At 49.8% G+C, this 56,545-nt stretch carries 57 protein-coding genes, 2 pseudogenes and 1 riboswitch (1 of these 60 cut by a window edge); of the genes and pseudogenes, 27 read left to right on the top strand and 32 right to left on the bottom strand.

Annotated features, from left to right (window positions below; genetic code table 11):
* From BZG73_RS05940 to BZG73_RS05900, 9 genes are all read left to right on the top strand, one after another.
* A protein-coding gene (locus tag BZG73_RS05940; RefSeq protein ID WP_077667826.1) for a FecCD family ABC transporter permease crosses the window boundary here: on the top strand, nucleotides 1-760 show its 3' portion. Its footprint begins 275 nt before the window's first position; only the last 760 of its 1,035 coding nucleotides appear in the window; its start codon lies off the left edge, out of view; it ends in the stop codon at nucleotides 758-760.
* Nucleotides 760-1,536 carry a heme ABC transporter ATP-binding protein gene (locus BZG73_RS05935; RefSeq protein WP_077667825.1) on the top strand — a complete coding sequence of 259 codons (777 nt, stop codon included), beginning with the start codon at nucleotides 760-762 and terminating at the stop codon, nucleotides 1,534-1,536. Before BZG73_RS05940 ends, BZG73_RS05935 begins: the two co-directional genes overlap by 1 nt.
* Before the next feature lie 293 nt (nucleotides 1,537-1,829).
* On the top strand, nucleotides 1,830-2,834 hold the full coding sequence (locus BZG73_RS05930; RefSeq protein WP_077667824.1) for a substrate-binding domain-containing protein: 1,005 nt from the start codon (nucleotides 1,830-1,832) through the stop codon (nucleotides 2,832-2,834).
* 177 nt (nucleotides 2,835-3,011) lie between these two features.
* A riboswitch (cyclic di-GMP riboswitch) is annotated at nucleotides 3,012-3,114 on the top strand.
* Nucleotides 3,115-3,260: 146 nt separating this feature from the next.
* Nucleotides 3,261-3,854, top strand: a complete 594-nt coding sequence (locus tag BZG73_RS05925; protein WP_077667823.1) for a TfoX/Sxy family DNA transformation protein — start codon at nucleotides 3,261-3,263, stop codon at nucleotides 3,852-3,854.
* Between the two features lie 282 nt (nucleotides 3,855-4,136).
* Nucleotides 4,137-6,272, top strand: a complete 2,136-nt coding sequence (gene lpdA, locus BZG73_RS05920; RefSeq protein ID WP_077667822.1) for a dihydrolipoyl dehydrogenase — start codon at nucleotides 4,137-4,139, stop codon at nucleotides 6,270-6,272.
* A 12-nt stretch (nucleotides 6,273-6,284) separates the two neighbouring features.
* Entirely contained in the window at nucleotides 6,285-7,439 is a 1,155-nt protein-coding gene (locus BZG73_RS05915; RefSeq protein WP_077667821.1) for an ABC transporter substrate-binding protein, read from the top strand.
* A 12-nt stretch (nucleotides 7,440-7,451) separates the two neighbouring features.
* Nucleotides 7,452-9,161: an ABC transporter permease gene (locus BZG73_RS05910; protein WP_077667820.1), complete on the top strand. Its 1,710-nt coding sequence runs from the start codon at nucleotides 7,452-7,454 to the stop codon at nucleotides 9,159-9,161.
* Nucleotides 9,121-9,792: an ATP-binding cassette domain-containing protein gene (locus BZG73_RS05905; protein ID WP_077577856.1), complete on the top strand. Its 672-nt coding sequence runs from the start codon at nucleotides 9,121-9,123 to the stop codon at nucleotides 9,790-9,792. The genes BZG73_RS05910 and BZG73_RS05905 overlap by 41 nt, the downstream gene beginning before the upstream one ends.
* The gene (locus tag BZG73_RS05900; protein ID WP_077577857.1) at nucleotides 9,785-10,411 is read left to right on the top strand and encodes a CDP-alcohol phosphatidyltransferase family protein; all 627 of its coding nucleotides are present in this window, start codon (nucleotides 9,785-9,787) and stop codon (nucleotides 10,409-10,411) included. The genes BZG73_RS05905 and BZG73_RS05900 overlap by 8 nt, the downstream gene beginning before the upstream one ends.
* A 1-nt stretch (nucleotide 10,412) precedes the next feature.
* Here BZG73_RS05900 and punR read toward each other — a convergent pair whose 3' ends face one another.
* Nucleotides 10,413-11,312, bottom strand: a complete 900-nt coding sequence (punR, locus tag BZG73_RS05895) for a DNA-binding transcriptional activator PunR (RefSeq protein WP_046073314.1) — start codon at nucleotides 11,310-11,312, stop codon at nucleotides 10,413-10,415.
* Between the two features lie 106 nt (nucleotides 11,313-11,418).
* On the opposite strand from punR, the gene punC reads away from it, so the two are divergent.
* On the top strand, nucleotides 11,419-12,624 hold the full coding sequence (gene punC / locus BZG73_RS05890) for a purine nucleoside transporter PunC (protein WP_046073315.1): 1,206 nt from the start codon (nucleotides 11,419-11,421) through the stop codon (nucleotides 12,622-12,624).
* A 62-nt stretch (nucleotides 12,625-12,686) separates the two neighbouring features.
* Here punC and BZG73_RS05885 read toward each other — a convergent pair whose 3' ends face one another.
* The 5 genes from BZG73_RS05885 to BZG73_RS05865 form a co-directional block, all read right to left on the bottom strand.
* Entirely contained in the window at nucleotides 12,687-13,256 is a 570-nt protein-coding gene (locus tag BZG73_RS05885; protein WP_158075270.1) for an O-methyltransferase, read from the bottom strand.
* 5 nt (nucleotides 13,257-13,261) lie between these two features.
* Nucleotides 13,262-13,690 (bottom strand): VOC family protein, encoded by a 429-nt coding sequence (locus BZG73_RS05880; protein ID WP_046073317.1) that lies wholly within the window; start codon nucleotides 13,688-13,690, stop codon nucleotides 13,262-13,264.
* 16 nt (nucleotides 13,691-13,706) lie between these two features.
* On the bottom strand, nucleotides 13,707-14,417 hold the full coding sequence (locus tag BZG73_RS05875; RefSeq protein ID WP_077667818.1) for a DUF4336 domain-containing protein: 711 nt from the start codon (nucleotides 14,415-14,417) through the stop codon (nucleotides 13,707-13,709).
* Between the two features lie 72 nt (nucleotides 14,418-14,489).
* Nucleotides 14,490-14,783 (bottom strand): hypothetical protein, encoded by a 294-nt coding sequence (locus tag BZG73_RS05870; protein WP_077667817.1) that lies wholly within the window; start codon nucleotides 14,781-14,783, stop codon nucleotides 14,490-14,492.
* A gap of 12 nt (nucleotides 14,784-14,795) precedes the next feature.
* Entirely contained in the window at nucleotides 14,796-15,344 is a 549-nt protein-coding gene (locus tag BZG73_RS05865; protein WP_046073320.1) for a lipocalin family protein, read from the bottom strand.
* Nucleotides 15,345-15,571: 227 nt separating this feature from the next.
* On the opposite strand from BZG73_RS05865, the gene BZG73_RS05860 reads away from it, so the two are divergent.
* Nucleotides 15,572-16,351 (top strand): TerC family protein, encoded by a 780-nt coding sequence (locus tag BZG73_RS05860; protein WP_077577861.1) that lies wholly within the window; start codon nucleotides 15,572-15,574, stop codon nucleotides 16,349-16,351.
* On the opposite strand, the gene BZG73_RS05855 is transcribed toward BZG73_RS05860, so the two are convergent.
* Nucleotides 16,348-16,674, bottom strand: a complete 327-nt coding sequence (locus BZG73_RS05855; protein ID WP_046073322.1) for a DUF4144 family protein — start codon at nucleotides 16,672-16,674, stop codon at nucleotides 16,348-16,350. The two genes, BZG73_RS05860 and BZG73_RS05855, sit on opposite strands and share 4 nt — an antisense overlap.
* Nucleotides 16,671-17,033, bottom strand: a complete 363-nt coding sequence (locus tag BZG73_RS05850; protein WP_077577863.1) for a DOPA 4,5-dioxygenase family protein — start codon at nucleotides 17,031-17,033, stop codon at nucleotides 16,671-16,673. The genes BZG73_RS05855 and BZG73_RS05850 overlap by 4 nt, the downstream gene beginning before the upstream one ends.
* Before the next feature lie 168 nt (nucleotides 17,034-17,201).
* Between BZG73_RS05850 and BZG73_RS05845 the strand changes: the two genes are divergently transcribed.
* Entirely contained in the window at nucleotides 17,202-17,675 is a 474-nt protein-coding gene (locus BZG73_RS05845; protein ID WP_077667816.1) for a peroxiredoxin, read from the top strand.
* 40 nt (nucleotides 17,676-17,715) lie between these two features.
* Here BZG73_RS05845 and BZG73_RS05840 read toward each other — a convergent pair whose 3' ends face one another.
* The 3 genes from BZG73_RS05840 to BZG73_RS05830 form a co-directional block, all read right to left on the bottom strand.
* A complete protein-coding gene (locus tag BZG73_RS05840; protein ID WP_077667815.1) occupies nucleotides 17,716-18,231 on the bottom strand; it encodes a prolyl-tRNA synthetase associated domain-containing protein in 516 nt (171 codons plus the stop codon).
* Entirely contained in the window at nucleotides 18,228-19,013 is a 786-nt protein-coding gene (locus BZG73_RS05835; RefSeq protein WP_052707993.1) for a substrate-binding periplasmic protein, read from the bottom strand. Before BZG73_RS05835 ends, BZG73_RS05840 begins: the two co-directional genes overlap by 4 nt.
* A gap of 125 nt (nucleotides 19,014-19,138) precedes the next feature.
* On the bottom strand, nucleotides 19,139-20,041 hold the full coding sequence (locus tag BZG73_RS05830) for a LysR substrate-binding domain-containing protein (protein WP_197075722.1): 903 nt from the start codon (nucleotides 20,039-20,041) through the stop codon (nucleotides 19,139-19,141).
* 258 nt (nucleotides 20,042-20,299) lie between these two features.
* Between BZG73_RS05830 and BZG73_RS05825 the strand changes: the two genes are divergently transcribed.
* Nucleotides 20,300-22,315 (top strand): BCCT family transporter, encoded by a 2,016-nt coding sequence (locus BZG73_RS05825; protein WP_077667814.1) that lies wholly within the window; start codon nucleotides 20,300-20,302, stop codon nucleotides 22,313-22,315.
* A 43-nt stretch (nucleotides 22,316-22,358) separates the two neighbouring features.
* Here BZG73_RS05825 and BZG73_RS05820 read toward each other — a convergent pair whose 3' ends face one another.
* On the bottom strand, nucleotides 22,359-22,934 hold the full coding sequence (locus BZG73_RS05820) for a nucleoside deaminase (protein WP_077577868.1): 576 nt from the start codon (nucleotides 22,932-22,934) through the stop codon (nucleotides 22,359-22,361).
* 292 nt (nucleotides 22,935-23,226) lie between these two features.
* On the opposite strand from BZG73_RS05820, the gene BZG73_RS05815 reads away from it, so the two are divergent.
* Together BZG73_RS05815 and BZG73_RS05810 are read left to right on the top strand one after the other, a co-directional pair.
* Nucleotides 23,227-24,261, top strand: a complete 1,035-nt coding sequence (locus BZG73_RS05815; protein WP_235606019.1) for an efflux RND transporter periplasmic adaptor subunit — start codon at nucleotides 23,227-23,229, stop codon at nucleotides 24,259-24,261.
* Nucleotides 24,262-24,271: 10 nt separating this feature from the next.
* On the top strand, nucleotides 24,272-27,364 hold the full coding sequence (locus BZG73_RS05810; protein ID WP_077666326.1) for an efflux RND transporter permease subunit: 3,093 nt from the start codon (nucleotides 24,272-24,274) through the stop codon (nucleotides 27,362-27,364).
* Nucleotides 27,365-27,444: 80 nt separating this feature from the next.
* Here the strand turns inward: BZG73_RS05810 and BZG73_RS05805 are convergent, their stop codons facing one another.
* Nucleotides 27,445-28,338 (bottom strand): LysR family transcriptional regulator, encoded by an 894-nt coding sequence (locus BZG73_RS05805; RefSeq protein ID WP_077667813.1) that lies wholly within the window; start codon nucleotides 28,336-28,338, stop codon nucleotides 27,445-27,447.
* Nucleotides 28,339-28,428: 90 nt separating this feature from the next.
* Between BZG73_RS05805 and BZG73_RS05800 the strand changes: the two genes are divergently transcribed.
* A complete protein-coding gene (locus tag BZG73_RS05800; RefSeq protein ID WP_077667812.1) occupies nucleotides 28,429-29,358 on the top strand; it encodes a DMT family transporter in 930 nt (309 codons plus the stop codon).
* Nucleotides 29,359-29,445: 87 nt separating this feature from the next.
* Here BZG73_RS05800 and BZG73_RS05795 read toward each other — a convergent pair whose 3' ends face one another.
* Entirely contained in the window at nucleotides 29,446-30,693 is a 1,248-nt protein-coding gene (locus BZG73_RS05795) for an NAD(P)/FAD-dependent oxidoreductase (protein ID WP_077667811.1), read from the bottom strand.
* Between the two features lie 325 nt (nucleotides 30,694-31,018).
* On the opposite strand from BZG73_RS05795, the gene BZG73_RS05790 reads away from it, so the two are divergent.
* From BZG73_RS05790 to BZG73_RS05775, 4 genes are all read left to right on the top strand, one after another.
* Nucleotides 31,019-32,245 carry an ATP-grasp domain-containing protein gene (locus BZG73_RS05790; protein WP_077667810.1) on the top strand — a complete coding sequence of 409 codons (1,227 nt, stop codon included), beginning with the start codon at nucleotides 31,019-31,021 and terminating at the stop codon, nucleotides 32,243-32,245.
* Nucleotides 32,238-34,217, top strand: coding sequence for a hypothetical protein (locus BZG73_RS05785; RefSeq protein ID WP_077667809.1), 1,980 nt, complete (start codon nucleotides 32,238-32,240; stop codon nucleotides 34,215-34,217). The genes BZG73_RS05790 and BZG73_RS05785 overlap by 8 nt, the downstream gene beginning before the upstream one ends.
* Before the next feature lie 129 nt (nucleotides 34,218-34,346).
* On the top strand, nucleotides 34,347-35,354 hold the full coding sequence (locus BZG73_RS05780; RefSeq protein ID WP_077577876.1) for an amidoligase family protein: 1,008 nt from the start codon (nucleotides 34,347-34,349) through the stop codon (nucleotides 35,352-35,354).
* Entirely contained in the window at nucleotides 35,330-36,028 is a 699-nt protein-coding gene (locus BZG73_RS05775) for a gamma-glutamyl-gamma-aminobutyrate hydrolase family protein (protein ID WP_077577977.1), read from the top strand. Before BZG73_RS05780 ends, BZG73_RS05775 begins: the two co-directional genes overlap by 25 nt.
* Before the next feature lie 67 nt (nucleotides 36,029-36,095).
* Here the strand turns inward: BZG73_RS05775 and BZG73_RS05770 are convergent, their stop codons facing one another.
* From BZG73_RS05770 to BZG73_RS05735, 8 genes are all read right to left on the bottom strand, one after another.
* A complete protein-coding gene (locus BZG73_RS05770) occupies nucleotides 36,096-36,569 on the bottom strand; it encodes a 2TM domain-containing protein (protein WP_046073335.1) in 474 nt (157 codons plus the stop codon).
* Nucleotides 36,570-36,717: 148 nt separating this feature from the next.
* Entirely contained in the window at nucleotides 36,718-36,933 is a 216-nt protein-coding gene (locus BZG73_RS05765; protein ID WP_046073336.1) for a VF530 family protein, read from the bottom strand.
* Between the two features lie 76 nt (nucleotides 36,934-37,009).
* Nucleotides 37,010-37,618 carry a GNAT family N-acetyltransferase gene (locus tag BZG73_RS05760; protein ID WP_077667808.1) on the bottom strand — a complete coding sequence of 203 codons (609 nt, stop codon included), beginning with the start codon at nucleotides 37,616-37,618 and terminating at the stop codon, nucleotides 37,010-37,012.
* Between the two features lie 20 nt (nucleotides 37,619-37,638).
* Nucleotides 37,639-38,196: a GNAT family N-acetyltransferase gene (locus BZG73_RS05755; protein WP_235606018.1), complete on the bottom strand. Its 558-nt coding sequence runs from the start codon at nucleotides 38,194-38,196 to the stop codon at nucleotides 37,639-37,641.
* Nucleotides 38,189-38,710, bottom strand: a complete 522-nt coding sequence (locus BZG73_RS05750; RefSeq protein ID WP_077667807.1) for a GNAT family N-acetyltransferase — start codon at nucleotides 38,708-38,710, stop codon at nucleotides 38,189-38,191. Before BZG73_RS05750 ends, BZG73_RS05755 begins: the two co-directional genes overlap by 8 nt.
* Nucleotides 38,711-38,850: 140 nt before the next feature.
* Nucleotides 38,851-39,399: a hypothetical protein gene (locus BZG73_RS05745; RefSeq protein WP_077667854.1), complete on the bottom strand. Its 549-nt coding sequence runs from the start codon at nucleotides 39,397-39,399 to the stop codon at nucleotides 38,851-38,853.
* Complete coding sequence (locus BZG73_RS05740; protein ID WP_077577879.1) at nucleotides 39,399-39,935, bottom strand: GNAT family N-acetyltransferase; 537 nt, start codon at nucleotides 39,933-39,935, stop codon at nucleotides 39,399-39,401. Before BZG73_RS05740 ends, BZG73_RS05745 begins: the two co-directional genes overlap by 1 nt.
* Before the next feature lie 19 nt (nucleotides 39,936-39,954).
* On the bottom strand, nucleotides 39,955-40,542 hold the full coding sequence (locus BZG73_RS05735; protein ID WP_077667806.1) for a GNAT family N-acetyltransferase: 588 nt from the start codon (nucleotides 40,540-40,542) through the stop codon (nucleotides 39,955-39,957).
* A gap of 208 nt (nucleotides 40,543-40,750) precedes the next feature.
* Between BZG73_RS05735 and BZG73_RS05730 the strand changes: the two genes are divergently transcribed.
* Nucleotides 40,751-41,395: an NAD(P)-dependent oxidoreductase gene (locus tag BZG73_RS05730; protein WP_077667805.1), complete on the top strand. Its 645-nt coding sequence runs from the start codon at nucleotides 40,751-40,753 to the stop codon at nucleotides 41,393-41,395.
* A gap of 59 nt (nucleotides 41,396-41,454) precedes the next feature.
* On the opposite strand, the gene lhgO is transcribed toward BZG73_RS05730, so the two are convergent.
* The 4 genes and pseudogenes from lhgO to BZG73_RS05710 form a co-directional block, all read right to left on the bottom strand.
* The gene (gene lhgO, locus BZG73_RS05725; protein ID WP_077667804.1) at nucleotides 41,455-42,690 is read right to left on the bottom strand and encodes an L-2-hydroxyglutarate oxidase; all 1,236 of its coding nucleotides are present in this window, start codon (nucleotides 42,688-42,690) and stop codon (nucleotides 41,455-41,457) included.
* Nucleotides 42,691-42,697: 7 nt separating this feature from the next.
* Nucleotides 42,698-44,851 (bottom strand): TRAP transporter permease, encoded by a 2,154-nt coding sequence (locus tag BZG73_RS05720; protein WP_077667803.1) that lies wholly within the window; start codon nucleotides 44,849-44,851, stop codon nucleotides 42,698-42,700.
* 83 nt (nucleotides 44,852-44,934) lie between these two features.
* The gene (locus BZG73_RS05715; protein ID WP_077606274.1) at nucleotides 44,935-45,945 is read right to left on the bottom strand and encodes a TAXI family TRAP transporter solute-binding subunit; all 1,011 of its coding nucleotides are present in this window, start codon (nucleotides 45,943-45,945) and stop codon (nucleotides 44,935-44,937) included.
* A gap of 294 nt (nucleotides 45,946-46,239) precedes the next feature.
* Nucleotides 46,240-47,589 (bottom strand): annotated as a pseudogene (locus BZG73_RS05710) (sigma-54-dependent transcriptional regulator).
* 144 nt (nucleotides 47,590-47,733) lie between these two features.
* Here BZG73_RS05710 and BZG73_RS05705 point away from each other — a divergent pair.
* Nucleotides 47,734-49,858, top strand: a pseudogene (locus tag BZG73_RS05705) (sensor histidine kinase).
* Between the two features lie 28 nt (nucleotides 49,859-49,886).
* On the opposite strand, the gene BZG73_RS05700 reads toward BZG73_RS05705, so the two are convergent.
* Nucleotides 49,887-50,384, bottom strand: a complete 498-nt coding sequence (locus tag BZG73_RS05700) for a GNAT family N-acetyltransferase (RefSeq protein ID WP_101494470.1) — start codon at nucleotides 50,382-50,384, stop codon at nucleotides 49,887-49,889.
* 204 nt (nucleotides 50,385-50,588) lie between these two features.
* Complete coding sequence (locus BZG73_RS05695; RefSeq protein ID WP_077667801.1) at nucleotides 50,589-51,017, bottom strand: organic hydroperoxide resistance protein; 429 nt, start codon at nucleotides 51,015-51,017, stop codon at nucleotides 50,589-50,591.
* Between the two features lie 179 nt (nucleotides 51,018-51,196).
* On the opposite strand from BZG73_RS05695, the gene BZG73_RS05690 reads away from it, so the two are divergent.
* Together BZG73_RS05690 and BZG73_RS05685 are read left to right on the top strand one after the other, a co-directional pair.
* Nucleotides 51,197-51,640 (top strand): MarR family winged helix-turn-helix transcriptional regulator, encoded by a 444-nt coding sequence (locus BZG73_RS05690; RefSeq protein ID WP_074212823.1) that lies wholly within the window; start codon nucleotides 51,197-51,199, stop codon nucleotides 51,638-51,640.
* Nucleotides 51,641-51,757: 117 nt separating this feature from the next.
* Nucleotides 51,758-51,994 carry an RNA recognition motif domain-containing protein gene (locus BZG73_RS05685; RefSeq protein ID WP_077667800.1) on the top strand — a complete coding sequence of 79 codons (237 nt, stop codon included), beginning with the start codon at nucleotides 51,758-51,760 and terminating at the stop codon, nucleotides 51,992-51,994.
* Between the two features lie 57 nt (nucleotides 51,995-52,051).
* On the opposite strand, the gene BZG73_RS05680 is transcribed toward BZG73_RS05685, so the two are convergent.
* Nucleotides 52,052-52,372: a HigA family addiction module antitoxin gene (locus BZG73_RS05680; RefSeq protein WP_077606279.1), complete on the bottom strand. Its 321-nt coding sequence runs from the start codon at nucleotides 52,370-52,372 to the stop codon at nucleotides 52,052-52,054.
* Between the two features lie 183 nt (nucleotides 52,373-52,555).
* Between BZG73_RS05680 and BZG73_RS05675 the strand changes: the two genes are divergently transcribed.
* Together BZG73_RS05675 and BZG73_RS05670 are read left to right on the top strand one after the other, a co-directional pair.
* Nucleotides 52,556-52,807: a hypothetical protein gene (locus BZG73_RS05675; protein ID WP_077667799.1), complete on the top strand. Its 252-nt coding sequence runs from the start codon at nucleotides 52,556-52,558 to the stop codon at nucleotides 52,805-52,807.
* Nucleotides 52,804-53,631 (top strand): TauD/TfdA dioxygenase family protein, encoded by an 828-nt coding sequence (locus tag BZG73_RS05670; protein WP_077667798.1) that lies wholly within the window; start codon nucleotides 52,804-52,806, stop codon nucleotides 53,629-53,631. Before BZG73_RS05675 ends, BZG73_RS05670 begins: the two co-directional genes overlap by 4 nt.
* Before the next feature lie 13 nt (nucleotides 53,632-53,644).
* On the opposite strand, the gene BZG73_RS05665 is transcribed toward BZG73_RS05670, so the two are convergent.
* The 3 genes from BZG73_RS05665 to BZG73_RS05655 form a co-directional block, all read right to left on the bottom strand.
* Nucleotides 53,645-54,154 carry a GNAT family N-acetyltransferase gene (locus BZG73_RS05665; RefSeq protein WP_077667797.1) on the bottom strand — a complete coding sequence of 170 codons (510 nt, stop codon included), beginning with the start codon at nucleotides 54,152-54,154 and terminating at the stop codon, nucleotides 53,645-53,647.
* 282 nt (nucleotides 54,155-54,436) lie between these two features.
* On the bottom strand, nucleotides 54,437-54,712 hold the full coding sequence (locus tag BZG73_RS05660; protein ID WP_077667796.1) for a putative quinol monooxygenase: 276 nt from the start codon (nucleotides 54,710-54,712) through the stop codon (nucleotides 54,437-54,439).
* Between the two features lie 113 nt (nucleotides 54,713-54,825).
* Nucleotides 54,826-55,854 (bottom strand): phospholipase D family protein, encoded by a 1,029-nt coding sequence (locus BZG73_RS05655; RefSeq protein WP_077667853.1) that lies wholly within the window; start codon nucleotides 55,852-55,854, stop codon nucleotides 54,826-54,828.
* Between the two features lie 307 nt (nucleotides 55,855-56,161).
* Between BZG73_RS05655 and BZG73_RS05645 the strand changes: the two genes are divergently transcribed.
* A partial coding sequence (locus BZG73_RS05645) for an IS110 family transposase (protein ID WP_131826185.1) occupies nucleotides 56,162-56,545 on the top strand: 384 nt, incomplete at its 3' end.

Below are 56,545 nucleotides of genomic sequence, written 5' to 3'. Positions count from 1 at the left end.
CGCGGATCCTGGGATTATTGGTGTCTCAGGGGGGGCGTCTCTAGGCGGTGCACTGGGGCTGTTGTTATTGTCATTTGGCAGTACAAACATGGCGTTTCACTTATCAGTGCCTCTATTTGCTTTTTTTGGTGCACTTTTCGCAACGTTATTTGTATACCGAATCGGCACCACCGCGATGGGCACGTCCGTTACCGTCATGCTATTGGCCGGTATTGCTATCAGCGCGCTATCAGGCGCGGCGCTGGGAATGATCAACTATGTGGCCGACAATCAAACCCTACGCGATATCGCATTGTGGTCTATGGGATCACTGACCGGTGCCAGTTGGGGGCAAATCGTTTTAACTGGGGTGGCGTCTGTCGCTCTCACGGTGTTTGCTTGTTGTCGTGCTCATCAGGTGAATGCTTTATTGCTCGGTGAAAACGAAGCCGCGTATTTAGGGATAGATATTCACCGCCTAAAACGTTTGCTGATCATTGCAACCGCTGCCGGGATGGGCGTATCCGTTAGTGCTGCGGGATTGATTGGGTTTATTGGCTTAGTGGTACCGCATATTGGCCGCCTGATCGTTGGGCCCGACCACCGTATGCTCATCCCTTTATCTGCAGTATTGGGGGCACTTTTACTCACGCTTGCCGATATTATTGCTCGAGTGATTGTCGCACCTGCGGAGTTGCCCGTAGGCATTATTACCGCTTTGATGGGCGCACCTTTTTTTATCTGGCTTCTTATTCAGCAACGACAAACGATGGTGCACTAATGTCTCGTACGGCGCTTCATGTTCAACACCTTCATTACACCCTTGCTCAACGCCCACTGCTTCGCGACATCAATGTCGCGTTTCAAAGTGGACAGTTACATGTCTTACTCGGTCCGAACGGAGCGGGTAAAAGTACCTTGCTCAAACAGCTGATGAGTGAGCAACACCAACAAGGCGACGTATTGTTTTGGTCAGCGTCAAGAGCGACATGGCCTCGTGATACATTCGCGAGACAGGTTGCCTTTTTGCCGCAAACCAGCGGGTTAACCTTTGCGTTTACGGTTAWAGACGTCGTCGAAATGGGCGGCACACCATTAAAAGCAAACCGTAAACAAATCCGAGCGTTAGCCGAAGAGCAGCTACATCAATGGCATGTATCTCATCTTGCACATCGTGCCTACCCCACTCTGTCGGGCGGTGAAAAACAGCGTGTGCATATGGCGCGTATTTCCATGCAATTAGCGCACACTGAACCGACTCGTGCCATGATGATGCTTGATGAGCCGACATCTGCCCTTGATATTAGTCACCAACACCAAACGCTCATGCAGTGCCGGGCACTGGTTGATCAAGGAATGACAGTGATCATCGTACTGCATGACCTTAACCTTGCCAGTCGCTACGCTGATTATCTTTATTTTATGAAACAAGGCGAAATGGTTCTCTCGGGAACGCCTTGGCAATGCTTTACGCACCACCAGATGACTGAGATTTATCAACACCCACTCACAGTAATGACACACCCAACGCATGCTTGCCCACTGATAGTGACGTAATGACAATTTTGCCGACTGTGAAGAAAATGAGATCACGCTGCAAGAGCATAGCTGGGTCACAAAACCACCTGTTGATGATGGCTTGCTCATCAGACCAATTGCGACTGAGCAGCAACCTAAGTAAACTGAGACCGCAACCGATTAACTATGAGAATGGATGAAATCGGATTCGTTACCTTCGCAACCCTCTGATGAGCCGGGATTGTGAAAGACAACGCCGCTGCGTTACAGCGGCGTTTTTCTGTAAGGTCGCGAGTAACGATCCCAAGGCTTCACAATATAGAAGAATTAAGATGGCAACGATTAAAGATGTCGCGCGTCTCGCGGGCGTTTCAACCACCACGGTTTCACACGTTATCAATAAGACCCGCTTTGTCGCAGAGAAAACAACCGAGAAGGTTTGGCAAGCCGTTGAAGACCTTAATTATGCGCCAAGTGCGGTCGCGCGTAGTTTAAAGTGTAATACGACGCGCACGCTTGGTATGTTGGTGACCAAATCAACCAACCCTTTTTTCGCTGAACTGGTTCACGGTGTAGAAGATTATTGCTATGAGCAAGGTTATACCCTGATCTTATGTAATACCGAGGGTAACCTAGAAAAACAGCGTGACTATTTACGCATGTTGTCAGAAAAACGTGTCGATGGTTTGATTGTGGTGTGCTCGGATCTCAATGAAGATCTCATGCTGCTGTTAGAAAAGAAACGCGATCTCCCGATGGTGGTAATGGACTGGGGAAGTCATCATATCAACACCGATCGCATCGAAGACAATGCCGAGTTAGGCGGATACCTGGCAACCAAACACTTTATTGACAATGGCCATACCCAAATAGGCTGTATTTCCGGTCAAATGGATAAAAATACTTGTAAACAACGACTAGCAGGATTTTACCGTGCACTGGATGAAGCCAATATAACAGCGAACCCTGACTGGATCGTAGAGGCTGATTTCGAGGCAGATCAGGCCAAAGTCGCTGCGCAACAGTTCATTGATATGACTCATCGTCCCACGGGCGTGTTTTGCTTCAACGATATTATGGCGCTCGCCGCAATTAGCACCTTTAACCAAGCGGGGTTGCAGGTACCTGAAGATATTTCTGTGATTGGTTATGACAATATTGATCTGACCGAGTATTACTCACCACCACTGACGACCGTCCACCAACCTAAACGGCGACTCGGTAAGACCGCTGTTAAACTCTTGCTTGCACGCATTAACGATAATGATACGCAACAGCAAGTATTTGAAATGGATCTCGAGCTCATTAGTCGGGAATCTGTAAAAACGATAAMTTAGTGTTTTATAATAACTTTTTAAGCTGCCATATCATTGGGCATGGTGGCTTTTTCCCCTTTCTTAAGCCAAAAAGAGCCTTTACTCTAACTTGTCAATTGCAAACTTTTTGAACCAAAATCACACTTTGTGTGGTTAGTGAGGGCGACATCACTGTCTAATTATTATATGCTTATCCCTGTTTGAACAAGGCAAACCATGGCGAAAGCATGGGACGCAAAGCCACCGGCCTATGGACGCTGATAAAATTCAATCAGTTAGTTACGGTAGCGGGGTTGCCAGCATCATTGTTATAAAGCTGAAGATAGCGCCAAAACTTACGATGTATCATCGTTGAGATTTTGATAACTCGCTGACAATTCTGCCTGTTTGCCTTGTTACACTACGGTACTATTTTTTAGGCATTTGCATTCATCGAGATTGTTATTAATGGATAAACCAGCTTTAAAAGACGCGATGCGTTTATTTGCCGATTTTGGCAATATCAAATCCCGATCCATGTTCGGCGGATTTGGCTTATTTTGCGAAGACACCATGTTCGCCCTTGTCGTCAATAACACCCTTCATCTACGCGCCGGCAAAGAAAACGAAGCTTTACTTAAACAACAGGGCCTCGCTCCCTATGTATACAAGAAACGTGGTTTCCCGGTGGTCACCAAGTACTTTGCCATTCCTGATACTTGGTGGGACAATCACCAAAAACTCATCAGTGAAGCTAAAAATGCACTCGATGTTGCCATTCGCGATCGTTCGCTAAAAACCGAAACCAGTCCGTCGCGATTGAAAGATCTCCCAAACCTTCGACTCGCCACCGAAAGAATGCTGAAAAAGGCAGGGATCGACTCGCCTGAATCCCTTCATCAACAGGGAGCAGTCAACGCCTACAAAGCACTCGTCTCTGCACATGATAAAGACCTAAGCTTGGAGCTATTATGGTCACTAGAAGGCGCGATTACTGGCAAACACTGGTCAGTTGTCCCTCCCCAACGCCGCCAAGAGTTATTACAACATCTAGAGAAATAACACCTCACAATAACACTCTCTACTCTGACTCTACTTTTTCTGTGAGCAATGTTCGCGTCCAACACCGCCTTAGGGCGGTGTCGCTTCTCTCTTTTCGCTCAAAAAAGCGTCAACCACACTTTTTTTACACTCCATGTGAAAGTCTCCTGCGATCGATCAGGTCTGATTCAAGGTACGATTAAGAGCACAGTTTCTTAATGCAACAGAAAAATCAGCCAGTTAATTAATCTACAGCACCTAATGTTATAACTGGATCCTATTTGCTACCTGACGAGATACCGTATGCCAATAAAAAAGATCTTACTTGGCTTTGCGATTGCTGCACTTATTACCCTCTGGTTTAGTTTTGATCTCAGCCAGTGGCTGACACTGGAAAACGCCAAGGCGCAACAAGCGGCATTGAACGATTACATTATCGAAAACGCGACCACCGCGAGCTTGGTGTTTTTCGCCGGCTATGTGGTGATGACCGCCCTGTCGTTGCCGGGAGCGGCGGTAGCCAGTCTATTGGGCGCAGCACTCTTTGGCTTTTGGTGGGCATTGGTGTTGGTCTCATTTGCTAGCTCGATTGGCGCCACCCTCGCCTTCTTGGTGAGTCGCTTTATGTTACGCGACTGGGTCCAAGCCAAATTTGGCAATAAGCTCGATACCATTAATCGTGGCATTGAGAAAGACGGCAGCTTGTATTTGTTGACCCTCCGCCTGATCCCTATTTTCCCGTTTTTTCTGATTAACTTGGTGATGGGGCTAACCTCGTTCAAAACCCGCACCTTCTATTGGGTCAGTCAGCTCGGTATGTTGCCGGGTACCGCAGTCTACGTGAATGCAGGGACCCAACTGGCCCAAATCGATGCACTCGGCGATGTGGTGTCTCCCTCGGTGCTTGGCTCTCTCGCATTACTGGGTGTCTTCCCACTACTGGCAAAGTGGGTCATGGCTTGGATCACGCGTCGTAAACGCTATCAAGGTTGGAACAAACCTCAACAGTTTGACCGCAATATGGTGGTGGTCGGTGCCGGTGCAGGCGGCTTGGTATCGAGTTATATCGCTGCAGTGGTAAAAGCAAAAGTCACACTGGTTGAAAAAGGTTCGATGGGAGGTGACTGCCTAAACACCGGATGTGTTCCCTCAAAAGCGCTAATACGCGCGGCGAAAACCATGCGAGAAATTGGCAAGGCCAAAACGTTTGGCATTCATACCCAAACGCCAGCTGTTGATTTTTCAGCGGTGATGACACGGGTTAAACAAGTGATTACCCACATTGAGCCTCACGATTCGGTCGAGCGTTACACCAAACTCGGCGTGGAGTGTGTGCAAGGCGAAGCGCACATCGTTTCGCCATGGGAAGTTGAGGTGAACGGCGAGCGACTGACCACTCGCAACATCGTGATTGCCACAGGCGCACGCCCCATGCTGCCCCCCATTCCTGGTTTGGCAGAGGTCACGCATTACACCTCGGATACGATTTGGTCTCTGACTGAGCTGCCACCACGGTTATTGGTTTTAGGCGGTGGCCCCATTGGCGCGGAATTGGCGCAAAGCTTTTCATGCTTAGGCAGTCAAGTGACGCTCGCGGAAATGGCCGACCAACTTCTCAGCCGCGAAGATAAAGATGCCGCCCAATTGGTTGAACAGGCGTTAGAACGTGACGGCGTCACGGTTTTAACACAGCACAAAGTCAAAGCATTTGAACACAGTGATAATGAGCAAATCGCCTTACTCGATGGGCCTGACGGTGAGAAAACCGTCGCATTTGATGCGGTGCTGGTCGCGTTAGGGCGCAGTGCCAACACCAAAGGATTTGGTCTCGAAAAGCTCGATATTCCAGTGACCGCGCGTGGCACTATTCAAGTCAACGAGTATCTGCAAACCGCCTATCCCAATATTTATGCGGTGGGTGACGTAGCGGGGCCGTTTCAGCTCACCCACGCCAGTGCCCACCAAGCGTGGTATGCCGCCGTGAATGCACTATTCGGTCAATTCAAACGCTTCCGAGCCGATTATTCAGTGATGCCGGCGGCGACTTACACCTCGCCAGAAGTCGCGCGCGTAGGTATCAATGAAAAAGAAGCCAAAGCTAATCAGCAAGAAGTGGAAGTGACCTATTACGGCATTGATGATCTGGATCGCGCGATTGCTGATGGCAATGATCATGGTTTTATTAAGGTGCTGACACCGAAAGGAAAAGATACCATTCTGGGAGTGACTATTGTTGGCGAGCATGCGGGCGAGTTGCTCGCAGAATTTACTCTCGCCATGCGGCACGGGTTAGGACTAAATAAAATTTTGGGCACCGTCCATCCGTATCCGACCATGAGTGAAGCGGTGAAGTATACCGCTGGGATGTGGAAACAAGCCCATGCACCCGAGAAGCTGCTTAACTGGGTCGAAAAGTATCATCGTTGGATGCGTCACTAATTGAAAAGGAAGATGACAATGAAACACTGGATAGCGGCGTTAACATTGGCAATTGCGAGTACTGCCAGTTTTACTGCCTCTGCAAGCGCGGAAAACAACAGTTGGGAAAGAATTGAGCAACAAGCCAAAGGTCAAACTGTTTACTTTAACGCATGGGGCGGCAATCAAGAGATCAATGCTTACCTGCGCTGGGCAAGCCGCGAGTTACAACGCGATTACGGTGTCACACTTAAACATGTCAAAGTGGCGGATATCGCTGAAACCGTCAATCGCCTGCTTGCCGAAAAGACCGCCGGTAAGGATAGCGGCGGCAGTGTCGATATGGTTTGGATTAACGGCGAAAACTTCAAATCGATGAAGGAAAATGATTTGCTGTACGGCCCTTTTGTCAGCACGCTCCCCAATTGGCAAATTGTCGATAAAAGCTTACCGGTTGAAGAAGACTTCACTGAGCCAACAGACGGCCTCGAAGCGCCTTGGGGGGTGGGACAGCTGGTGTTTATCCATGATCAGAAAACCTTGGCTAATCCGCCTCGATCATTTGCCGAGCTGCTAGATCTAGCTAAAGCATTCCCTGGCCGTATCAGCTATCCCAAACCCCCTGAGTTCCACGGCACCAGTTTTCTGAAAGCGGCGTTACTCGAGCTCACGGACAGCCGCGAGGCACTTTACTTGCCGGTTGATGAGGTGGATTTTGACACCGTGACCGCACCATTGTGGCGCTATCTCGACCAACTGCACCAAGTCGCTTGGCGCGAAGGCGCGCAGTTCCCATCGGGTAGTGCTGAAACTATCCAATTGTTGGACGATGGTGAGCTTCTCGTCGCGATAGCGTTTAACCCCAATGCAGCAAAAGCGGCGGTGGCCTCTGGAAAACTTGCCCCATCAGCGCGTGCGTTTGCCTTTGACCAAGGCGCGCTGTCTAACATTCACTTTATGGCGATTCCATACAACGCTAATGCCAAAGCCGGCGCCATGGTCGCCATCAACTTCTTAATGAGCGAAAAGGCACAGCTGCGCAAAGCCGATACCCAAGTATGGGGCGATCCACCCGTTGTGAAGCTGCCTGACACCGCCGAAGTCAGCCGCTTTAACACCCAACCCGAGCCACACCCAAGCTGGCAAACCGCGCTTGAGCGCGCTTGGCTGAAACGCTACGGCCAATAGAAAGAGGTTGATATGGCACGTTTGCTGTTTGCCATTACCCTAACGGTGTGCTGCCTCCCCTTGTTGCCAGGGGTGGGCGGCTTATTCTCGACCGCCTTTGCATTCTTACCCACACTAGGGCTGACAGAGGCTAACTTTAGCGGCTGGCAAGCTGTCATGGCATGGCCGGGGCTATCACAATCTATTCAGCTAACGCTCATCTCGGGGTTAGGCAGTAGCCTGCTCGCGGTGGCACTTAGCTTTATGATTTTACAGGCTACTTGGCACACGCCTATTTGGCAAAAGATCAGTGCACGCTTGCCTGCGTTACTGGCATTACCACACGTCGCGTTTGCGATTGGTCTGGTTTTGCTGCTATCCCCGTCGGGTTGGCTGTTTCGCTTGTTAAGTCCCCTTCTCGGCGATCAACCCGTGACTTGGGCGCTGGTACAAGACCCTTATGTTATTGGGCTCACCTTGGCGCTGACGCTAAAAGAAACCCCGTTTTTACTATTGATGAGTCTATCGGTGCTGCGTCAAATTGATGTGTCTAGACTGACGATGGTATCAACCAGCCTCGGGTATAACCGCACCGCAACTTGGTTAAAAGTCATTCTTCCGCTTTGGCTGGCCAAAATGCGTTTCCCGATTTTTGCCGTCATCGCCTACAGCCTTTCAGTGGTTGATGTGGCGATGATCCTTGGGCCGAATACGCCGCCCACCTATGCGGTATTGGTATGGCAGTGGTTTAATGACCCTGATTTGGCGCTATTGCCTAGAGCCTCAGCCGGTGCCTTGCTGTTGTTTGCTCTGTGTGGCTTAGCCTTATTGCTATTTCGCTTTTTGGCGTGGCTTGGTTGCCAATGTCTCAATCGCTGGCAATACACGGGGCGCCGCCACGCATGGTTCCCCGGCAAATCACTCTGGTGGCCGGTGTTTATCACTCCCCTTGCAATTATGCCTGTGTTGCTGATGTGGTCATTCGCACTGCGCTGGTCATTTCCCGATTGGTTACCCAGCCGATATAGCTTACGGTTTTGGGAGCAAGAGCTTAGCTATGTGTGGTCATTGGCGGGGAACAGTATTGTTCTGGCGGTGGTCAGCGCCAGTGTCGCCTTGCTATTTGCCATCGGATGTCTGGAACGCTCGGTCAATCAGCAACGCTCAGTGCCGAGAGCGGTCATCGCTATTCCATTATTGGTTCCTCAACTCTCTATCTTGTTCGGTATTCAGGTGGCGGTGTATAGCCTTCCCGGCCAGTGGCACGTGCCGGCAACCCTTTGGGCTCACATTTTTTTCGCGTTTCCTTACGTGTACCTCGCACTCGATGGGCCGTGGCAGCAATTTGATATGCGTCTTATGCAAACCGCCAGAAGCCTCGGTGTCAGCGCCACGCTTGCATGGTGGCGAGTGAAACTGCCACTCCTTTTGCCCGCCATTATCTTGGCGTGGGCGGTCGGGGCAAGCGTTAGCTTAGCGCAATACCTCCCCACACAATTGCTGGGCGCGGGACGCATTAATACCCTGACCACAGAGGCGGTTAGCTTATCGAGCGGCCTCGATCGCCGTATCAGTGGCCTGTATGGGCTGATGCAAGCGATGCTTCCACTTGTCGTTTTCGCCTTAGCCACTGTGCTGAGCCGCATCGCTGAACGTCGCCTTTTACCTAAATCAACACCAACTTATTCAGGAGCTGAACACCATGACACTGTGTGTCAACCAACTCACCATAAACGCGCCTGATCAATGTTTGGTGCGTGAGCTGTCATTTTCGGTCGCTCCGGGAGAAATACTCACCGTGATGGGACCCAGTGGCTGCGGAAAATCGAGTCTGCTGAGTGTATTGGCGGGGCACATCCAACCGCCCATGCATTACAGCGGTCAACTGACGTTAAATGGTGAGCCCTTTGATCACTTACCGCCGGAGCAGCGCCGTATTGGGATTTTGTTTCAAGATGATTTGCTCTTTCCGCATCTCAACGTCTGGCAAAACTTAGCCTTTGCCCTGCCTTCATCGATGAGCAAAGCGCAAAAACGTGATCAGGCCATCGCAACATTAGGGTCTGTCAATTTAGCGGAGTTTGCGGATTATGCCCCCAGCCAGCTTTCGGGCGGACAGCGTGCGCGAATCAGTGTGTTGCGTGCATTACTCGCCGCGCCCGATACCATCTTGCTTGATGAACCCTTTAGTAAGCTGGATAAGCCGCTGCGACGAGATTTTCGGGCCTTTGTGTTTGAGCAAATTGCGCAGCGAAACATTCCTGCGTTGATTGTGACGCATGATGCCGAGGATATTGCGGATCAGAGCCGCTGTTTAAATTGGCCGGCTCGCCCGACTGACCCCGCACCGCACGAGGAGATGCAGAATGCTTGATCGTTACGCCATCGCGATAATCCGCTGGCCATTGAAGCAGGCAGCGGTGCAGCTTACAAAATGGAGGGTAAAACCCGATACCGTCACGCTCTCAGGCTTTTTGATTGGCTTGCTGGCCGTGCCCGCTCTCGCGCTACAAATATATTGGCTGGCGCTTGTGTTTATTATCATCAACCGACTTTTCGATGGCCTTGATGGTGCCCTCGCCCGCGAGCAAGGGCTCACGGACGCGGGGGGCTTTTTAGATATTACCCTCGATTTTATCTTCTACGCTGCCATTCCTTTTGGCTTTGCGCTGGCCGATCCGGCCAATAACGCCATCGCCGCCAGTTTTTTGCTGTTTTGCTTTATGGGGACTGGCGCAAGTTTTTTAGCGTTTGCAATTATGGCCAGCAAACACCAGATTGATAACCCGGTTTACGCCAATAAGTCGATGTATTACATCGGCGGGATCACCGAAGGAACGGAGACCATCGCGAGTTTTGTGTTAATGTGCCTTTTCCCAACATACATGGCGTGGATTGCCGGCATCTTTGGCGCAGCCTGTTTAATTACCGCAGCAACACGAGTCTGGGCGGGGTACCAAACGTTGCGTACGCTCAATACGCCCTCCTCCTAGCTTATAGCCACTGGTGCTGCAGCTGCTCTTTATCGCCTAAGTAATCGAGCAGCCAGCGCACCGGTGGTGATTCTTTATCCGAGCGCCATGCAATGCAGCACGGACTGCTTAATAGCGGCTCTTCAAGCGCAAGCTCCACCAGCTCTCCTCTCGCAATCGCATCTTCTGCCATGTGTGAAGGCATCACACCAATGCCTAACCCTGCCTTAAAACATTGCATGGCACTGTGCCAATTCGGTACCGTGAGGCGGCGCTGATTATCCAATAGCCAAGTGGTACGGCGCGGTAAGCGGCGCGAGGTGTCTTCCAAACAGATCGCCGGATACGGCGCGAGCTGATCATTAGCCAGTGGCTGGGCACACTGGACGAGTGGATGCGAGGGGCTCACCACAAACCGCCAACGCAGGGTGCCCATTTCCCGATAGCGAAACGCGCCGCTCACTGGCACGGCAGCCGTGGCACCAATCGCAATATCGGCTCTATCATCCGCCAACGCATCCCATACGCCGTTAAACACTTCCATGGTTAGTAACAGCTCGACATCAGGAAACGCATCGTAGAAATCCCGCACCAGCGTATTGACGCTATCTTCGCGCACGACGTTGTCCAGCGCTAACGCGACACTTTGTGTCCAACCATTGGCCACACGTTGTGTTTGCTGGCGAATAGTTTCCATGTTCTTAATCATCTCACGCGATTGAGAGACAAAAAACTCCCCCGCCGCCGTCAACCGAACCTGACGATGAAGCCGCTCAAACAGGGTAACCGCCAGTTTGTCTTCAATCTGGCGCACCGTGTAGCTCACCGCACTCGGCACTTTGTGCAACTCGTCGGCCGCCGCGGAAAAGCTTCCTCGCCGTGCGACCACGTCAATCACTTGAAAATCTTGGTAAGAAAACATTCAAATCAATTTTTTTGAAAGCAATGTTCAAATCATAGCGTTTCACAGCATAGATTGTTAGTCATAAACTGCTTGTTACACTATTCTTTACATCAAGAGATAAAAAATGAACAAACAAGTGCCGTTTATCACTCTGTTCTGGCTAGCAGGGCTAAGTATGCTGGGCTTTTTAGCCACTGATATGTATCTGCCCGCTTTTGAAGCCATGCAAGTCGATTTTGCTACATCGTCCGCAAATATTGGGTTGACCTTAAGTATATTTTTGCTTGGTATGGCTTGCGGTCAACTGGTTTATGGTCCGCTGTCCGACCGCGTTGGCCGTAAGCCTGCGCTATTGATCGGCTTGCTTCTTTATATTGTCGCGACTGTCGTATGCCTTTTCGCGAGTAATATTTATCTGCTACTCGGTGCACGTCTTGTTCAAGCATTGGGCGCATGTAGCGCGATTGTGATTTGGCAAGCGGTGGTCATTGATCGCTATGAGGGTAAACTGGGTCAGAAAGTGTTCGCCACTATCATGCCTTTAGTTGCCTTATCTCCAGCTCTAGCACCATTATTAGGTGCCTACTTACTCCAGCATTTTGATTGGCGCAGTATTTTTGTGGTTTTATTTGCACTAGGACTTGTTTTCGTTGCACTTACTCTACGTGAAAAAGAAAGCTTAGCTAAGCCAGTACAAGACACTAAAATTATTGATAAACTTAAAAGTGACTACCAACAAGTTTTTAAATCAAAAAAATTCATCGGTAATATGCTAATTTTCGCGGGTTGTTCCGCAGCATTTTTTGCCTATCTGACAGGGTCACCGTTCGTGATGTCCGCCATGGGTTATACCGAAGCGGATATTGGTCTGAGCTATATTCCACAAACCATTGCTTTTGTCGTCGGTGGTTATGCCTGTCGTCATGCCCTCAACAAGCTTAAAGATCACAGTATCTTGCCTTGGCTGCTTAAGCTGTTTGTCATCAGTGTCGTGGTTATCTTTTTGATCAGCTGGCGCACCGACGTCACCAACATCTGGGCAATTTTAGGTCCGTTTTGTTTCCTTGCAGCGGCGAACGGTGCCATCTACCCACTGGTCGTCAATCGCGCCTTGGAAGATTTCAAATCCTGTAGCGCGACCGCTGCGGGGTTATTGAACTTCTTGCAAATGATGGTCTGCTTCGTGGCGAGCGCCGTGGTGTCTGCGTTTGCAGCCTCCGGCTTGATCGCCGTCACCACGGTCATGCTATCAACCTGCGCGGTGGTCATTATTGGCTTTGGCTTGGTCTGGCATGCAAACCGTCAAGCGCAAACGCTAGCAGCCGCGTAAGGCAACGGGGTTTAGAGACTAAAAAGGCGTCTTTCCAGACGCCTTTTTTATCGTGCCAACTTTCACTCACGCAAATAGGCAACAAGCTCACCTTTGCCAATGGGAAGTACACCCACATCGAGTTCAGACTGTTGCTCAAGCCATCGCTTAAAAGGGGCAATCTCGTCAGCATGGGATAAAGCATTATCGACCACTAACAGGCCCTGAGGCTTGAGAAGTTGGAATAAACGTGGCGCAAAGGAGAGGTACTGACTTCGATCGGCATCGAGAAAAATGAGCTCAAACTGTCCCTCAAAGCGAGCAATCCAGTCACTTGCATCACCCAATTTAGCATCTATCCGGTTATCCATGCCGGCTTGTCTAAAGTGCTGTTGCGCTTGTTGATGTTTTGTTTCATCGCACTCAATCGTTACCACTTGCACGCTATTACCGCCCGCGCGCGCAAGCCATAACGTTGAATACCCCATTGATGTACCAATTTCTAATATGCGAGTAGGCTGAATTTCATCTACTAACAGCGCTAAGAATTTTCCGGTTCCAGGCGTGATATTCAGCCACTTCTCACCTTTATCGTGTTGCAGGGCATCATTCTCTGTCCCCTGCATTTGCAACTGCTCCAAAAAGACATCCATGGTCATTAATCCAAGACAAGGCTGCCGTTATCATCAAACTGCCAACAATCGCCATAAGCGACTTCCCAAAGGTAGTTATCCGGATCGGCAAAGTAGCCGCTGTAGCCTCCCCAAAAAACGTCTTGTGCGGGTTTAACAATACGACCGCCACATCGCTCTGCCAACGCCAACACCTCATCCACTTCCTCTTTGGACCGCGTATTATGCGCCAACGTAATGCCACCAAAACCCGTCTCCGCCACAGCTGTGCCAGGTTTAATGTCATCAGCCAAGGCATCAATGGGGTACAGCGCCAAGCGTGTGCCTGCCGTACTAAAAAACACAATCCCCTCTTCGGGATGACTATGCGTGGGAAATCCCAACTGGCGATAGAAATCATAAGAGTGAGAGAGATCTGCAACCCCCAATGTGATGATACTAATTCGTGCTTCCATACCATTGCTCCTTGGTTTAATCCGTTGGGGCGGTCAGTTTGTCTTTACCTAACCATGAAAAAGCGCGCAATAAATGGGGCACCGCCTCATCAATGATTTCGCCATGTGCCATGACAAGACGCTGTGGTGCCCAATGAATCAAGGTGCGAATGTGTGTTGCTAATTCGTCTTTGTGAAACCAAAAGCTTAATCGCCAATCAAGTGGTGTCTTACCATTGGGGGCTGTCACACCTGACCACTCGGCAATTTTGCGTTTAAAAGGTGAAAATGCCTCTGGACGAAAATTTTCGATAAGATCAGTGACAATCAGCGTTTGGCTTTGCCGATGAAAAAACACGCATTCTGTCATCACTGGAGACCCTGTAATCAAACACTGGGCAATGTCATCTTGCCAAGCGGGCTCAAGCAGATCTTCAAAATGATAATCAAATCGTAAATCTTTTCGCTTTTTCGCCACTTGTTGGGTGCCAATAAGTGGCGCCTCGGGAAAGGCCTCAACCCATTCGGCTAAGTAGAGGTGGTGCAACTGGTTAGGGGCGATTAAATAGCGAACGACCCCTAACGACGCCAGTTCACTGCGCAGTGCGCCAGTGAGCTTTATCGGGCTGTGAATCCATAGGGACTGATCGGCAAGCCTCACCACCACCATACGTGTGGTGTAGGGCAGCGTGAAAAAGGGAACAGCCTCTCCATCAGCTATCCAAATTGACGTATCGAGTTGATACACAGCACTCTCCTCATGACCGACTTTACACTGTAGCGTGTCAGCCAACCGGTAAGTGTGCGAATAATCACAGCCTTACAGAGTGCCTAACTGGACATGGCGCGTAATGTTTTTCAGTGTGACCCCTGCAGCTGCAAGGCGAGATTGCATATCATCCAGTGCGCGCTGGTAGTCATCACTTTGCTCAAAGCTAGCTAGCGTTTGCCTGTCTTTAAACATCAGCCGCACGGTTAAGCTTTGTGGAAAGCGTTGATAATTCACCTCATGCGTGAGCCATTCAAACCCCTCGACCTTTTCCATTGTCAACTCACAGACTTCAGTCAGTGCTTCTCGAATAGCTTTGTCATACTTCTTGTCTGTTTTTCGCATGATGCTTCTCTTCTACTGCTGGGTTTTCTTGTGTTTGGGGTCCGTGCGGCTGTGCTCGACAAAAATCAGCTCTTCGGTGGCAAAGCCTCGCTGTTTCGCCGCTGCAATAAACTGCTCTTTCACAGACTCCGAGACAGTTGGCGTGCGCGATAACAGCCATAGGTAATCGTGGTCAGGACCCGAAATAAAGGCATATTGGTAATCATCATCCAAATCAAACACCACATAGGAGCCATAGAAAGGACCAAAGAACGATACCTTTAGGTACCCCGTCTTATCGTTTTCAACGAAGTACGCCTTGCCTTCTGCCTCTTGCCATTGACCCTCTTCACGGCTGTAGCCACGATTAATCACTTTGACGCCGCCGTCTTCACGTAAGCTGTATGTTGCGGTGACATCCGATAAACCCCGCTCAAAAGAGTGATCCAGTCGCGCGACTTCATACCAAGTGCCTAAATAGCGGTTCAGCTCAAAGTCGTTGACGGGAGTGACTTGTTTCGGCATGCCTAAGCATCCGGACAATATTAAGGACAATAACCCAATCATCCAGCCTCTTTTCATTGTTATTCCCTCTTTAAATCCAACATGATGAGTTTTACTCAGCAACAGGTTTGATCGTTTACATGCTTTGTCAATTTTTGGTCAACTCGCTGTTTGTCTGCTTGCCAAGGTGTCAAGTGAGTGCTTTTATAAGCGCTCTTTAGTCACAGAGGTAATCAAAAATCCATGGATAGCGACCGATGTCGTGTTATGCCCTCCCCCGCTTCCTTTAATGAGGAGGCAATCGTATGTTAACACTCTTTATGGAACCCCAAACTTGGGTGGTCTTTTTTACCCTTCTGACCCTTGAAGTGGTGTTGGGTGTCGATAACTTAGTCTTTATTTCCGTATTGTGTGAGCGTCTCCCCAAAGAGAAACGCCGCTTCGCGCGTACCTTGGGTATTGGTCTTGCCGTGATCAGCCGGATTGGCTTGTTGCTCTCCATCGCTTGGGTCATGTCGTTGACCGCGCCACTGTTTACGATTGGTACGGAACCGGTTACCGGTAAAGACCTTATCATGCTGTTTGGTGGTGGCTTTTTGCTGCTAAAAAGTACCAAAGAGCTGTGGGCATGGTTGGGCCATGGCGAACCCATTACCCACTCGACACAAGTGCGCACCGGTATGGCAGTGATTTTGCTGCAAATCGTTGCGGTAGATGCGGTATTTTCAATGGACTCAGTGATCACTGCGGTGGGTCTTACCCAAGATGTGCCCGTGATGGTCGCCGCCATTATTACCGCCGCTATCATTATGATGATCGCGGCAGAACCCGTAAATAATCTGGTCAGCCGTTATCCTGGGTTTAAAACCTTGGCCTTGCTGTTCTTAGTGCTACTCGGCGTGCTGCTGATGGCCGAAGGTGCTGGCATTCATATCAACAAAGGCTATGTGTATGTTGCGATGGCATTTGGTTTGATACTTGAGCTTTGCCACATTCGATTGCGCCACAAGCAGCGCTTGAACATCAAGCGTATTGGTCCGCACTTTTCGTTAAAAGTGTCACGTCGCATTGCTGACAGCCGTTAATTCTCAGGGACCGTCGCCACACTCTTGATGGCGGCGGCTCTATCTTTAAACTGGATTTTTCCCACACAGCATTGACCCAATTGCGCATAATGCGCTTGGACATGTGCCACGAGCTGCTCAAGTGGCATGATTTGCCCACTCGGCTGCCAGTGCTGACCGCCGTCTTGGCTCAACCAGCATACGCCTTGGCTATCCACCAGCCGGTCGTCTTCTGTGATCACGTTTTCGCACAGCGCCTTAAGCGACGCCGGATCGGATGCAAACGAGAGTTCGTCATCGCCATGCCAAATCAGGAGCGCCGGATACTCAAGAAACGTATTCATTGCTTGGGCTTAAACATGGCCAGATTGAGTTCAACAGGCGAACCCATCCAACCGACATGGTCAGTATGATCTATGTAGTCATCGCCCGTCACGCCATGCAAAAACACGGTTAAATCGCCCCGGTGCGCCTCAAGCCATGTCATCACCTCATCGAACGCGGCTTTGTCAAAAGCGATCTGAAAACTCCACTTTGGGTGTGGGCCAACGCATTTGCGATGAAAGCGGCCAAGGTCGATAGGCAGTGACGATGCAGCGGCTGCTTGATAGATAATATCCGCCTGCGCTTCGGTGTCAGCCTCATAGTAGACATGGGCGTGGTAAGCCTGATGGACATTGGGAAAAGAGTAAGAAGATGACATAAACGCAATGTAAATTAACAGAATGAAGTGAACGATAGTTTACTCTAAGCACACAATGATAAACAGACGATACCGATAAAGAGACTCGGATGGGGACGAATATGTTTGCTTATGAATACGCATGTTATGCTGAGAATGAACAATCATACAACGATTAAAGGAGTCATCATGATTCAGCAAGGACAACCTTTACCTAGCGCGACGCTCAGTGAACTCACCGAAGATGGCATGCAAACCCACGACATTCCTGCCCTTTTCGCCAACAAGAAGGTTGTGCTGTTCGCAGTGCCGGGTGCCTTTACCCCAACCTGTTCCGAGTCCCACTTACCGGGTTTTGTGGTGAAGGCGGATGAGATTAAAGCAAAAGGCGTCGATATGACTGCTTGCGTCTCCGTCAACGATGCCTTTGTGATGCAGGCGTGGGGCGAAGCACAAAACGCCAATCAGATTCATATGCTGGCCGACGGCGATGGCAGCTTTACCCAAGCGCTGGGCCTGGAAATGGACTCAGGGAAGTTTGGGGGTATTCGCTCACAGCGTTATGCGATGGTGATTGATAATGGCATCGTCACGCATTTGAACGTTGAAGCGCCAAAAAGCTTTGAAGTCTCCAGTGCCGAGGCGATTCTCGCCCTGCTGTAGCAGTTAGTTAGCGATGGCTGCCAACAGCCATCGCTATCGTTTAAGCGACATGCTCCACCGTTTGATAGTCTCGGCCTATAGCGCTTAACCAGCGGGCGAGATCTTGGGTGGCAATAACCCAAGTTTGATCGTGACAAAAAGGCTGGCATTCCACCGCTTGGACTTGCCATATCGCATTCGCGATCACCAAACTGACGCGATGCTCAGGATCGTTCATTACATCAAATACCGATACGGCGCCTGATTGTGCCTGTAAATAGGTTTCAAGTTGCTGCGACGACGCAAACGATAGGCGAGACGTGCCCAAGGCTTCACTCAATCCGGCTAAATTGACGGTGGCTTTGCCCGGTAACACCACCAAGAAAAACTGTTTTCCTTTTCTGTCTTTCAACAGCAAATTCTTGGTCGGATTTGCATCAGTATGCAAACCGAGCGCGTCTGCTTGTTCACACGTATAGACAGGCTGATGGCGGTATATATTTACTGAAATACCTTGCGCATTGAGGCTTTGAAACAGCGCAGCCTGTTGACTAGATAGCGGAGGATTACCCGTCATAACGCTCCTGTTTGAAAATAATGTTGACGAAGTTTTTCGATCTCGCCGCGTTCCGCAGCGGACGCTATATACGTGTTTATTAGCGCCACTAAGTCATTCGCTTGCGGCGCATAGCGGCTGACCTGAGCATGAAAGGCTTTAGGGTTAGGTAGAGAGATATAGGCAAGATCGCGTGAAAATTGATAAAGCCCCAAGCGAATGCCACCCAATACAGGCTCTATTTCACTGGCAAGAAAGCGGCACCGCCCCGCTTCCAACATACGCAAAGCCTGCTGCAAAGTATTGGCTTCAAACCTCGGCTTAGGGTTGTCGCCAAAGCCGGCATAGTTGTAGCCATTCACACCACACACTGAGTCCGATACGGGCAATCTTGGCCGCACATTGGCCGCTGGATCACCGATATATAGATATCCGAGAGAGATAGAATACAAGGGCGTTGTCAGTCGACTGTACTGCGCACGCTCAGGTTTATAACTCGCATCCCAAGTAAGGTCACAACGGCCAGACTCTCTTGCCAGTTCATGCTGCACGCGCGCCCAAGGCATAAATACCAGTTGATAAGTAATGTCGTTACGCTCTAGTGCGGAAAGCACTAGATCGGTCGCATAACCCGTCAAGGTGTCCGCTTTTTGCTGCCGCGTCTCACCCTGCCAATAAGTGTAAGGTGGCCAAGGACTCCCATCCCCCACACAAACATTGAGCGGCTCAGAGGTTGCCGACCAAACTTGAAAAGAAAGCATGGTCAGCCAAACGATGGTTAGCCTTCGTACCCAGTTGGTCATTAAGCAGCATTTCACGTTGGTTACTTCGTAATCAGTATAACCGAATGTATTGTCATGTCAGCGCAGTACAGCGTCCATGTTTGCGATACGTCATACCCTCAAACATCAAACCGAGACACGCTCTTCTATTTATTGACGAGCGCATCTTGATGTGGTTTGAAAATGACACTGTCACGCAACTGTTGTATGAGTGCAATCGCAGCCCCCGATAAGTCACCTTGACGCTGATGCAACGTAATTTCAGTATTGGGGAGTTTCGGTAACCCTTCCTCTTCACCAAGTACTCTAAGCCCTTCCCCCATCATCGATGGCGTTAACACCGTAATCGCCAGCCCTGCACGAACGGCTGACGAAAGCCCTGACAAACTTGCACTCGAATACGCAATTCGATGGGTAATACCGGCTGATGTTAAGGCCGCCAGTGCACGCTCTCGGAAAATACACACCCCTTGCTTAGACAGCGCCAAAGGTAGAGGTTGGCGCTGATGCGTATCGTGCCCCACACCCGTGACCCACGTCATCGGCTCGGCGCGCAATACTTCGCCACCCGGGCTGTTAGGCTGACGCGTCGTTATCGCGATATCTAGCGCACCGGCTTTTACTTCTTGTACCAGTTCGACACTCAAACCACAGCTCACCTCAAGCTCTACCCCTGGGTAACGAGCCTCAAACATAGAGAGCGCCTCAGGAAGATAGATTAAGTAGTCATCAGGGATCCCTAAACGAACGACGCCGTCTAGCCGTTGGTCGGTCATCTCTTGCCAAGCGAGTGCATTTTGCCTAAGTAGCTGTCTGGCATGCGCCAATAACCGCTCACCTGCAGGAGTAGGCAGTACAGCAGTCTGCCCTCGTTGCAGCAACGGTTTTTCAAATAGTGCCTCGAGTCGTTTCATATGTGCACTCACGGTAGATTGCGCAAGGTATAAGCTCTCTCCAGCTCGGGTAAAGCTACCCTTTTCTACCACGGCGACAAAGGTTTTAAGAACCACGAGATCGAGCTCTCGCACGGCGCCTGACTCACGCATCATGATTTGTGATGACCCTATTATAAAAATTCGTTTTCATGATTGTAGCGTTTTCGCCAAAGTACACCAACACATTCACTGAAACAGAGATAAGGAGAGACGCGATGAATCAGAAAAAATCGCCTCAATATCAGTCATCTCGAGATTCGTTTCCCGCACTGTATATGCCTGCGATGCCACCAATGGCTTGGATTAACGGCCGCTCGAAAAAAAGAACACGTTAACCCGACAATTTTTCACTCACAGGCAAATAAACTCATTATGCGTCACGAACACTCATCAATAAGCGCGGGCATTAACCCGCCGGTATTTTATCCCGCCGCCGCTTTAATCGCGGCTTTTGTTATTTTTACCATTAGCGTGCCAGATACCGCCGGCGCGCTATTTGGTAGCGCGCAAGCTTGGATCATCGACACCTTTGGCTGGTTTTACTTACTCGCGATGGGGCTATACCTTGGCCTGGCCTTGATTTTTGCACTGAGCCGCTATGGCCAATTTAAGCTGGGTCCGGATCACAGTGAGCCCGAGTTCAGCTACCACTCATGGTTTGCGATGCTTTTTTCTGCTGGCATGGGGATCGGGTTAATTTTTTACGGGGTCGCCGAACCAGTATTTCACTATGCGACCCCAGTAGTTGGCGAAGGCAATACCGCAGAAGCGGCTAAAGCAGCAATGCGCATGACCTTTTTCCATTGGGGGTTACATGCATGGGGCGTTTATGCCATTGTCGCCCTTGCCCTCGCCTATTTTAGTTTTCGCCATCGTTTACCACTCCGCATTAGCTCAGCACTTTATCCTCTAATTGGTAAACGTATTCATGGCCCAATTGGTTATACCGTCGACGTATTTGCTGTTTTTGGCACCATGTTTGGTATTGCTACCTCTTTGGGCTTGGGCGTGATGCAGATAAACGCAGGCTTGAACTATTTATTTGATATTCCGACAACAACCAGCGTGCAGTTAATACTGATTGCTTGTGTGACGGGACTCGCCACCATCTCAGTCGTACTGGGGCTCGATGGAGGCATCCGTCGATTGTCTGATTTAAATCTCTGGCTAGCGATTGCCTTACTGCTCTTTGTCGTGGCGGTAGGTCCTACCCTCTTTATTTTCGAAACATTAGGGCAAAATATTGGCACCTATTTGTCATCAATGGTTGATATGACATTTAATGCCTACGCCTATACAGGTGATGAAAGTACAGATGGTTTTTTAGGGGGATGGACACTCTTTTACTGGGCGTGGTTTATCGCTTGGTCACCGTTTGTAGGGATGTTTATCGCAAGGATATCTCGCGGCCGGACGATCCGCGAGTTCATTCTTGGCGTCATTTTTGTCCCTGTCGGTGTCACCTTTATTTGGCTAACTGTGTTTGGCGATACCGCGCTACACGGTATTCTTACCAACACCATGCCAAACTTGGTAGACCAAGTATTTGCCAACAGTTCAACATCGTTATTCCACTTTTTGGATAGTTTCCCGTTGGCAGGTGTCTCCTCCGTGATTGCAACTTTATTGGTGATCACCTTTTTTGTCACCTCATCCGATTCGGGCTCGTTGGTGATCGATACCTTAACGTCCAAGGATGATGGCGAGTCGCCGGTAAAATTGCGTATTTTCTGGGCGCTTGCCGAAGGTTTAGTCGCCTCAGCGTTGGTCCTGGCTGGCGGTAGCAATGTCCTATCTGCACTGCAAGCAGCCTCTCTGACTTCGGCACTGCCTTTTGCGGTCATTTTACTCGCGGTTGGCTTTGGTTTGCTTAAAGCGTTAAAAATGGAGGCTCTCAAACGCGATAGTCTCCAACATCTGGCGACGATACCGGGCAATGTGACGCGCCATAGTCCACATTACGCAGAAAACTGGCAAAATCGCCTACAAACCTTGGTGGCTTCACCTGAGTGGCAGGAAATCGCTGTAATGTTGGATAAAACCATTGAGCCCGCGATGCGTGCGGTCGCCGAAGAGCTTGAGAAGCAGGCGCTGGATGTCAGTATCAACCGCGAACACGATCGCTGCTATCTGCGAGTTCACCACGGCAATGACCCTGATTTTATTTACGGAGTACGAGCCCGTGCCTATGCCAGCCACACGTTTAACCTAAAAACCTTAGCGGATAATGAGACATTGGATACGCCACACCATTATCGTGCAGAGGTATTCTTACGGGAAGGCGGCCAGCAATACAATATTGCGGGCTACAATCAAGCGCAAGTGATTGAAGATATGCTGGATCACTACGAAAAGCATCTACACTTTCTTCACGTGATCAATAGCTAAATCTTATTTTGTCGAGTAACTAGCGCCGCCTTTGCGCGGCGCTTCATCCTTGTCGAGCGTTTACGGCACTCACACCTTGCCAATCTTCCAACTCTTGTTCGGGGTGCTCGGCTCTAAATTGCTGATACAGCGCAATGCCCTGTGGATCTTCCAGCACATCAACCATCACCCCTTTCTCTTGCAGCACCGTCTCGTTACCGCTCGCACTGGTGATATCCCCTACCACCACTCGAGAGAAACCGCGCATGGCGATCAATGCCGCGCACACATCGCATGGGCTTAAACTGGTAAACAAAGTTGTTTGGCTGAAGTCGATTCGCCCGGCATCACGTATCGCGGCCGTTTCACCGTGGTTGTAGGGATGGTTTTCTTGCACCAAGGTGTTGTGTCCTTTGCCCACTATACGACGTGTTTCATTGTCAATAATCACCGCGCCGATGGGGCATCCTCCTTCCTCAGCGCTTTTTTGGGCTAGCAGCACCGCAATGCGCATCAAGTCCGCATCCGTTAGTTTTTGGCTGAAGCTGTTATCCACCAGCACCGGCAAACTGCGCGTTGGCATATGCGCCATGGCACGCAGCGCCGCTTCGTTCACCGTACTGTTTGCATTTAATAGCATCCGCTCTCTCCTTATTCCATCTGACAGATAACGTTAAGCTGCGTCATACCACAAGATCATCAATTTACTCGCAATTAATGAACCAAACAGTGATAAGGTTTGTATTGGTCAATTCGATATTTGTTATTGGTTTAATCGACCTTTTGCGCCTTCGTCTGTACTTGTTAGCCAAGGGTGGTGATAGCAACTCTGTTCAGGGATTTTTATGATAAAACGTTTGATTATTATGTTAGTCGCATGTGGTCTCCTTTTTGGGGGAATTTTTGCTTACAAAGCGGTAGGCAACCATTTTATGAACCAATTCTTTGACAACATGCCTGCCCCCACGGTCACCGTGACGGCCACCACAGTCTCAACCCACCCTTGGCGTGAACAACAGACCACTATTGGCAGTTTTGCGGCCATTAATGAAACCCAGCTAACCACCGAGGCAAGCGGCATTGTCAACGATATTATGTTCGATAACGCGACATCGGTGAAAAAGGGACAATTGCTCCTCACGCTAGATGCCAGCGTTGATGAGGCAGAATTGCGTCGGCTCGAGTCCGTGGCAGAACTGGCACAACTTGAACTGCGGCGTTATCAGCGGCTATTTAGAGATAAAAACATCTCCGAGTCAGAGCTAAAGCGCAAAGAAAGCGAAGCCAAACAAGCGATTGCCGCTGTCGACAGCCAAAAAGCGCGCATTGAGCAAAAGTCATTAACCGCGCCTTTCGACGGCATCATTGGCATCCGAGAAGTCAGTCTTGGCCAATTAATGTCCCCGGGGACAGCGGTTGCGACACTCACGTCAGTGACCCCGATTCACCTCAACTTTACCTTGCCGGAACAGCAACTCAGCACGTTGAAAAATGGTCAAACCGTTTCTGCCACGATTAGCGCACAGCCTGACGAGGTCTTTGCCGGCACAGTGACTGCAATTTCGCCGGTTGTGACGCCGTCGAGTCGCAGTGTCGATATTCAAGCCACCTTTGACAACCCAGATGCCGTTTTACGGTCAGGTATGTTCGCACGCGTGAGCCTTGATCAAGGTGAAGAAACGCAAAATGTCTTGCTGGCACCACAAAGCGCAATTCAATTTAATCCGTATGGCAACGCAGTCTTCGTGATCCAAGAGCAAGACGATGCATTGACGGTACAACAGCGCTTTGTGCAAACGGGCGCGCGCCGCGGTGACATGATTGTGATTAAAGACGGCCTTCAACCCGGTGACCGTATCGTTACCTCCGGCCTCCTCAAGCTCCGTAACGGCAGCAACATCAAGATCAGTGACAATGAGCGTGTTCAGCCGAGCGAAGATCTTGATCCCAACGTTGTGAATCAATAGGAGCGATTCGATGCGATTTACCGACGTCTTTATCAAGAAACCCGTCTTGGCCTCCGTAGTGAGCCTATTCATTATCTTGCTCGGCTTACGCGCCATCACCGACATGAATGTGCGGCAATTCCCCGAGATCAAAAATGCAGTGGTCAGTGTCTCTACCACTTATATCGGTGCAGATGCCGACCTGATTCAAGGCTTTATCACTACGCCGCTGGAGCGTGAAATCGCTGCCTCAGAAGGGATTGATTACTTAGTCTCCACCTCAACCGCTGGTGTGAGCACCATCGAAGCCTATTTACGCCTTGATTACGATCCGAATGAAGCACTCACGCAGATTGCCGCACAGGTGAATAAGGTGCGCTCAGAGCTCCCTGATGATGCCCGTGAGCCCGTCGTCACCCTGCAGGTGGGGGAAACGGTCGCAGCGATGTACCTCGCGTTTTATTCTGACGTCCTCACTGATAATCAAATTACCGATTATTTGGTCCGGGTGGTCGAGCCACAGCTGTCGACGATTCCCGGCGTGCAGCGTGCTGATGTGTTGGGTGCCAGTAGTTTTGCCATGCGAATCTGGCTCGACTCGGTCAAAATGGCCGCGTACGATCTCACCGGTACGGATGTGATTGCCGCCCTGCGCAGCAATAATGTGCTTGCGACGCTAGGGCGCACCAAAGGCCAAGACGTAGCGATTGATTTAAACGCCGCCACCGACATTCATGACGTGAAACAATTTGAAGATCTGGTGATCAGCAGTGATGGCCAATCTGTTGTGCGTTTGAGTGATGTGGCGACCGTTGAGCTCGGCGCGGAAAGTTACCAAACATCGGTCAACTTTAACGGGCTCGATGCCACCTTTATCGGCATCGAAGTCTCGCCAGATGCCAATGCGCTGGATGTGATTGAGGCGGTGAATCAGGTATGGGATGCCGACATTACCACCCAGTTGCCTCAAGGGTTGTCGGCGTATATCGCCTATGATTCAACCGAGTATATTGATAATGCCATTGATGAAGTAGTGATATCGATTATTCTCGCCTTAGCCATCGTAGTCTTTGTGATTTATGGCTTTTTGGGGTCGTTACGCTCGGTGGTCATTCCTGCGGTCGCGATCCCCGTATCGCTCATCGGCACCTTCTTTTTAATGTGGCTGTTAGGATTTTCCATCAACCTACTGACACTGCTTGCCATGGTGCTGGCGATTGGTGTGGTGGTTGATGATGCGATTATCATGCTTGAAAACGTGCACCGCCATATCGAAGAAGGTAAAAGCCGAACACAAGCCGCACTGGAAGGCGCGCGCGAGCTGGCGTGGCCGATTATCACCATGTCGACTACCTTGGTCGCGGTGTTCCTGCCCATCGGCTTTGTCGGTGGCTTAACCGGGGTGTTGTTTGTTGAATTTGCCTTTACCCTCGCCGCGTCGGTGATCTTATCCGGCGTGGTGGCACTCACGCTCTCGCCCATGATGTGTGCCTATGTGCTCAAGCCCTATCAGGCGGACAAAGCGACCCAAGAGCGCTCCCTTGAGCACTGGCTGGATAAGCAGTTTGACCGATTGCATCATCGCTACCAACGCACACTCCATAGCTTGTTGAATACCAATGCGGTGATCCTCACGTTCGGCGCGATTGTTTTAGTGTCTTGCTATTTCTTGTTTATCACCAGTCCTTCTGAGCTTGAGCCCGCCGAAGACCAAGGGTTTGTGTTCTCCATACTCGAAGCCGACAGCCAAACCACGCTGGATGCGTTGTCTGCCAGTACCGATGAATTAAACCGTCTGATTGACGATGTACCAGAAATCGACAACGTCTTTATTATCAATGGCTCTGGCGGCACCAATAACGCAATAGCCGGTATTGTACTTGCGCCATGGGATGAGCGAGAGCGCAGTACCCAAGCGATTTTGGAAAACGAGATTCAACCCTTTATGGACAGCCAACCGAGCTTAAGCAGCTTTGCCTTGGTGCCCCCTTCACTGCCGTCTCCGGGCGGCGGCACACCGGTTGAATTTATTATCGGCTCAACACAACCCTTTGAGGCGATTAATGAAGTGGCGAACAATATTGTGGGCAAAGCGATGCAGACTGGGCGGTTTATCTTTGTCGATACCGATCTGAGCATTGACCGCCCCAAACAAACGGTCAAGATCGACCGTGAAAAGGCGGCTTTGATGGGCGTCGATATGCAACAGCTCGCCGCGGATATGGGCTCATTGTTATCCGGGGCGGATGCGGGACGCTTTTCACTGGAAAACCGCTCTTACCGAGTGATCCCCCAAGTGGCGCGTAATGAACGCCTCACACCGGAACAATTGCGCCAGTTTTACACTCGCAACCAAGACGGTGAATTGGTTCAGCTGTCAACGTTAGTGACCTTAGAAGAAAGTGTGCAGCCCCAAGCATTGCGCGGTTTTCAGCAGCTGAATGCGGTGAAAATTTCCGGTGTACCGCGCCCTGGTGTTCCCTTGGGGGAAGCGCTGGGTGTACTCGAAGAAATTGCGGCGACAGAATTGCCAGCAGGCTTTAGTGTCGATTATGCCGGGCAGTCACGCCAGTTTATGAGCGAAGGCCAGCAACTGGTCGTGACCTTCTTCTTTGCTTTAATCGTGATTTTCTTGATCTTAGCGGCGCAGTTTGAGTCGTTTAAAAACGCAATCATTATTTTGGTCACCGTGCCAATGAGTGTCTGTGGCGCGCTGATATTTATCAGCCTAGGGTTTACTACCTTAAACATTTACACTCAAGTTGGCTTGCTCACCCTCGTTGGTCTGATTGCTAAACACGGTATATTGATCGTCGAGTTCGCCAATCAGCTCCAGCAAGAAGGACGGACCAAGCGTGAGGCGATTGAAGAAGCGACCGCCATCCGTTTACGCCCTATCTTGATGACCACGGCAGCGACGGTGCTCGCCATGATCCCGCTATTGATTGCCTCAGGAGCCGGTGCTGGCGCCCGTTTTGCCATGGGGCTAGTGATTGCTAGTGGGATGACACTGGGCACCTTGTTCACCCTGTTCGTGGTACCTGCTATGTATCTGTTCTTAGCCAAAACCATCACGCCGGCATCCACCGAGTTATCGCCAGCGCACACGCATCATAGCGATTAATCGAAAAATCGCACCCATTGGGGCCACTGCAACGTGGCCCCTATTGTCTCGGGCAACAGCCTTTTATATCCGGTTACGCGCTAAGAGGACATAAAACGCGCGAGAACAAATTCCACCAGCAATCGAACACGCAAAGGCACTTGTTCTCGGTCTCGATAGAGTAAAAATAGCGTGCGCGCTCGACTGCACCATTGCGGTAACACGCGCTGTAATTCACCCTTTTCTATCAAAGGTAGCGCGGAATAATCAGGAATATAGCCGATGCCAAATCCAGCCTCCACCGCATGGGTTAACATCTGAATTTCATCCACTTCTGCACGTATACCCGTGGTGGCTTGATAATCAAACGCCTCCCCCGTTTGATGGTGTGTGAGTTCCCAAACCGTCATTGGATGACAAATCACCACCGGTTTACCACTCAGATCACTAGGAGAGCGCACATCGTGATAGTCACTGTCAGGGCTGGCGCACAAAATGAAGTGAATATCGGTGAGCGGCCGTGCAATCCAATTTTCGACCACGGGGTTCCCGACTCGAAACACCACATCCATGCCTTCCGCTTCAATATCTATCAAGCTATTGGAAAAGTTAAGATCCAGTTGAATCTCTGGATACTCACGCATAAAGTCGAAAAAGACGCGGCGTAAAAACTGCTTACCGGCATTGATGGGTGCGCTGATACGAATTTTGCCCTGAGGGTGATGTTTCTCGCTCACCAAATCATCGTTCAGTGTCTGCAACTCATCGAATAATCCTGCGGCACGTTCAAAATAGCGATGGCCAATTTGGGTCAGAGAGATACGATGTGCATCGCGATTGAGTAAACGCAGGGCAAGATCCTGCTCAAGCTGGCGAATTCGACGGCTTAGGGTGGATTGCGGCATGGCAAGCTGCTGCGCCGCGGCTTTAAAACTCCCCAACTGCGCCACAGTACAAAAACAGCGCAAATCGTCTAAGGAATAGTTAGGTTTCATATTTGGAATCTACCGTTCTGATATTGCCGGTTTATTCATATTTTGAAACTTATACACTAGCGCCCATCACTCAACAAGTCAGGTCTTGCTATGACAACTACTGCTTCACTGTGGAAAGCCGTTGCCCTTCTCATTTTATGTGCCTTTTTTTGGGGTAGCACTTTTCCTATTGGTAAAGATGCGCTGAATGAAGTGAATGCGCTCACCTTGGTCTTTTGGCGCTTTGCCGTCGCCGCGATTTGTCTARGCTTTTATCTCAAGCTCACCCGTACCCGCGTTCCCACACTCAGCGCCAAGCAGTGGCTGTGGGCAACCACCGTCAGCGCTGTGGGGATTGGCGGCCTTAACCTCTGTTTGTTCACCGGACTCGAGTATACCCAAGCGACCAATGGGTCATTAATCATGGCGCTCAGCCCGTTGGTGACTTCACTTATCGCCTGTATCGCGATTCGTGCATTGCCGCGTAAGGGACAAGTTTTCAGCTTGGTGGTGAGTTTATCGGGCGTGCTCGTGGTGMTCACCAATGGGCAGTGGCAGATGCTCAGCCAATTAAACTTTAACCAAGGTGACCAAATGATTTTCACTGGCATGTTTGCATGGAGTGCGTACACCTTCTTCAGCCAAGGCATTGGCCGCTGGATGCCGGTGATCCCCTACACGTTTTTAGGCATGCTCAGTGGTGCGACTGTGATTGGCATCATGTGTGCACTTACCCCAAACGTTCATCCGTTTGGCGAAGTGCTCGCAGCCACCCCATTAGCCGTCTCCGAACTCCTTTATATCGGTGTGCTGGGTACTGTCGCTGGTTACTTACTCTGGCTCAACGGCGTGCGCCATCTCGGCTCTGCCAATGCAGCACTCTTTTTTAACTTTGTGCCTGTGTTCGCGGTACTCACCGCGTTTTTGATGGGACAAGCCGTGAGCCAACTTCAGGTGGTGGGCATTGTCATTGTAATCGCAGGACTGTTGCTGCCACGCCTTCCTCACCCACGCCAATGGCGCGTTGCACGCTCTGCTTAGCGGTGTCGCTATTATACCTCTGAGTGCATCATGAGTCGCGCGCGGTGACGCGTTTTCATCGCGTGCAACTCATGCCTCATCATAGGGTTATCCGCCGAATCGGGTGACACGATAGGGTTGCATATCCACATCCGTGGCCTCCCCATCCATCATTTGCCCTAATAATTTCCCGGTGACCGGCCCTAACGTAAATCCTTGGTGGCCGTGACCAAAGGCAAGCCATAACCCTTTACGTTGCGGCGCCTCACCTATCACCGGTTTCATGTCCGGCATACACGGACGTCCGCCTTTCCACGGCGTTTCATCAATACGCGCGCCAATAGGATACAAAGCCTTCGCTTCATGCTCTGCTGCTTGCAGCTGGCTTTGATCCGTGGGGGCGTCCAAGGCGGTTAACTCTGCGCCCGTGGTCAAGCGGATACCTGCACGCATAGGTGCCAGCAAATACCCCACTTCCGCATCCATAATCCAGTGATTAAGTGGCTTTTTCTCATCGCATTGGTAATGCATGTGATAACCACGCTTGGTAAACAAAGGGACCTCTAGACCTTGTTGACGCAACCAGTAAGAGGACCAAGGACCCATTGCCATTACGACTTGGTCAGCATGTAACTGACCGTCATCGGTTTCGATAACCCACTGCTCGCCTGCTTGTTTCAATGCCTGCAAGTTCGCGCGTTTAATCTCGCCGCCTTTAGCAATCACATCGTCAGCATAGGCCTTGACCAAAGCGCCTGGGTCGGTGACTGTCCAAGGTTGTTTCCAGTGGATCGCGCCCGCCAGCGAAGCCGTTAAATTTGGCTCCATCGTCGCGATCTGTGCTGCGTTTAGCACCTCATAGTCAACGCCATAGTTGGCACGATCTGCGGCGGCACGCGTGCATTCATCATCTAAGGCTTTTTGCGTGCGGAAAAGCTTGAGGTAACCTTCCTTACGAATCAAGGACGCTGCGTTCGCGGAGGCAATCATTTCCTCATGAGTGTCTAACGACTGCATAATTAACGCCGCGTACTCTGGCACCAATTGTTTGTATTTACTCTCACTGGAATAATGCCAGTATTGTAATAACGGATGGGCGGCTCGGATAACGCTCGTAGGACGGTAACGAATATCGACCGAGCGATTCGGCAATACGCGCAATAAGGTGGCAAGGTCACGGGGAAATGCGTAGGGTCTAACCGCCTCGCGCTGAATAATCCCGGCATTACCAAATGAGGTTTCTTGTCCGGGGCTTACCCTATCGACCACGATGACCTCATACCCGCGCTTTAAAAGGTGCCATGCCACAGAGACACCTACCATGCCTGCACCTAATACCACTACCCGCTTTGCCATACTTCACTCCCTGAATAACTTGAAATTATGTTTTTAGTGTACTTTGCTTGTCATTATGCCGTTGTGTTCTTTTTGCACATAAGTTACAAGTTTTTAACCAATGCAGGTAGAGGTATTTAACAATCAATCTCACACTTTTTCGACCATCCCCGCCCCTGTCAGACAAGCTCAAGCAAGTAAGTCTTTGTCAATGAAACAATTCATTGTTCTTACTGATTCCAGCTAGCTAGCGCACACTTCCAGCAGAGAAACAGGGGCAAGTGGTTACTATTTAGACCTAGCTATGTGAGAGTGACAAAACACATTCGACGTAAAAGGAAGCAATATGGCTGACTATGATCCAAACAAAGGCTTCGTCGCCATTCTAGGATGGAGCCTCAATGCAATTGATGCGATTAGCCGTTTCGATCGTAAATATGTCGTTGTTGCCCCAACATGGGCAGAAGAGTATGCCAAAGAGCATGATATCCCCTACCTTCCTTGGGACTTTGAGCGCCTCAATGACCGTTCCTTTGAAATTGCCACCACCCTACAAGAAATGGGCGTCGATGTGGCGATTCCTCTGTTCGAAGAAACCGTAGAATGGGCCGGCGCCATTAACGCCGTGCTGCTCAAAAACCCTAAGCTGATGGGACAGTCGCTTCTTTTCCGCGATAAATCCTTAATGAAACGCCGTGCACAAATCGGCGGTATTCGGGTTGGGATCTTTGAAGAAGCGCAAGATAAATCCGACGTGGTACGTTTCCTGCGCCGGGTTAACCAAGCCTTACTGAAACTTGACGGCGACCCAAATGACCCGATCCACCTCAAAGCCTTTGACAAAGCAGGCTGCGAAGGCCATTGGATGGTGCGTGAGCCTGATGATCTCGATCGTGTTTCCGATGAAGAGTTCCCGCTATTAATGGAAAGCCACCTCGATGGTTGGGAGTTTGCTGTCGAAGCATTCATTAAAAACCGCAAAATCCAGTTTTTAAACATCTCCGAGTACGTCACCCTCGGCTACTCTGTTTTCGTCCCGGCCTCCCCCGAGTTGGAAAAATATCGGGAAAAAGTAACCCAGGAAATCGAGAAGCTGATCGAAGCGTTTGATATTGATTTCGGCTTTATCCATCCAGAGTACTTTGTTACCAACGATGGTCAGATGTACTTCGGTGAAGTAGCCTACCGCCCACCCGGTTTCCAAGGCTTTGAAATTATTGAACGTGTTTATGACTTTAACTGCTATCAAGCGATGGTGGTGGCGTTTGATCCTAAAACAACTGACGAGGAACTCGACGCTTTCTTCCCAACACCTATCAAAGATGCCAAAGGCGTCGCCGGTACCTTTGGGGTATATCCAAGACGCCGAGTGGTAAGCCAGCTGGCCATACCTGAAGAGACTGAGAATCACGAGTACTTTGAGTTTCATGAGCTGCAGTCGCCTATGGAGGGGAAAGTGCCTAAACGAAGTGCATTTGGCACACACTGGGGTTTGCTACACTTTTATGGTGACGACCCGCATGTTATGCGTGACTTATTAAAAGCACAGGAAGACCTTGATTTCTATGTCTAGCTTACTCAATAAGCTTGATCATGCCGTTGAACAACTTGGTCAAGTAAGCTCCATCGCCAAGGCACGCCACCAATTTCACGTGATTGATATTTGTGGGCGTGTATTGGCACAGGATGACGGCATTAATCAACTGTACTCACGGATTGTCACTCTCACTGAGGCAGGCCTTTTTGAGGGAACAGATTGGGGGCAGCCCGAGTATCTCGTACCGAATCTCGTGCCAGATACCCTCGCGCATGCCGACAAAGCCACCGTGGTGCTAGATTGTCTCAGCCAGCTTCGAATGCTGGCTATCGTCGAGGGGAAGCTCTCTTCCCCGCCTTTTTCCCAACAAGAAGCACATCAATTTCTTGCCAGAGTATTAAGCCTCAATTTATCACTCGTAATGGGCCTTACCGATGAGTCGAGCCGTATTCGACTCGGTGCAACGGCGCCCGCTATTAGTACTTTATATCGTTTTATTCTCAGCCACTTGGGCTATGAAACCATTCTCAGTGAACTGGTTGATGAAGTTTGGCGTGTACTCGCGCAGCGCCCCATTCAGGTCAATCCAATTAAGGCGATGATCAATCAGATCTCTATTTTGGTGTCGCAGGAGCAGATTAACCTCGGTGAAGCTAAGCTCGGCATCGATCGTCTTGTCAGTGCGTTATACGGCCCAACCCAGGGCTGCTATGACGATCCGGGGTTGGACGCGTACTGTGAGCGTCTGAATGCAATGGACAGCAATGCTTTACAACAAGAGGCGTTGGGATTTGCACGTGCGATGCATGATGTCGGTTTAGCATCTGATTACCACGCCATATTTTTACGATGGTTACTGGACAATGAGGGAAGCGACACACTCCCCACCGCGCTAGGTTTAAGTAATACTGGCTTAGACTGCCTAGTGACCTATCGTCAGCTGGTGCACACACTGATCCAGGAAGCCATTTATCCGCAAACCGCGCAAGCTGTGTATGGTTTGGCAATGATGCTTGAAAGGGGTGTTCTGTTCGATGCGCCTGTCGCCCCGAGTCTGTGGCGTCAGATTCATCTCAACCTACACCCAGACGTCGCCCATACACTGACCTTGGCCTTTGGTGAGCAACTCCCCGCTCGCGTTCATCTGTTAGCGGGTGTCATGTCAGTGCTTGGCCAGCCGCTAGGTGTGGCTCAAGGCAACAACCCGACTTGCCAATCGGCACGTGCAATATCCATGTGGGCGTATAATGACCCTGATTACTTACTCAACTGTATCGTTCAAGTTGCTTGCAATCAGAGCCTACGCATGCATTTTGAAGGACAGTCGTTAGACTCTCACACCCTCTTACAGGGGCTGAGTACCGCGCTGCCATTCGATACTGACCCTGTGTCAGTCGTTCTGGTGCCGCATTTGGATAAACTTTACATCGAAATGGGCCGGCTTTGTGTTAACCGAGAGCAAGACCCCCATAAGTGGATCAATCCAGAATTTCATGGTTGGTACGTGGGGCGTGAGTTCATGATTGCCGTTGACGTTAAAACAGGACAACTGAAAGAGTTTGATAGTTTTATCGAGCGCTTCTATCGCAGTTATCATCCGCTTTATAACGGCAATATTCCCGTTATACACCCCCAGCCGGTTGGGATCGCAGTCACCAGCAGCCAGGGCCGATTTGTCGGCTGGCACGCGATCACCTTGATACGTATCGCCCTTGACCAAGACAGCGTGATGCGGGTTTATTTTTACAACCCCAATAACGATAGTGGTCAAGATTGGGGACACGATGTGGTGGTGTCTACGCAAGGGAAAGGAGAGCAATACGGGGAAGCTTCCTTACCCTTTGAGCAATTTTTATCTCGACTATATCTGTACCATGATGACACGATTCAAGTTGGTATAAAGAGTCCTCTACCCAGCGAAGCTCTCAATGAAATCAAGCGCATGGCGTTTGAAAGCTGGGCACAAGAACGCATAGAAAACAGAACAGATGCCGTTGTTAATGGCTAAGCATCAACCTGTTCAGTGGTCTCGACACCACTGAACAGGTGTTTATTATTTATCCCCTCAGACCTTTAAGTGTCAAAGGTTTATCCCCACCTCTTACCTATCGTTGATAAAAATGAGGCTTAAAAAACCATGGATGCGCCAGATTCATCACTGAAAACACCGCCTCAGATCACCAACGCTGAGGGGAAAACGCGTCGCGTAGGCGTTGAGATAGAGCTCAGTGGCTTAGAGCTGGATACCATTACGCGTTTAGTGGCGGATTTTTTCTCCCTACACATCAAGCGAGGGGGTCGATATGATCGCCGCTTGAGCGGAGACAAAGCCGGAGACTGGGTAGTGGAACTCGACTATGCCAAGCTCAAGCGCTTGGGACAAAGCGATCGTAGTGAAAACACCGTGACCAACCGACTGGATCAATCCGCCGAAGATCTATTGGCATGGGCGGCAAAAGCCTTTGTCCCCGTGGAAATTGTCGGCCCGCCTCTGCCACTTGACCGCCTGCAAGAGGTTGACCAACTCATTGCTCATCTGCGTCAACAAGGTGCCGAAGGAACCGAAGACAGCCCAGTTTATGCGTTTGGCATGCAGCTCAACCCAGAGCTGCCTGATTTAACCGCCAAAACGATTTGTGCTCATTTAAAAGCATTCTTATGTTTGTATGACTGGCTTTTAAAGCGTGCTGATATTGATTTATCGCGGCGTCTAACCAACTATGTCGACCCTTTCCCGAAAGCATATATTGAACGCGTGCTAGCCGCTGATTATTGGCCGGATCTCGATACCCTAATCGACGACTATCTGATTGATAATCCTACACGCAACCGTGCGCTAGATATGCTGCCCTTATTCACTCACCTTGATGCTGAGCGAGTGAATAAAGTGATTGATGATGGGCTCACACAAGCACGGCCAACGTTTCATTATCGGTTGCCGGACAGTAAAGTCAGCCGACCCCATTGGGGCATTCACGAAGCATGGAACGATTGGGTGGAAGTCGAAAAACTCGCCGCCGATCCTGCACGACTGGAAACATGCTGCAAAGCCTATTTGGGCTATCTCAACGACCCATTGGCACGTATCGTTAATAATTGGGCGGAAAAGGTGCACAATTTATGGATAAACCCGTCATCGCAATAACCGGCCCTAGTAAAGGCGCAAGGCTGCCACGTTTTTTTGTCGCCGCGGCAGTCAAACTTTATGGAGGCAAACCGTTACAACTGCACCCCGGCACCACCTTAGATCCAGACGCCTATCAAGGCGTGGTGATTACTGGCGGGCACGATGTCGAGCCTGTGCTGTACGCCGCCGAGCCCGAAGTGAAACCCAACTACGACTCTGAACGCGATGCGCTAGAGAGCAAAGTTATAAAAAGCGCATTAGCGAGCCAAAAGCCCTTGCTGGGCATTTGCCGTGGTGCGCAACTTCTCAACATCTGTTTAGGCGGCACCTTGCACCAAAGCTTGCGCGAGCAACGCAAAAAAACCTCTCATCGCTGGACAATATTCCCGATGAAAACCTTGTGTATATTGCGTGATGTCAACGGCCATATACAGCAACGGTTGGGGCAAGGCAGACGCAAAATAAACAGCCTACACAACCAAGCGATTAACGCGTTAGGCGAGGATTTGACGGTAAGCGCACGTGATTTAGATGGCATTGTACAAGCCATTGAGTCGCCCAACCGCCCTTATACACTGGGGGTACAGTGGCATCCAGAATTCTTGCTTTATCTTCGCTGTCAGCGTGCACTGTTTAAGGGCCTAGTCGAGCACGCAACGCGCTTCCAGCAGCGACAAGCGGCATCTCAGTAAAGATGTCTGTTAGTTGGTGAAAAACAAAAACGCCGAGGCACATTCGCTCGGCGTTATCAGGTAGCGACTAACGCTTTGACCGCGCATTCAGTCGCTTCTCTATTTGGCGTTTTTCCCACTTATCACCAAAGAGATCGACAATTCCCAGAGCACTGACGCCGTGGCTGACCACTGCAATCCCCCATCCCATTGCAGCCCACCAAGCCCAATAATAGCCGGGGCTAGTTTGCCAGTTGATAATAAACAAAATCGCCATCACGACCACATAGCGCGTCAAATGAGAATAAAACCCGCCGAGGGCACGGACGCGATTGGCAATCGCTCTTTCTTCTGGACTCATTGAAGTATCTGCCTGCATGTCTGTCTCCTTTTGCAAATCACTAATGTCGATATCAAACACAGCAGCCAACGATTTCAGCGACTCCAATCCGGGTTTGTGGCCGCGTTCGATACGTTGAATCGTTCGAACACTTAACCCACTAAATTGTGCTAATTGGTCTTGCGACCACCCTTTTTGAACTCTGAGTGCTTTCACGTTCATCCTTGCTCCTTTGTGCTCTTCCCTAGCGACACTATGCAAAATGGGGGCGACATTACCACGACAGCACCCCGACACCTTAACGACAGTTACTTAAAATCAATCACTTAAAAATAAACACCGACCGATAGCCAATCCGTGTATTTTACCCTTAGCAAAAGGTATCAATATACAAGGCTTCGACTTTATCGCGCGCCCACTGCGTTTTACGCAAAAATTTCAACGATGATTTCATCGAAGGATCATTAGAAAAACAGTTCACATTGATATGTTGGTAGAGGCCTGACCAACCATAGTGTTCAACCAAACGGGTCAAAATGGTTTGTAGGGTTAACCCGTGCAGCGGGTTATTGGGTTGTGTATCCATAAGGGTTCTCAGCAACTCGAGCACGCGCTCGTCAATAAAAGCGCTACTTTACGTGACGATATTGCAAAACGCGAATTTAACCACGGTAGCGCGCCAGCTTATAATCAAGGTTTAGCTTAATCGCCGGCCATTCGCTTTCGATAATCGAGAACACAACGGTATCACGGTATACGCCATTCACGATCTTGTGGTTACGCAACACACCATCTTGTTTGGCCCCTAAACGGGCAATGGCCGCACGCGATGCCTGATTCAACCAATGGGTGCGAAACTCAACGGCAATCACCCCCAAGCTTTCAAATGCATAAGCGAGTAATAACCGCTTACACTCGGTGTTTACCGACGAGCGGTGATAACTGCTGGCGTACCAAGTGTAACCAAGTTCCACGCGCTTATTGGCGGCATCCGCATTGGCCAATCGTGTTGACCCAATCACTCGCCCCGATTCTTTCTCAATCACGGCGAACGGCAATGCTTTATTTTTCGCTTTTTCGTCCAAGGCGCTAGCGATGTAGCCTTCCACCGATTCTGCGTTCGGGACCGAGGTATACCAAAGCTCCCAAAGCTTTCCATCGGTAGCGGCTTCAACTAATGCATCCGCGTGCGAGGCAGATAAAGGAACCAAGGAAACCGTGTCACCGTGCAATATGATGTCATCTTGAATAAAAAAGCGTTCCATGCTCATTATTTAGTCCTCACTATTTTTCATTCCGCCACTTTTGCATAAACCACAGTGCTAGAAATCGCACCGCTCGGCAGGATACGGTCATTGATAAGTATCGCTTCTTGATGATAACCACAGCGCTCGGCTACCGCACGGCTACGTGTATTTTCGTAGGCAGTTTTGATTTCGACACGCTTGGCATTAAGGTCATTAAACGCGTATTGCTCTAGCGTTCGCACCGCTTCACTCATATAGCCAAGGCCTTCTTTGGAGCTCCGCAGCCAATAGCCTATTTCAAAATAAGGAATCGCGATGTTGCGGATGATTAAGCTGATCACACCCACCAATTGCCCCGTCGATTTTTCAAAAATCGAGTAGCGTAGTTCATTGATAAACATGTCGAAGTCATCAATCGCTTGTTGGGTGTTTTCAATCGAGCTCGATTCGGTCAACGCGTGCGGAAGCCAATCCATAAAAGGCGCAAGGGTGTGCTGACTTTCCAACACGGCTTCTAAAATGAAAGGCTGATGGGTCATATTGGGTGCCACCAGCAACAGACGGTCACTGTCCAATTGGTCTACGCGCGGGGAATCATCCATTAATATCCACCCAGTACCGAGCCAATGATTCATTGAACACTTCACCATTGATGATGTTTTCCAACGTGCCGCCATTGGCCTCAATTACTTTGCGCGATGCCATATTGTCTTCATTCGCGGTAATTAGAGCGCGAGTGATCCCTAGCTCTCTCGCCTTGGGCAGTGCTAAGGCTAACATTTGCTTGCCACATCCGCGCCCACGATATGATGGCGCAATGTCGTAGCCAATGTGTCCAGCTTCTTGGGTTAGAAATGGCGTATTGATGTGATGACGGATCCGAATCGCGCCAATGATTTGTTGCTCAGCATCAAGCAGCCAAAAATGACTACACGACACATACCCTTTACGAAGGTTTTTACCCAACGACTCATCCGTTAACCGAGTCACGTAAGTGGGGAAATCGTCTTTCCCCGGCCGATAGTAATCGGCATTGTCGGGGTCAAACTGAACAAAATCATCATAAAAGCGTGTAAAGGCTGCTTGGTGATTGAGTGCGGGGACGGCTAATTCCATGTGCTTGTTCCAAGTCCTATAATAGAACTAGGCTATCTCATTGATATTGAAAAATAAACACTTATTGGCCGCCTATCATCCGCCGCCTTAGCGCGCCCTGCTCGCCACACAGAAGTGATTGAATGGTTGATTGCCGCGCATCACTGCCAACGCATCACCGCATCAAACGTTTGACAATGTTGAACCGCTTGCTCCGCCTCTTGCAGATAAACTTGTTGGGCACTTGAGGTTGGATAGGTTAAATACTCGGAACATTTCGCGCTTTGACCATTACCCACCACAATCTTGGCGCCTGGTTGCAAGGTGCACTGTACCAATTTATCGAGCGGCGACCATTGATAACAAATCTCATAGTCTTGGCGATAATCCGCCACCAAGCCAGACGGTTGTGATAACGCCCACCAGTGACCAAACTGACTATTCGGGTTGGTGCTATTCCACGCACGATACACTGTTACCCCTTCAGTCGCCTGATATACCTTGCCTTGGCAAAGCTTCCCTTCCAATGGCTGACCCAGCGACGCCGCCAGTAGCGCTGGATCGTCCACGGCTACAAACTTATCTGCCAATGCGCTTGGCAACGCCGTGCTACCGACACATTCTGCAGCGTCGGTCGTTTCATTACCAACGGGCGTACTGGTACACGCTTGCAGTGTAACGATCAGTGCGCCAAGCAGTGCTTTTTTCATCATCCTTGCTCCCATTCGTGTCGTAATATGGCGTAAACCACCGTATCCCACCACCGTTCTTTAAAGAAACGATGCTGATGAAAATGGGCCTCTTGTCGCATGCCAAGTGAACGACAAAGCTTGGTTGCAGCGAGATTATCGTTAATGGTCTCAGCGTATAACCTATGCACGCCCAGACACTCAAAACCGAAGTTGGCCAGTGCGACAGCCGCCTCTCTCATTAGCCCCGCGCCTTGCGCCTCCACAGCTAAGCCGCACCCGATGGATGCTTGATGGTTGTCCTCAAGCCTTAAACCGACAGTGCCAATACATTTTTCTGATTGCTTGCAGATAACCGCCAACTGATAAGCCACGCGTGGATTTGCGTTGGCTTGTTCGATAAAGCGCGCGTGTAAGTCTCGGTATGTCTCTGGCTGGCAGTCCGTTTCGCTATAAAAACGCTGGTACTTCTGGTGTTGCGTTAAGTGAACAAACGCCTCTTCATCGCTTGGCTGCATGTCACGCAGCACTAGTCGACGTGTTTCAATCATAAACATCCTTGTCTCTCTTGTTGTTTTAGCTCAGCGCCTTGACCATGGTGGTGGCGCCTGAAAAGCCGACTAACCATTTTAGGTGCGGAAAGCGCTCTTCTTTAGTGGCGACAAAGCCTTTGGTTTCATAAAGCTTGCGGGCTCTGGGGTTACTATCAATCACATCCAACCGAACGCTTTCAAAGCCATGCGTTTGAGCATAATCCATAATGGCATCCAATAATTGGGAGCCAATCCCCTGCCCGCGTACTGCGCTATCAACAGCAATGCCATCCATCACCAATTCATTGGGTGCCGCTTTACGCTCAAACAGCGCCAATACTGCACAAGCCCAAGTACCCTTGATGAGCCCCAAGCTATCGATCAGTTGTTTTGCGCCCATACCCTGTGTCAACGCGCCGGCTTGGGTTTGAAACCCGGCCAACCCCACCACCTTGCCGTTTTGCGTAGCGGCAAACGAAAAGTCTGGGACGAAACATCGGGACAGCATCGCCACGCGCGCTGCCTGATTAGGGATTGCCCGTGAGAACTTCGTCCCAAACGCCTGCTCATAGAGATCAGCCACTTTTTGTGCTTGCTCAAGCGGCCATCCTTGCTGGATCGCGATATCCATTGGATCCCCCAGTTTTTTCCTAGATTAAAAAGCCACACATTTATCTTGACGTAAAGATTAATGATGTTTATCTTTATATCAAGATAAATAATTAATAATAACTTAATCAGTTCAGCATGGTTTAACCACAAGCGTATGACAGCCACCTTTTTACTGGCTATTGCGCGGCATAAGGACACACAGGAGTCATAACATGGAGACTAACGCAATGAATATAATCGTATTTGGTGCCACGGGTGATATTGGCAGTCGAATTGTGTCGGAAGCGTTGCAACGCGGCCATAAAGTCACGGCAGTGACACGTAACGAGGCAGCATTCAGCAAGCTCCCCGACGCCGTAAAACCTGTCGCCACCAATTTGAGCGATGCGGACAAGGTGGCATCGGTGATGACTGGTCATGATCTTGCCATTACGGCGTTACGTCCACCGACAGGCGAAGAAGTGCAATTACCTGTGTTAACCCAAGCCGTCGTCCAAGGCGCAGCACATCATCAAATGCGCGTTCTGATTGTCGGCGGTGCCGCTCGACTGATGATTCCCGGCACTGACGGTGAAACCGTGTTAAACGCCGAAGGATTTCTCCCAGCTTCAGCGGTTGAGATTGCACGCGCGTGCCAAGTGCAATATGAGCAGTGCCTCGTCAGCCAAGATGTGATTTGGAGTTACCTCTCGCCTGCCGCCATGATCGCACCTGGTACTCGCACCGGTCAGTACACATTGGGGACAGACACCTTAGTGACAGATAGTGACGGACAGTCTCGCATTTCAATGGAAGACTTCGCGGTCGCTATGCTTGATGAAGCCGAAACACCTAAGCATCTGCAGCAAGCATTTACAGTCGGTTATCAGTAATCAAAGCAAAAGCCAGCGGCCGAGTGTAGGCGCTGGCTTTCACTTTCCGATATGTAGCGCTAATCAGCATCATTGCTGAGCCACTGCTGTTTTTGCGTCACCTTGTCACAAATGTATTCACCAATCGGCATCGCAGAGGTCGCGGCTGGCGATGGCGCATTGCACACGTGTAAACTCCGCGCACTTTCGGCAAACAGAAAGTCGTGTACCAAGGTGCCGTCATGTAGCACGGCTTGAGCTCGGATCCCCGCAGGATAAGGCTTCAAATCCTTAGCTTTTATTGTCGGGCAGTATTTATTTACTTGTTTGACGTAGCCCGGCTTCCACCAGGAATTTTTCAGCTCGACCAAGCCAGTCTTTAAGTTGTTGATGGTCACTTTCCAAAAGCCCGCAAAGGTTAGCATTTGCCAGGTATCTTTTAGACTGATATTCACCTTGCCATAGCCTTCTCGCTTCCAACCTTGCACCGCGTTAGGTCCCACCGTGATGGAGCCGTCTATCATCCGCGTGAGATGAACGCCTAAAAAAGGTAAATCGGGATCGGGAATCGGATAGATAAGGTGATTAACAAAGCCTTGGTACTGGCTCGCAAGTTGATAGTATTCCCCGCGGTAAGGGATAATTTGAAACGCAGTTGGGATCCCCATCATGTTGGTCATTCTATCTGCCATCAACCCACTGCATGTCACCACAAACTGACAATGAATCGTTAGCGGCTCCCCGCTTGCTCGGCAATGGAGAGTGACTTGTTCAGCCGCTTCACTGGCCCCAATCACTTCTGTACTGAGTTGGGTGACACCGCCGAGCGCTTCAAACTCACACACCATTTGCTCAGTCACCCGCCGATAGTCAACAATGCTGGTCGCGCGAACCGCTATGGCACCCAAGCCTTTAACATTCGGCTCTTCAGCATGAAGCTCCGCCGCATCCAGCCAGCGCACGTCGATATCATTGGTTAAGCAACGTTCATAGAGCGCATGCATCCGAGCCATCTCTTGCTCGTTGGTGGCGACCAATAGCTTGCCACAGTTCTCCACCGCAATATCGTGTTTGGCACAAAATTCAACGGTCAGCGCCGCTCCTCGTTTACAGAAATCGGCTTTTAAACTGCCTGGTGGATAATAGACACCCGCGTGGATCACGCCACTGTTATGCCCAGTTTGGTGCTGGGCAACACTTGCCTCTTTTTCCACCAGCAATACGGAGCAGTCTGGGTATCGCTGCTTTAATTGCCAGGCTGTGGATGCGCCAACAATACCACCACCGACAATCACATAATCATAAACAGATTTCATATACGCCTCATGACACTGGCAGTTGAGATTGTTGCAACTGATACTTGCGCCCACTGTATATAAACAGGCCCACAAACCCAACGACGCTCACTAAGCGAAGCCACAACGGGATATCGTGCCACACTAACAAAGCACCAATCATTAATAAGCAAAGGCGGCTTAGCCAGTTAATCGGGCCTTCAAGATACCCTTCAATCGCGCCAATTAAGGCATACGTGCCAATAATGGCAAAAAAGCCAACCTCTAACACCGAGGCGATATCCCAGCTAACCAGGCTGGTATAAGCAATCAGCAAAGGCACGAGATACAAGCCTTTGGCAATTTTCCACGCCATCAGCCCGGTGCGCATCGGTGGCGTTTTGGCAATGGTGGCCGCCGCGAATGCCGTCAAACAAAACGGCGGGGTCACATTACTGTCTTGCGATAACCAAAAGATAATCAAGTGCGCAGCAAGCAGAGCCAAACTGACCGCCTCCAGCCCTAAGCTTTGCTCTAACAAGGTTTCCATAAAGTCAGCCGGCACTAAGGCAACCATTTGCTGCGCGGTTTCCATGGTCATTGGCGCATTTAAAAGATCGAGTTTGTCTGGGGCAGCCAACATAAATATCGCCTTGGCTTGCTCAGGAAGCTGGCCTGATACCAGCAGCTCCAACAATTGGTTTTCAGCGATAAGCTTATACAGAGCAGGTGCCGACAAGGTGCCCAGTACGATATAGGCAGCGGTCACTGGTAATCCCATCCCTAACACTAACGAGGCGATAGCAATTAGCACCAGCATCATAAACAGATCACCGTTCGCCCAACCATCAATCATCAGCGAGAAAGTATTGCCGATACCCGTGGTACTGATCACATTCACCACCAAACCAATGCCCACGAGTAAGATGGCAGTGGTGGCCATATTTTTTGCCCCTTGCGCCAAGGCCTCGATGATCGCTTTCGGCCCCATCCGGTGATCTTTGGAAAACCAAGAAGCGAAAATCACAGAAATAATCGAAATGCCGGCAGCATAGGTGGGTGTGAAACCTTTAATCAGCAAGGTGACAAGCACCGCAAGCGGGATAAGGTTATGCCAACCGCGGAGAAGCACCATCAATAAAGAGTCCTCGGTGGTGACAATCTTTTGCACGCCACTGCGCTTTGCTTCAATGCGCACAAAAAAGCTCACCGAGAGAAAGTAGATCAGCGCAGGAACCAGTGATACAGCAATAATGTCAACGTAAGGAATTTGGGTGTACGAGGCCATGATAAACGCCCCCGCCCCCATTACGGGCGGCATTAATTGCCCCCCAGTTGAAGCCGATGCTTCGACCCCAGCAGCAAAGCGCGACGGAAAACCGGCTTTTTGCATTAAAGGAATACTGATCACCCCAGTCGATACGGTATTCGCTACGCTCGAGCCTGACACTGACCCCATTAACCCAGAGCCAATCACCGCAATAAAACCCGGCCCGCCAATAATCTTACCCGCGGCCGCACGGGCCACGTTGATGATATAATCTCCAACCCCAGAGCGGACAAGAAAGGCGCCAAATAAAATGAACATAAACACGAACGTCCAGCTAATCCGGGTAATCGCGCCAAACATGCCTTCCGAGGAGTAGTAACTGCGATATAACAGGGTTTCAAGGCTCAATCCGGGAAAGTGAAAAATCCCCGACGCCCACTCGCCCCACAACACGACATAGCTCAAACACACCATAATCAGAATGGGAATAAACCACCCCATGGTACGACGAATCAGCTCCACCACAATGATGATCGCTAAGCTGGCGAACACCCAATCGGCAGTGACAAATTTTACCCCACGCGCATATAACGCATCTTCGGCATAAGGGATATACAGCAGACAAGCCACTGCACCTAACGCGATAAAAATATCGACCGCCAGCGCTATTTTATTCCGCTTCAAAGAGATATGGGCCGGGTACCACAGTGCACAAATCACCGCAAACCCCGCAAAGTGGGTCGCCGAAATCCATAACTCCGGTAGTGTTGATAGCGTATTGAACCAAATATGCAATACAGACAACACCACGCCCAGCACAGTGATGGTAGTGGTCACCCACGGAAAATCATCGCGCGTGGGTAATTCAAATTTCTCCAGCGCTGTTTCATCAGGCCCTTGCTCAACAGGTTCGTGCTCTCTTGGCTCGCTCATCCCTTTACTCCAAGCAGTATCCGCGTTTCCATGCAATATTTGATCTCGATAGGCGCTCCGAGCTATCTCGGAGCGCTATCGCCTTATTCCATTACCAGTTCAGACGGGATATCGATACCCACTTCCTGGTAATAGCGTGCTGCACCTGGATGCAGCGGCACAGGCAAACCAGCGATCGCTTTTTCAATCGCCATCGCTTTGGTGGCTTTATGAATGCCTTGAAGGAAAGACAAGTTCTCGTAAATAGCCTTGGTGAGCTGATACACATCCTCATCGGAAAGATCTTTACGCACGGCCAAGAAGTTAGGTTGAGCAATGGTGGTGACCGGCTTATCCAGCTCAGGATAGGTATTAGCAGGAATTTCGTACTTGGTCCAAAGGTTGTATTTACCGTTCGCCGCTTTGATTTGCTCGTCAGTAAAAGACAGGATAGAGATATCATTTCCCAGTGCGGCGAACGCTTGGGTAACTGCGCCAACCGGCACCCCCGCTGGGGTATTCATGCCATCAATGGTGCCATTTTGTAGTGCACTGGCACTGCCACCATAACCCATGTAAGCCAAATTAAAGGATTCCGGATCCACGCCGAGTCCCTTCATAATCTGGCGACCTGAGTTTTCGGTGCCTGAATTCTTCTTACCAATCGAAAATTTTTCACCTTCAAGGTTACTCAAATCACTCACGGTGCCCGTTTCTGCCAGCTCACTGCGCACAATAAAGTGCTCAACGTTTTGCCAAAGCATAGACACAGAGCGCAGTTGATCTTGGCGGCCACTTTCAGCATATGGCCCCTCGCCGGACCAGGCCCATGCGCCGTATAAGCCCTGCAAGATCGCAAATTGTGCTTCATCTTCGTTCAGTAGCTTCACATTCTCGCCGGAGCCAGCGGAGCTGATTGCCGACAACGAAAAATGGTGCTTAGGCGCCAGCTTGACCTTACTCAGCGTCGCCAAGGCGACACCAACGGGATAGTAGGTGCCACCGGTTGAAGCCGTTGCGAGGATATAGCTTCGGTCTTCTGCGACAGCGGTCGAGGCGAGGCTAAACGAGGCCGCGGCAAACGTCAGTGCTTTAAATAGCTGATTGATCTTCATCTTTACTCTCCATGTAGGGCTGTATTATTGGTTTACATAAATTACAAAATTATTTAACAGCAAAGCATAGATAGCAAAGGGAGTGCCAAATCTTATACCCCTGTTATAAAAGGAAATATAAGAAGAGGCCATGGATAATCAGCAAGATTTTTCTCATTTATGGCTGGGTCAATAAGCAAAATCTTGCTGATGATAGCGCCTCACTAGGCAGTCAGTCATCACAAAATGTAACCAAAGTGTGATCAACGCTTAAACGCGGCGCGTTTCGCCTTAAGCAATTTTTTGCCGATTCACTTAGGTATAGTCAGCACGGTGTAAGCCAAACTTTTTCATTTTTTGGTTTAAGGTACGGCGAGGCAAATCGAGTGCTACCATCACTTCATGAATTCGCCCTCGATGGGCGACCAAGCACTCATGCAATACCTTGCGCTCAAAATTATGCAGTTGGATTAAAAGCGGGACATCCGACTGGATGGTTTCCATGGTCGATGAGGGACGATTCGATAAGATTTCCATCACTGAAATACTGTCATCCAAGGCAAACCGCACTGCTACGTTACGCAGCTCGCGAATATTACCCGGCCATGAATAAGACAAAATGGCGTGCCGATCAGCCTCACTGGCCAAGCGTGTCTCCGGATTGGTCTGACGGGTAAAGTGTTCAAACAAGATTAACGCATCATCGTCACGCTCTCTTAAGGGCGGAATATGAATTTGTGCCACGTTTAAGCGGTAGTACAAATCTTGCCGAAAGGTTTCATGACCACTGAGATCCTCTTTCGCTGCCGCAATCACCCGCGTATCGATCGCTATTGACTGATTTCCTCCCACTCGCTCAACCCTTTGCTCCTGAAGCACACGTAAAACCTTTACTTGCATGCTCATCGGCATGCTCTCTACTTCATCGAAAAACAAGGTGCCCTTGTGCGCGTATTCGAGCTTACCAATCCGACGCTGATTGGCACCGGTAAACGCCCCCGCTTCATGGCCAAACAGCTCACTTTCAAACAAGTTTTCTGGGATCGCGCCGCAGTTAATCGGCACCAAGCGTTGTCCACGACGTACACTCTCATTATGCAAGCTGGTCGCCACCAGCTCTTTGCCACAGCCTGTTTCCCCATAAATGATCACATTCGTGTCAATGCGTGCCAGTTTTGCCACTTGCTCACGTAACTGTTGCATCACACGACTTTGCCCAATCAATACCTTTTCTAACCCGCTGATGCGTGCTAAATACGCTTGCCGCTCTTGCGTCGATGCTTGCTGGCGATAAGTATCAACCGCCTCGGTAACACGCTGAGACAAACGCTCGGGCTCAAAAGGTTTTTCGATAAAATCAAACGCCCCGTTTTGCAACGCCCCCACGGCCATATCAACATCACCGTGTCCGGTAATAAACAACACAGGCGTGGCCACCTGGTGCAGCTCAAGCTCACTCAGGATCGATAATCCATCAACATCAGGGAGTTTGACGTCACTGACCACCGCATCAAACGGATGCTGTAGCACGGCATCCAGCCCGGCTTTGCCATGACTAAATGCTGCCACCTCAAACCCTGCCAGCTCTAGCCACTGGCAGGTGGTCTAGCGAACAATATCGTCATCTTCAATCAAGGCAATGCGTGGGGGTGTTTCAGCAATCATGAGGGTTCATCCGTGATACGTTTTTCATTACGGTAGCAAAAGCCACCGATCAGAAAAGGAGCTAGCTCTCACTTTCTCATCACACTGCTTTAACATTTTTTCGGCGCACCGCAGTCTAAAACAGAATAAGAATGAGAGTGTGTTATGCATCAGGATCACCACAGCCACCAAGAAACCAGCATCAAGACGACATGGGCTCGATTAGTATTCGTCGGCATACTGGTGATTTTCTCATATGGCATCAGCCGTGAAGCGGCTTATCAGTGGTTAAGCGTACAACATCATACTGAGGTGCAGAACAAGCTTTTGGACTACATCGGTGAGGTCCGCCGTGCATTAAGACGCTTCTATCACCTGCCTTATTTGCTGACCAACCATCCTGACACACTGGCGATTGTAAAGGGCGAGCAGCATGACCCCGCCGCCTTCCAAGCAAAACTCACACAGCTCGACAAAGCGGCCAATACCGAAGGCTGGACACTGCTCTCCACATCAGGCGATGTGCTGGCGTCGAGTTTGATTGATGAACGCTTTAGCCGCCCCGATCGGTTGGCGATCGTCGAGCAAGTATTGCACCAAGGTGAAGGCGTATCATTGGTAAATAAAACCAAAGGCTATGGCCCACTCTACTATTTATCCGCCCCGGTTTTTGAGGGGCTTAACATCGCCGCTATCGTGGTGGTGCAGATTGACCTGAGTTTTCTCACCGAACAACCCATTACCAGTCAAGACATCATTCTGCTGCAAAATCGGCAACAGCGCTTTTTCCTTTCAAGTAGCAGCGAGTACAACGCAGACTGGCTGAATGCAGCCCAGCTGAATGCAGCCCAGCTGAACGCGACACAAACGCCAGAACACGATAAGACACAGACGGTTAACAGGGAAACGCGTTATCTCTACGACAGTACCGCCATCAGTCAGTGGCGGCTGAATGCCACCTCCTTTCTCGGCCACACGGTAAAACTGGACGATCTAAAGTGGTCAGTGAGCTACCTTACGCCCTACAAGCCTGTTCGCATGGGGAGTGGCCGCCGCACTGCTCGTTGTCATTCTGCTGTTGATTATCGGTCAACAACGCCGGCAAAAACACCGTCACCAGCAGCGTATTCAAAGCTTATTGCAAGAGTCGCAGCGCCGACTTAAACAAATGATCGATAAAACACAAGTCGGGTTACTATTAATTGATCAGCAAGGAGCGCTGTTTGATCTCAACCCGATGGCCAAGCGGTTATTTGGCTTGCCAGAAAACAATCATCACCGCATTTTTGCTTGGGAATTATTTGATACCGGCAATCCCCATTCCACCACCCTCACCTTGCTCAAAAACCTCGATAAGCACAATGAACTGGCCGAGCTCAATGCGGTTGAAACCATGGCGCGTCGCAGCGACGGGAGCGTCTTTCCAGCGCTTTTCTCGCTCACCCGATTTCCTTGGCATGATGAGCAATACTACCTAGCGACGTTGATTGACATTAGCAAACGTAAAAAAGCCGAACAGTCACTGCAGCAGATGAACCAAGCACTTACCGAACGGGTAGAAGAGCGCACCCAAGCGCTGCAACAAGCACAAGCGCAACTGATTGAAACCAGCAAAATGGCCGCCTTAGGGAGAATGTCGAGYGCYATTACTCATGAGCTKAATCAGCCACTTACCGGCCTTCGYACCTTACTCACCACYAACACCTTGCTYGCTGARCGCGGYGARACAGAAAAAGTTAAAGCCAACAATCAGCTRGTGCAAAAGCTGATYGATCGTATGACCAATATGACCAGCCAAYTMAAAACCTTTGCCTACAGCAAACCACAGCATCTCCATCCCGTATCGCTGGCTGATGCCCTCAATGAGACCTTGCGTGTGTATCAAGCTCAGTTGGCAGACATTGATGTGCGAGTGCGGATGCCTCACGACACGCCCCTGATTGAGGGTGAAGGACAACGACTATTGCAAATATTGGGGAACTTGGTGTCCAACGCGTGCGATGCGATGGCAAATACCGCGGCGCCGACCTTGGTGTTTGTGGTCACTCCTGCCGAAAGGACAGTCGAGCTGATGGTCAGTGACAACGGCTGCGGAGCCTCAACAGACGTTCTGGAGACCATGTTCGAGCCGTTTGTCACCTCTAAAAAAATTGGCGACGGACTGGGTTTGGGGCTCGCGATTACCGCCAACAATGTGCGAGATATAAATGGACAAATAAGCGTCGCCCCTAATGCCCAGAGTGGACTGACCTTCACACTTACTTTTCAGTCAGTCATCCCTGGTCACTAAACCGCTCGCCGCTCCCCTCAGCGCGCAATTACAGTGCGGCAAACATAATATGCTGAGGGCCAGCCGCACCGCCCCAGTACAGCTCGCCTGTATCGGTAAAGCCGCCCTTTTGGTAACAGGCTTTAGCAGACGGGTTTCGACAGTTAACAGTCAGATACACCCAATTGAAATCACGATAAGCAACGGGTAAATACGCCAGCAAGGCTTTAACCGCACCGGTACCTAGGCCCTGCCCTTGATACCGCGCATCCACCACAAACATGCGCAGACCCAGCGTCTTTGGCGGGCAAAAGTCATACTGAGACGCATAGTCGATATCGAGTTTAAAAAAGCCCACCGTCTTGCCCGCTCGCTTGATCACATGGCGGTGAATGGTCTCACTGTCCTCGGCAAGAAATTCGTCTGCAGTCCCCGCAAACTTTACTTGTTGGTCAGGTAACGATACCTGGCGAACCCCCTCAGTGTCTTCATTCGTTAGCGGGGCGACACTTATATCGGTAAGCTTACTGGTGGTGGCGTCTGGCATGTTAGCTTTCATCATCCTTGTTATTGGTATAGGGCTTGCGCGTTAGTCTTCGTGGTCAATAGTCTTCGTGGTCAATAGCCTTTGCGGTCAATGCTGAGCACTCGAAGTTAGGGAGCACCGAACAACGCGCTGCTTCCATAAAAAGCGGGCATAAAAAAGGGAGCCCTGCTACACAGCGCTCCCTATCATAGCGTGCCAGTTAGGTTAAATCACTGACAATTCAACCTTAATATTGCCACGCGTGGCATTGGAATACGGACATACTTGGTGTGCTTGCTCGACCAATGACTGCGCGGTCTCTTTATCCAGATCGCCAACCGATACCGCCAATTTCACCGCAATACCAAAACCGCCATCAATGGGGCCAATCGACACTTCTGAGTTAATGTGGGTGTCTTCCGGCAAGGTGACACCTGCTTTACCCGCCACTAGACGAAGCGCGCCAATAAAACAGGCCGCATAGCCGGCAGCAAAAAGCTGCTCAGGGTTAGTGCCTTCACCATCGTTCCCGCCGAGCCCTTTGGGGGTTGAAAGCGCAACATCTAAGCGCCCATCATCGGATTTTGCAGACCCTTCACGGCCTCCCGTAGCGGTCGCTTTTGCTGTATAGGCAATACTTTGTAGCTCTTTCATTTCACTCTCCTGTGTTCCAGTCCGCTTGCGGCTCACTGCTTCGCCCAGCAGGTGCGGTGAAGCCGCTTGCATCAGGYTTATTTATTTTGCATGCAAAATAMTAGATCGCATGACCCAGCATTGCAAATGTTTTGCGTACAAAATAAAATGCTCATTAGACACACAGACAATGACAAGCCATGACCTATCCCCAATTACAGCTCAATAGCCAAATTTGCCACCGCTTGTATAAAGCCTCTAATGGGATTTCGCGCGCCTACCGTACCTGGTTGAGCGAGCTTGATCTCACCTATCCGCAATATGTGGTGATGATGGCGCTGTGGGAAGAAAATCAACTATCGATCGCCACGTTAGTCGAAAAGACAGGGATCGACGGTGGCGCAATGACGCAGATTTTGAAAAAGATGAGCGATAAAGGCTTGCTCACCATCGTGAAAGACGAAGACGATAAGCGAAAGCGATGGGTCACCCTCACGGGCAAAGGCATTGAGCTGCAGCACCAAGCCGCTGCTATCCCGGAGAAAATCCGCTGCAAGTTTCCCAGCATTGATGATGAGCAAGCCCAGCACCTGATTGCGCTGCTGGATATGATTAATCACGACTTAGGAGAAAGTGACGCATAACCGTCCGGAAAACGGCGCCCGCGCAAGACGCGTCGGCAACAAAGGCAAACTATTACTTGGTCGTGGCCCTCTTTACTGACACAATCGGCGCTGTTACCTCGATATAAACGGACAACAATGAAACTATTAGCTCGCAACCTTGCACGCACCACCACCGAACACCAACTCCGTCAGCTGTTTTCTGAACACGGCGATGTCACCGAATGCACTCTGGTGCTGGACCAAGAGACTGGCGAATCCAAAGGCTTTGCTTTTGTGACCATGCCTGACGATGCCCAGGCCAACGCTGCAATGGCTGCCTTAAACCTCACCAGTGTTGCGAAAAGCAAAATCCGCGTGAAAATCGCGAACTAAGCAAAAAGCCCCCTTGCACTTACATCGGCTATGGGGCGGGAACGATAGCCAACACGATCATACGTGCTGGCTTTTGTTTATGGTCGAGACTTCTGTCCATGGGCGAATACTATTCAGCTGATCTTCGAGCTCATGTTCAGTAATTTCAGTATCATAGGCGATTTGAGCACGCAGCCAATAGCCCTTCGATAATCCAAAAAAACGGCATAAACGCAGGTCTGTATCAGCCGTTATAGCCCGTTTACCAGCAATAATTTGACCAATACGCTGTGCGGGCACTCCGATTTCTTTAGCCAAACGATATTGCGAAATCCCCATGGGAGTCAGGAATTCCTCTTTTAGCAACTCGCCCGGTGTGACAGCTTCTACAGTACGCATGAGCGACCTCCTAGTGATAATCAACGATTTCGACATCTTTGCACTTAAACGATCGAATCATCCTTCAGTAGTAACGCATTGCGTTAATAACGTAAAGCGTCATGAAACGATAGCTGATTGACAGCCTACGCCCGACTCGTCACTATCAAGTTTTCGGCATGTAATGACGCTCGAGCAGTAAAAATGGCAAAACCGAATAAAAAAGGCCCCATCAAAACCATCGATATTTTCTGTAAACGTTGTAATGCGCTGCTGTTTAAATACCGAAAAGGTGGTAAAGGCGCTTTGGTGAAGTGCTTTAAAGAAAGGATTGTTGAGGATGCCACCACCACGCCGTGTCACTGCCCTCAGTGCGAGCAGCCCTTTGCGCGTGACACCCTGGTGCGAGGCACACCAGCCTATAAATTCATTGGCGGTAAGGTATGGTTCAAATGAAGATAACCCCGTTAGGCGATACGTTAGGGGCGCAAGTCGATAATATCGACCTATCCCAGCTTTCCGAGGCTGAGTTTGCGGCGCTGTATCAAGCATTTTTACGCTACAAAGTGCTTTTCTTTCGCGAGCAGCTTCTCTCGACCGACGACCATGTCGCACTGGCAAAACGCTTCGGCGAGCTTGAGCCACCTCACCCGTTTTTTCCGCACCTGCCTGACAACAGCCAAGTGGTTGTGATTGAAACCAGCCGCGGCAATCCACCCAGCCAAAGCTATTGGCACACCGACATGACATGGCAAGCGGTGCCGCCCAAATGCTCGATTTTACACGCGCAATATGTGCCAGAACATGGCGGGGATACGATTTGGTGTGACATGGCGGCAGTATGGGCCGATCTAACCGACGAAGAAAAAGCCGAGCTACGCCAGCTCGACACCATTCACGCACTGCACGCCTTTGAAGGTAGCCGTTACGATCATCAAGACGCCGACGGCCAAAGTGTGGTGACGAAACGCGCTCAAGACTACCCACCGATTCGCCGTGCCATGGTGCAAACCCACCCTGAAACCGGCCAAGACGTGCTATTTATTAACGAACAATTTACTCGCGCGATTGCCGACTGGCCAGAGGCGGCTAGCCAACAACGGCTCGCGACACTGTTTAGTCAAGCACGCCAATCGAAATATCACGTTCGCTTTCGCTGGCAAAAGCACTCGGTGGCAATCTGGGATAATCGCGCTACCCAGCACTACGCGATAACCGATTATGGTGACGCGCCCAGACGATTGCACCGCGTCACCGTTCAGGGTGACAGTGCTCAGTAACATCTCATGGCGCTCAGACGCGGGTATATTGATACAGATTGTTGCGATGCCCATAAAGCATGATTTGGCTTTGCAGCCGAAACCCTAGCTTTTCAAGCAAGCGGTTTGAGGGTTGGTTGTCCGGTAAGGTAACGGCCTGAACAGTATTCAGTCCGCTCGCTAACAGGGTTGCTTCAAGCACCGCCTCGGCGGCTTCTGTGGCGTATCCTTGCCCGGTATAACGCGATAAAAACGCGTAGCCTAAATCTGGATATGCCAACTCATCGCGCTTAAGCACACCGCACATACCGATGGGCTCACCATCTTCCCGCCGTTCCACCAGATTTAAACCGAAGCCATGTGCTTGATAACTCGCGAGCGGCCCGTGATGGAGATACTCGATCGCATCTTGCTCAGTACGCACCTTTTTATCTGCGATATAGCGTATAAACGACGCATCATTAAGCAGCTCAACAATAAACGGCGCATCGTCGAGTGTAAACTGTCGCACATTGAGCCTTTTTGACCGGCATATCAGTGTCATAAACCACTAGCCTACTGAAACAATCTATCGCGCCATAATCGCATATTGGCGCGAATAAGTATCTACGCTGGTAACAAACACTGATAAAAATCGGTCTTCACTAGTAAAAATCTTCAAACCCCTCATCGGAGCCAAAGCTACAGACAAAAGCGTCCCGACGTGCAGCCACGCAATAAGCAAAATCGGTTTCAAGATTGATGGGGCGGAAAGTCAGGTGCATGGGTGTATCCTTACGCTTTAGCGGCCATGCGCGATAAATAACGCTGGTATTCAACCCAGGCTCTATTCGCTGATCTGATATTGACGCGTGACATTTTTCGTAACCGCTCCCCAATAGGATGATTTAACCCTCTCTTGGTGCTTATCAAAAGCTGAGCGATCGACAAACTCTTCATAAACATCAAATCGCAGCGGATTCTCCGAATGTTGCTGAACTTTAAAGACCAAGCAACCCGGCTCTTCCAACGTCAACTTTTCATGATTAGCAAGCTCTCGCGTCACAGCCTTAAGATCAGCGTCTGGCACGAGAATAAAACCTTCTAGAATCACTTTTGACATATAGTTTATTTTTTGAAAAATTAAGTTAGCATTAAGAAAATTCTCACTAACTAAACAGTGACATTCGTGGCCAGTAAAATGGATCAAGTCCAGAATCCGCCTTAAAGCATTTGTTAGGCTGAACCTACTTCGGAAAAATAATTTAATACACCGTTTCTTAACACTGCATACTTACTGTCTGATATATCTGTGAAGGTCCATAGTGGGGGATTATCGAGATGGTAGGCAAAAGATTTGTTGCGCTGTGTTATCCAATCAACCGAGACTCGCCACTCTCTAGTATCTGCTACACTTGAGAGTCGCTCTTTGCTTACACCATCTGCAATAGTTACCGGCTCAGTGACTAGCCCTATCGCAATGATGCCCTTGCGTTTAGCAAATAAGAAGACAACATCACCAACACTTGCTCTAGACATGTGTTGAGGATAACTAAAATTTTCCCACGCCATAGCAACTCCCAAAGATAACATTAACTCCTCATGTAGATAGCCTCCATCAGCAGTTCTTGTTCCWTTTCGTCGGTCGCTATTACATATGAAGAACTTCCTTGAGCCATTATCTAACTCGAGCAATTTGGAAGGTAGTATGTCAATCAGAGAGTTAATTCGTTTGTCCAACGACCTCATTTTTTGCTTTACAAGTGATAACTCAGACTCAAATTCCCTGATATTCTGAGATAAAGAGTCGAGTAAATTTATTGTTAATGGTGAAGCCTGTTGCCAAATAGCTTCATACCAATCACATAGTTCTTGAGGTGTTTCACCTTCAAGTGCTACCCCAACTTCGATATTATTATTAACACCGTTATGAGTCAGATTAGCTGACGATACAATAGCCTTTCTCTTATCGGCTATGTAAACCTTGGCGTGAAATTTTGGGTAGCTCGGTAAAACCCGAATATTAACTTTATTCGTTAAAAGCCAACGTAAAGCCTCTAGGCTAGTGGCTCCAGAAATCAAATCTGCACTTGACACTGACGTCAACAATCTAACTTTTACTCCACTAGTTGTATCAATCATATTTGTATCTGTAAGGTAAGCCGTAGCTACATCAATATTTAATTCTGCACTCGAAAGCAATTGTTTTAGTTCTTTATTATGAACATTTTCAGAATTGTAATTCTCAACAAGAATTTTCGTCATAAGTCCTCTAAATCTGATGAACACAATGTGCAGCCTAACGAATGACATGGATTCCCCCTCTTGAGAATCTGCCACACTTAGGTGCGGCCTTTAATACCGGAGGTAACCATGTCTACTCAATTCTTTTGTGGCGTTGATCTCGCCAAGCACCACTTTTCTCTTCACGCGGTGGATGACCACGGAAAAGTCATTCTCCATAAATCTGTTTCACGCGCTAAACTACTGGCTACATTAGCAAATATGCCCACGATGTGCATAGGTATTNATCTGCCACACTTAGGTGCGGCCTTTAATACCGGAGGTAACCATGTCTACTCAATTCTTTTGTGGCGTTGATCTCGCCAAGCACCACTTTTCTCTTCACGCGGTGGATGACCACGGAAAAGTCATTCTCCATAAATCTGTTTCACGCGCTAAACTACTGGCTACATTAGCAAATATGCCCACGATGTGCATAGGTATTGAGGCCTGCAGTGGGGCACATTATTGGGCTAGAGAATTCAACAAGCTCGGTCACGATACCCGTATCATGGCCGCAAAGTACGTCGGTCCTTATCGCACAAAAGGAAAAAATGACCTGAACGATGCCGTTGCCATTTGTGACGCTGTTCAGCGTCCAAACAGCCGGTTCATTCCTGTTAAGTCACCCGAACGCCAAGCGATTCTCGCGACTCATCGTGTACGTGAGCAT

The organism is Salinivibrio siamensis (assembly GCF_001996005.1).
In the GTDB taxonomy this organism is placed as follows: Bacteria; Pseudomonadota; Gammaproteobacteria; order Enterobacterales; family Vibrionaceae; genus Salinivibrio; species Salinivibrio siamensis.
Note: the sequence above shows the minus strand (reverse complement) of the source record. Positions and strands in the feature narration are given on the sequence as shown.

Bases quoted from the DNA above. Each gene is read 5' to 3' on its own strand.
- BZG73_RS05925 (WP_077667823.1), top strand. From the start codon at position 3,261: ATGGATAAACCAGCTTTAAAAGACGCGATGCGTTTATTTGCCGATTTT.
- lpdA (WP_077667822.1), top strand. From the start codon at position 4,137: ATGCCAATAAAAAAGATCTTACTTGGCTTTGCGATTGCTGCACTTATT.
- BZG73_RS05915 (WP_077667821.1), top strand. From the start codon at position 6,285: ATGACAATGAAACACTGGATAGCGGCGTTAACATTGGCAATTGCGAGT.
- BZG73_RS05910 (WP_077667820.1), top strand. From the start codon at position 7,452: ATGGCACGTTTGCTGTTTGCCATTACCCTAACGGTGTGCTGCCTCCCC.
- BZG73_RS05905 (WP_077577856.1), top strand. From the start codon at position 9,121: ATGACACTGTGTGTCAACCAACTCACCATAAACGCGCCTGATCAATGT.
- BZG73_RS05900 (WP_077577857.1), top strand. From the start codon at position 9,785: ATGCTTGATCGTTACGCCATCGCGATAATCCGCTGGCCATTGAAGCAG.
- punR (WP_046073314.1), bottom strand. From the start codon at position 11,312: ATGTTTTCTTACCAAGATTTTCAAGTGATTGACGTGGTCGCACGGCGA.
- punC (WP_046073315.1), top strand. From the start codon at position 11,419: ATGAACAAACAAGTGCCGTTTATCACTCTGTTCTGGCTAGCAGGGCTA.
- BZG73_RS05885 (WP_158075270.1), bottom strand. From the start codon at position 13,256: ATGGATGTCTTTTTGGAGCAGTTGCAAATGCAGGGGACAGAGAATGAT.
- BZG73_RS05880 (WP_046073317.1), bottom strand. From the start codon at position 13,690: ATGGAAGCACGAATTAGTATCATCACATTGGGGGTTGCAGATCTCTCT.
- BZG73_RS05870 (WP_077667817.1), bottom strand. From the start codon at position 14,783: ATGCGAAAAACAGACAAGAAGTATGACAAAGCTATTCGAGAAGCACTG.
- BZG73_RS05865 (WP_046073320.1), bottom strand. From the start codon at position 15,344: ATGAAAAGAGGCTGGATGATTGGGTTATTGTCCTTAATATTGTCCGGA.
- BZG73_RS05860 (WP_077577861.1), top strand. From the start codon at position 15,572: ATGTTAACACTCTTTATGGAACCCCAAACTTGGGTGGTCTTTTTTACC.
- BZG73_RS05855 (WP_046073322.1), bottom strand. From the start codon at position 16,674: ATGAATACGTTTCTTGAGTATCCGGCGCTCCTGATTTGGCATGGCGAT.
- BZG73_RS05850 (WP_077577863.1), bottom strand. From the start codon at position 17,033: ATGTCATCTTCTTACTCTTTTCCCAATGTCCATCAGGCTTACCACGCC.
- BZG73_RS05845 (WP_077667816.1), top strand. From the start codon at position 17,202: ATGATTCAGCAAGGACAACCTTTACCTAGCGCGACGCTCAGTGAACTC.
- BZG73_RS05840 (WP_077667815.1), bottom strand. From the start codon at position 18,231: ATGACGGGTAATCCTCCGCTATCTAGTCAACAGGCTGCGCTGTTTCAA.
- BZG73_RS05835 (WP_052707993.1), bottom strand. From the start codon at position 19,013: ATGACCAACTGGGTACGAAGGCTAACCATCGTTTGGCTGACCATGCTT.
- BZG73_RS05830 (WP_197075722.1), bottom strand. From the start codon at position 20,041: ATGATGCGTGAGTCAGGCGCCGTGCGAGAGCTCGATCTCGTGGTTCTT.
- BZG73_RS05825 (WP_077667814.1), top strand. From the start codon at position 20,300: ATGCGTCACGAACACTCATCAATAAGCGCGGGCATTAACCCGCCGGTA.
- BZG73_RS05820 (WP_077577868.1), bottom strand. From the start codon at position 22,934: ATGCTATTAAATGCAAACAGTACGGTGAACGAAGCGGCGCTGCGTGCC.
- BZG73_RS05815 (WP_235606019.1), top strand. From the start codon at position 23,227: ATGAACCAATTCTTTGACAACATGCCTGCCCCCACGGTCACCGTGACG.
- BZG73_RS05810 (WP_077666326.1), top strand. From the start codon at position 24,272: ATGCGATTTACCGACGTCTTTATCAAGAAACCCGTCTTGGCCTCCGTA.
- BZG73_RS05805 (WP_077667813.1), bottom strand. From the start codon at position 28,338: ATGAAACCTAACTATTCCTTAGACGATTTGCGCTGTTTTTGTACTGTG.
- BZG73_RS05795 (WP_077667811.1), bottom strand. From the start codon at position 30,693: ATGGCAAAGCGGGTAGTGGTATTAGGTGCAGGCATGGTAGGTGTCTCT.
- BZG73_RS05790 (WP_077667810.1), top strand. From the start codon at position 31,019: ATGGCTGACTATGATCCAAACAAAGGCTTCGTCGCCATTCTAGGATGG.
- BZG73_RS05785 (WP_077667809.1), top strand. From the start codon at position 32,238: ATGTCTAGCTTACTCAATAAGCTTGATCATGCCGTTGAACAACTTGGT.
- BZG73_RS05780 (WP_077577876.1), top strand. From the start codon at position 34,347: ATGGATGCGCCAGATTCATCACTGAAAACACCGCCTCAGATCACCAAC.
- BZG73_RS05775 (WP_077577977.1), top strand. From the start codon at position 35,330: ATGGATAAACCCGTCATCGCAATAACCGGCCCTAGTAAAGGCGCAAGG.
- BZG73_RS05770 (WP_046073335.1), bottom strand. From the start codon at position 36,569: ATGAACGTGAAAGCACTCAGAGTTCAAAAAGGGTGGTCGCAAGACCAA.
- BZG73_RS05765 (WP_046073336.1), bottom strand. From the start codon at position 36,933: ATGGATACACAACCCAATAACCCGCTGCACGGGTTAACCCTACAAACC.
- BZG73_RS05760 (WP_077667808.1), bottom strand. From the start codon at position 37,618: ATGAGCATGGAACGCTTTTTTATTCAAGATGACATCATATTGCACGGT.
- BZG73_RS05755 (WP_235606018.1), bottom strand. From the start codon at position 38,196: ATGGATGATTCCCCGCGCGTAGACCAATTGGACAGTGACCGTCTGTTG.
- BZG73_RS05750 (WP_077667807.1), bottom strand. From the start codon at position 38,710: ATGGAATTAGCCGTCCCCGCACTCAATCACCAAGCAGCCTTTACACGC.
- BZG73_RS05745 (WP_077667854.1), bottom strand. From the start codon at position 39,399: ATGAAAAAAGCACTGCTTGGCGCACTGATCGTTACACTGCAAGCGTGT.
- BZG73_RS05740 (WP_077577879.1), bottom strand. From the start codon at position 39,935: ATGTTTATGATTGAAACACGTCGACTAGTGCTGCGTGACATGCAGCCA.
- BZG73_RS05735 (WP_077667806.1), bottom strand. From the start codon at position 40,542: ATGGATATCGCGATCCAGCAAGGATGGCCGCTTGAGCAAGCACAAAAA.
- BZG73_RS05730 (WP_077667805.1), top strand. From the start codon at position 40,751: ATGAATATAATCGTATTTGGTGCCACGGGTGATATTGGCAGTCGAATT.
- lhgO (WP_077667804.1), bottom strand. From the start codon at position 42,690: ATGAAATCTGTTTATGATTATGTGATTGTCGGTGGTGGTATTGTTGGC.
- BZG73_RS05720 (WP_077667803.1), bottom strand. From the start codon at position 44,851: ATGAGCGAGCCAAGAGAGCACGAACCTGTTGAGCAAGGGCCTGATGAA.
- BZG73_RS05715 (WP_077606274.1), bottom strand. From the start codon at position 45,945: ATGAAGATCAATCAGCTATTTAAAGCACTGACGTTTGCCGCGGCCTCG.
- BZG73_RS05700 (WP_101494470.1), bottom strand. From the start codon at position 50,384: ATGCCAGACGCCACCACCAGTAAGCTTACCGATATAAGTGTCGCCCCG.
- BZG73_RS05695 (WP_077667801.1), bottom strand. From the start codon at position 51,017: ATGAAAGAGCTACAAAGTATTGCCTATACAGCAAAAGCGACCGCTACG.
- BZG73_RS05690 (WP_074212823.1), top strand. From the start codon at position 51,197: ATGACCTATCCCCAATTACAGCTCAATAGCCAAATTTGCCACCGCTTG.
- BZG73_RS05685 (WP_077667800.1), top strand. From the start codon at position 51,758: ATGAAACTATTAGCTCGCAACCTTGCACGCACCACCACCGAACACCAA.
- BZG73_RS05680 (WP_077606279.1), bottom strand. From the start codon at position 52,372: ATGCGTACTGTAGAAGCTGTCACACCGGGCGAGTTGCTAAAAGAGGAA.
- BZG73_RS05675 (WP_077667799.1), top strand. From the start codon at position 52,556: ATGGCAAAACCGAATAAAAAAGGCCCCATCAAAACCATCGATATTTTC.
- BZG73_RS05670 (WP_077667798.1), top strand. From the start codon at position 52,804: ATGAAGATAACCCCGTTAGGCGATACGTTAGGGGCGCAAGTCGATAAT.
- BZG73_RS05665 (WP_077667797.1), bottom strand. From the start codon at position 54,154: ATGACACTGATATGCCGGTCAAAAAGGCTCAATGTGCGACAGTTTACA.
- BZG73_RS05660 (WP_077667796.1), bottom strand. From the start codon at position 54,712: ATGTCAAAAGTGATTCTAGAAGGTTTTATTCTCGTGCCAGACGCTGAT.